Genomic DNA, 54,028 nt, shown 5'->3' on the forward strand with positions numbered 1-54,028 from the left:
GGCTCCTGGTGTCATTAATAACTACCCTTTAGGAGCTACAGGAGGAGAGGATGTGGTTACTCTCAACTTGAGTCAGATTCCTTCGCACTCTCACGGTATTAACCAAACATCCCATACCCATAGAGTTAACGATCCTGTTCATAACCATACTGTAAGTGAGACTCCCCATACTCACCCTTTGAATGATCCAGGACATAGACACGCTTATATCGACAGATTCTTAGGGTCTGAAATAGATAACAGCGATGACGTACCTGTATCTAGAGAACCCAATGGTACCCGTCTTACAGATATCTCTAAGACAGGTATTACCCTTGAAGCTGCTACAGCTAATGTAAGGGTAGCTGGTTCTAGATCAGGTGTAACTATAGATTCTGCTAATGCAAACATCAGTGTAATAGCTAATGGGGGTGGAGGAGCACATAACAATATGATGCCCTTCATCGCACTCCATTGGCTAGTTAAAACTTAAAAGGCTCTCTTTTCAGGCTCTCTACACGGGAGCCTTTTCTATTTCCTATGACCCAACCCTCTCCTCAATCAACTCCCCCTCAAAATACCCATCCTGCTGCTGTGCAGAGGTCGCAAGAAGCTCCCATTCCAATACAAAGCATCTCTACCAATGCCCAGAGAGACATCTATGTAGTCGCTCGTGATTCTGTTATTACTTCCCCCCTAGCAGTACTCATTACTCTAATAGTTACAGGAATTGGTCTAGCGTTACTATTCCAAAGATTAACCAGGAACATAACTCCTCTATTGACTAAGTATGTAGAAGCTCAAGTGAACTTCCTAGAAGATGCTGGCGATCAAATCAAATCTACTAATGAAACAGTAGATGAGATGACTGACAAAGCAGACAAGCACTATACAGATACTAGTTTGCACTCAGTTCTAGTTATAGAGAAGCTAAACCGAATCGAAGCTGAAATTAAAGACGTAAAGCAAACAATCGTTAATTGTAATAAGTAGTTATGCGTAAATCTATCTTCCTTAGCTCCACTTTCTGGAGCATTATTCTGCTGCTTATGCAAGCTACTATCCCTTCTATTCAAGAAGCACTAAAAGATGGAGAGGTAGATTTAGTAGAAGGATTAGAGATAGCTCAAGTGCTTGTAGTGGCCACTCTTGGGGTAGTTGGGAGAGTATCTGCTGGTGATGTTTATACACCTAAAGGTATCCCCGGACCTAATAAAAATGATCGTTAATTAACGCCCACTATTACATATATTGCTCCTGCTTTACTACAGGCATAGTTAATTAAAAAGTATTAAAACTATGTCCGTTAAACAAATTGATTCCAACGTAATTCCTTTTATCTTCAGAGCTAAAACCTTTGAGGAACTACTAGAGCATTACTGCCCTGAAAGGGAAAAAGTTAAAGAAGATAAGCCAGCACCTTCTAATGTAATTCACCACTGTGGATTCAAAACAGATAATGAGAACGATAAGCTTATAAAAGACTTAGTAGCCAAAGTAAATCCTAATTGCCAAGTCATCTTTCCTACAGATAAATACAGCCCTTGGGACGCTAAAGTAGTAGATCAAGAAGGTAATGTAAAACTCTATATTGAATCTAAAGTTAGATCTTCATCTAGCAAATTCTTCCACTCAATGTTAATCGATGCCGTTAAAGATAAGTGTAAGAAGTTAGATGCTCCTTTATTCGTTGTTCAGAAGTTTAGTGACGGGGCAATCTACCTCTATAAAATGTTTGAGAATGGGGAACTTAATCCCCTTGCTGAACTAGACAATAGACCTTGTAAGAAAAGTCAATGGGACCAAAGCTATAAGCAGAAGAAAGTCTACCTTCTATTCTTTATGGACTGCTGGAAGTACGAATACAGAGATGGAAAGTTAGTGCTGCTTCAAGTGCCTCACAAAGAAAGAGCAGCAAGGGCTAAAGAACAAGAACAAGCTGCAGCTTAAACAATTATAAGAAGTTCACAGAGGGTTATATCGGCCCTCTTTTTTATCATCTAAATATCTATGAAACCAACAACTTTCTACCTGGCGGGGGACTATCTAGAACATTACCAAGTATCTCCTGGTGTTTGGAAGTCCATTCATTTCTTCCTAAGCGAAGAGAGTGAATATTGTAATGCTTTAGACCTAATGCATCTACTCGATTATAAGGATGTCCATTCTGCGTGGAAGAGAACCTATAACAAGTTGAAAGATGAACTAGGAAAAATAGAATGTCAGTATGTATATACTGACGGCACTACTGAAGACTTTATCAATCTAAATCAGGTTATCGAGGTAATTGCAGACACTAGTAGATGGGGTAAAGGTGAGAAGATGAGGTTTGGTGAGTGGCTCTCTGACGCTGCTCCTTGGACTTTTGAAGATGACGATGAGGATACTTTGATCTGGACTGCTTAAAAACTAAAAGACTCAGCTAATTTTTTAACTAGCTGAGTCTTTTTTATTGATTATGCGATCGCTTATGCAGCTTTCTTTTTAATTGACTTAGTAAGGGGAACCACATTTGAACCTGATAGCATCTTAAAGGTTGGATACTGACCTTCGTACAGAGCTTTAGTATGGCTATCGATTAGGATATCTAACTTAGACAGCACACTGGCTGTAATAAACCAGCGATCGCTAGCTGGTCTAACTAAGTAAGCTTTCTTCAACCATTTCTCTGCTAAGTCTTGGACAGAGATGAATCTTACTTTAGCTCTGTAAGTAATTCCTTCTACTGTGAACTGTTGGTATCTGTCTTGGGCTCCACTTCTCTCTAAACATCTTCTGCCTGAATCATCGAGAGAAGTACCAACGAAGATGATTTCTAATACGCGAGAGGGATAGTGGGTAGCAGCAATCTCAGCGTAAGCCTTTGAGTTAAGAGTGGAGCTGATCTCAGACTCAGTGATGGGGCCTTTCTTTAGTTCGTATATGCGGAAGAGCTTGGGTAGCTTCTCAGTAATATCGTATCTACGGATCTTCGATTGACCATCTTTTCTAGTTCCAGCGAATGGATCAAGCTCAGCACGTTCAAATACTAGTTTGTTCTCAAAGAATCCAGAGAGGAAGTTGAGTTGATTTTGGATGGCTTCTTCGGTTATATAGGTAGGAGCCTGTTCATTCGTCTGCTCGATTTGTTTTGACAGTTCCTTGTGTAGAACATCTATTGCCCAGATCTGAAAAGGAATAGCAGCTGGCTTGTTAGATTTCATTAATACAACTATAAGTTGCTTGCTATCTAAGAAGGCTGCATTTCTCATTTTGTCGTCTTTAGCAAGTACTCGAATAGATCGAATAGTTCCCAGAAGCTTTTCATTGTTCTGTTTAAGTTCAGTCCAAGCTCTACTGAGACTACCTTCGGGATAACCTAAAGCTCTAATAACATCGTTAGCACTCACTAACATCTCACCATCTTGCTCGATGAATCTGATGGTGTGATTTTGGAATAGTTTTTGAATAATAGTCATTGTCTTGTTTATTGTTTTAAATAATAGTTGAAAGGGGCTTTGTTGCCTTCTTAATTATTATTAAAGCAGGAAAGTAATGTGTATAGTGTGCAGCTATTAAGCACTAAAAAGAACCCTTTAACTCAGTAGTAAAGAGTTCTATGATTGAATTTAAGTTAACTGAATCAGTAGATTGAATATTTTAGAAAAGTGTTGCTGTCACTACTTCTAGTGCCCAATCATAGGCTTCCTTAAGCTTCACGAACGCCTCAGCATTACCTGTTGGCATATCAGGATGATGAATCTTGGAGAGCCTCTTGTAAGCCTTCTTAATATCATCTACAGATGCGCCTAGTTCTAGTTCTAATACTGCTAGATGATCAGGTAGTAACTTGGTAGGGGCGAAAAAGTTAAAGAATGAGTTATAGGTTCTCTGGCTATATTCCTGTTGCTGCTGCTCTTCTCTCTTTCTCTTTTCTACTAACTCTTCTTCAATCTCAAGACGTTCACGAATGAGCTCATCTAGATATTTTCTAAGGATGGGGTGATAGTCGCACTTGAAGATCTCTCTATAGTCCTTAGCTAAGTAGATAGAGTGTGAATCGTAATAGAGAATGTTTGAATAAGCAGAGATGTAGCGAACGTTTCTAGGGTTACTATCGTAGTCCAGTAGGGTACTAACTAAGATATCTAGTAGATCCTGACGGGTGTGGTCAAATACGTCTACCTTGCTGAGCCATTCTATGGATTCTTCTGGTAGCTCAGGCGATCCATAGCAGCGTTCTAGATGTTCACGTTCTTCTGCGACAGTAGGAGTATAAGGTTCAGCTTCAGCACTGTCATACGCGAACAAAGCTAGAAGCCAAGTATCCTTCTTTCTACGATCGCCAGTAGGCTGGACTCCTTTCTCAGCAGCAAGAACTTTCAAGTCACGTAGCTTGAGCTGGGCGTATTCAGTTTTGTTTTTCATTATCTATATAGGTAAAAATATGGGTTAGTTGTCTGAGGACTAGTGCCTCATTGATTCAATTGAATCAAACTAGACGGGGCAATAAGTGAACAGTTAGATATAAAGTCAAGCATAAGCTTCTAAGTGAAGCTTTACTATATTAAGGCATAGTTCAATAAATAGCAAGCTATATTAGGTAGCTCCGTAAGTGGGCTGATTAAGTAGACTGATGAGCAACTGTACTAAATTAGTTGATTTAGCCTTCTGAAGGGCTCTGATGTCATAGCTGGTGTCAAGATGGTTTCAGAAGGAAATGGTCTATGACATCAGAGTAAATCAGCCTGAAATGATCTAATCAAACAGCGTAAATGGTTGACCTATAAGGGTAAGCGACTCTGAAATGGCTTGGTAAAGGTGCCTGAAATGCTTCCTTTGACATCATTTTGTCATTACATTTGAAGTCAAAGGAAATTGTAGGTAAATCCTGACATTAGCTAGTTGTAGTGCGATCGCATAAAGAATTGATAAGGTAATCTAATCTATTCAACCAACAAAAAAGAGCCCCTTCATTCAGGAGCCCTTTGAGTAATCTTACTTATAGTTTTATTTGTAGATGTCTGAGTAGATGTCTAGTACTTGGTATTTAATAACTTCAGCTTGTTGTTGATTAATATAAGTCGCGCCTTCTGCCACTTCTCTTTGTGCGATCGCTTGCTCTAGTAGGCTTACTATCTTGCTGGCTTGTCTAGGTGTGATGGTTTTCATCGTTAGTTATTCTCCTGCTTGGATTTGTTTGGGTTGAACGGTGGTTGCTTGTACATCGACTACTGTATCAATGCTCTGCTCGTATTCTCTTTGAGAGATGGACTGCTCTAGTTCTTTAAATAGTTGGTTGATGCTGCGATCGCTTTCTCTGTCTTCCTCGGTCTCTGCAAATGGATTGAAGAAGCTGTTTAGGGTATCGATAAACTTCATTTTTATTCCTTTGTTTTGTTTGTGGAAGGCTTATCTCTCACCTTCTATGATCATTAGATCATATTTTTCAAGGGAAAGGTGGGCAGCTATTTAAGCCATCTTATTAAGTGAAGTGGGACTAGACGTGTGATTTATAGGCACTGAAAGTATTGATTCCTCGTTATGACTTTGATAACGATTCTCATTAATACAGTAATTCAAACTACTTGATGCGCTGGATAAAAAGATTGGAGGAGGGGGTAGGGGGGGGGAGTACCTACCTTCTTTCCTTAGTAAAAATATGGATAGCAATTTTCAGCAAATCAGATGCGACTGCTGCTTCACTATTTGAAGAGTCACTTACTAGTCACTTACTAGTCACTTACTAGTCACTTACTAGTCAAAAATAGAAATTTGGATGGTTAGAAGGATAATTTGTGAACTAACCTGGGTGGGGAGGAAAACGTGAAAATCCTTGAAACCCATTCCCTGCAAAGGTTAGAGAGATTATTGATGTACTAGAATAAATTGAATATTTTGGGAAAGACTCTTTATGCCATTGCAGTGCTCTACCAGCTGAGCTATAGCCCCATACTGCGCTTTTTGCACAGGCTTTTGATTATACTACCTGAATTTGCACTTTGCCAAGAAGAGGCAGCTAGTTTTACGGTTGAGCAAATAGCGCCAAGTTGACAAGCGTTTTTGCTTATAACGGTTTAAGCGAGTTTTGTATTCTCTTGCCACACTTCCTTCAGCACGTCGAGAAACGCGAATACTGTGCGGGGTAGCAGGATATCGGATGAAATGATCACGCCAATCGTGCGCTTCAATGGGGCGGGCAGGCTTTTGATTTGTACTCCTTCGGGAATTGGCTCTGCGACCAGTCGAGCCATGACTGTTGCGCCTAATCCCTGTTGCACCATGCCAAGAATGGTTGAGTCTTCTCGCACTTCGTAATCAATCTTGAGCGTTTGACCAAACTGCGAGAAGTGGTCATGCACGGACTGATTATGTCGAGGGCTACGCAGGTTGAGAATCATCGGATAGCTGGCTAACTGTTCCCAAGTGAGGGTTGTTTCGGGTTGGATTGTTCCAGGTGGTAGCAAGGCGACAAATTCATCCTGAAACAGCTCCCAAACTTCAAAGCCAGGAGTGACGGGTAGAGACGTGAAGCCTACATCCACTTGCCCTTCGCGGACTGCTTGCTCCACTTCAATGTAAATGTCGAATTCGGAGATGACCACGTTGATGGTCGGAAATTTGTTGCGAAACTGGCGAATAATTTTGGGTAAAACATGAGTTGTGATGCTGCGGACTGAGGCAACTCGCACTTGTCCAGACTGTAATCCTCTAGCCGAACTTGCTTTTTTGTGAATTGACTCAATCAACTGGAGGATGTGGCGTGCTTCCTGGATCATTTGCTCACCTTCAGGAGTCAGGGTTGCGCCGTGCCGTCCTCTCAGGAACAGGATGATGCCCAAGTCAGTTTCCATGGTGGCGATCGCATGGCTCACAGTAGACTGCGACAGATTCAACTCCAAGGCAGCCGAGCTAAAGTTTCCCTGGTCGGCAACTGCAACAAAAGCCTGTAGCTGAGAAATTTTCAACTTAGAGTCACCCGCAACGAAGGGAGAGAATCCTATTATTTGAAGGATTCCAGTAAAATTCTATCGAAGCCATCGATAGAACCCATCTATACTCTACTTTGATTTTTGTATTAGCAAATCTTATGGTCAAATTGTGGGACGAAACAATTTTTGTGAAATGGATTTACTGTTTGCGTTAGCACTGTCATTTGGGTTTCTGCTTTTTAGTGCTGTAAAGGGCTATTTTGTTGCCTATCCGCTATTATCGTCCCTGGCAATATTTACGCTTGCGCTGTTGCGTCGAGGTTTTACGTTTGATACTTTGCTGAAAATGGGTTTTGCAGGCAGTAAAAAATCGTTTTCAGTAATTAGTATTCTGCTGTTGATTGGTGCCGTAACAGCCGTTTGGATGGCAGCGGGAACGGTTCCAGCGATTGTTTACTATGGGATTCAGTTAATTAGCCCCCAGTATTTTATTCTGGTTAGTTTTATTCTCAGCAGTATTGTTTCTTTGCTGCTAGGCACGTCATTTGGCACAGTCAGCACGATCGGAATTGCGCTGATGATCATGGCGAACAGCAGTGGGGTCAATCCTCACATGATTGCTGGGTCGATTATTGCTGGAGCCTACTTTGGAGATAGATGTTCTCCGATGTCCTCCAGTGCAAATCTCATCGCAGTGATTACCAAAACTCGGCTTTATACCAATATTCAAAGTATGTGGAAAACAGCGATGCTGCCGCTGGTTATTTCTGCGGGCTTATATGGAGTTTTATCGTTATTTAATCCAGTTCAGCTAGCAGACCAAACTTTTACAGCAGAAATCAGCCGATTATTTAATGTTGATTTAATCACGCTGCTTCCTGCCGCGGTGATTTTAATTTTCTCGATTTTACAAATTGAGGTGAGGCTGTCGATGCTGATGAGCATTTTGGTGGCGATCGCCCTTTCCTTCTTCTGGCAACACTATTCCTTTTTACAAATTCTAAAATTTACGGTTTTAGGATTTCATCTCACAGAAGACACGCCGCTAAACTCTATTTTGCTAGGTGGTGGCGTGATTTCAATGGTCAAAGTTTCTATTGTCGTGATTATTTCTACTGCTTTTGTTGGCATTTTTGCCGGAACTCGGACCTTAGACGCAATCCAAGTGTTTCTAGAACGGTTCAAATCCCGCAGTAATTGCTTCTTGAGTACGCTTTTGGTGGGGGTGGGTTCAGCGGCCTTTGGCTGCACTCAAACGATCGCCATTTTACTGACTCAAGAGCTTGTCGAGCAAAAGTATAAAGAAACTACAAAAGGCAACTATAAATTGGCGTTAGACCTGGAAAACACGGTGGTCGTAATTTCGCCTCTGATTCCCTGGAACATTGCTGGGCTGGTTCCTGCGACAATTCTGATGACTGATCTGGGGTTTATCCCGTATGCTTTTTATCTGTACCTGATTCCGCTGTTAAATCTGATTCAAATCAGGCTGAGCCAACCCCCTAAGCTAAAACTATGCAACTGACTCCCCAGGAAAAGGATAAATTGTTGATTTTTACAGCCTCTCTTTTAGCAGAACGGCGCAAGGAAAAAGGACTCAAGCTAAATTATCCCGAAGCGATCGCCTACATTTCAGCCGCAATTTTGGAGGGAGCCAGAGAGGGGCGCACTGTTGCAGAACTGATGACCTATGGCACGACGCTGTTAACCCGTGAAGACGTAATGGACGGCATCGCTGAGATGGTTCATGAGGTGCAGGTGGAAGCAACTTTCCCAGATGGCACCAAGCTCGTCACCGTGCATGACCCAATTCGATAGCAAAAGTGAGCTAAATCGATAGACAGAAGACGAGCGATCGCCGAAGATTAGCAGCAATCAACAATCTTAGTGGGGTGGGAGGAGTATGACTCCGGGAGAGTTATTGGTAGAGCCGGGTGAAATTGAACTCAATGCAGGTCGTGAAACGGTAACGCTGCAAGTGGCAAGTACGGGCGATCGCCCGATTCAAGTAGGTTCTCACTATCACTTTTTTGAAGTCAACGAGGCGTTGAGCTTTGAGCGAGAGCAGGCACGAGGAATGCGGCTGAATATCCCGGCGGGCACTGCTGTTCGCTTTGAGCCGGGGGATGAGCGAGAAGTGACGCTGGTTGCGCTAGCCGGTAGCCGTCAAGTGTATGGACTCAATGCCAAAATTAATGGCGCTTTGGATACAGAGACTGCCGAGCCAAAAGAGAGCAAAGGCAAGAAAAAAGGCGACGGCAAAAAGAAGAAAAAGTGAGCGTAGCCATGTACCGACTTTACGATTATTTGTTTTCGGGCAATGGTTACAAGGTGCGTTTGCTTTTAACTCAGTTGGGAATTTCCTTTGAATACATCGAGTTAGACATTCTCAAAGGAGAAACCCGAACGCCGGAGTTTTTGCAGAAAAACCCGAACGGACGCATCCCCGTTCTAGAACTTGAACCAGGCGTGTTTCTCTCAGAATCGAATGCAATCTTGCTTTACCTCAGCGAAGGCACCCCTTTTTTGCCAGCAGATCGGCTGGAACGGGCACGAGTCACAGAATGGCTATTTTTTGAGCAATACAGCCACGAACCCTACATTGCCACTTCGCGCTTTTGGCTGCATAGCGGCAAAGCTGAGGAATATCGGGAAGCTCTGGCTCAAAAGCAGGCACCAGGTTACGCAGCTCTGGGTGTGATGGAAAAACGGTTGAAAGACCATCCTTTTTTGGTGGGCGATCGCTACACCATTGCAGATATTGCTCTGTTTGCCTACACCCACGTTGCAGAAGAAGGCGGCTTTAGCTTAGAAAAATTTCCAGGCATCCAGTCCTGGATTGAGCGAGTTCAAGCTCAACCTCAGCACATCCCAATTACAAGTTCTGGCAAGCATTAATTCTATGGATACTATTTAGCCCTGCTGTCCTGCTAGATCATCAAATCTTCCGTAAAGACTAATACCTGTGACCGTCTGGCTGTAAACTTTTTTTACGACTGCGAGTTTGGGTAGCTGTCTTTTCGTTTGATATCTATGAAATTGCATTTTACATTTAGGGGCTGGGCAAAGCGGAGACTTGGACAAAGGCAAATTACTACGACGGTGAGGCGATCGCTCAAATACGTGGCTCTTGCTGCTTTAGGGGCGATCGCCACCGTACTCTTCTCTGGCGCACTGTTTGCGAACGTGCTGTCTTCCGAAGTGTCCTCTACTAGAGTCCTGCCCCCTGCGATCGCTCCGCAAACTTTTCAAGAAATTCGCGGCGTGTGGATCACCAGCAACGACAACGATGTCATGATCGACAGCGCCAAGCTAGAAGATGCAGTAACCCAACTGGCGCGGCTCAACTTCAACACGGTCTACCCCGTCGTGTGGAACTCTGGCTATGTGCTGTACCCCAGCGCAGTCGCACAGCGCCATGAAATTCAACCCTTTGTGCGTAGAGGATTAGAAGGTCAAGACCCACTCGCCGACTTGATTACCAAAGCCCATCAGCGAGATTTGCTGGTGATTCCCTGGTTTGAGTTTGGGTTTATGACTCCGCTTTACTCAGAATTAGCAACCAACCATCCGGCTTGGCTGACGCAAAAGCGAGATGGGAGCCAAACTTCTATCAGCGCAGCGGGTGAGGTGATGTGGCTGAATCCCTTTCATCCTCAAGTGCAGCAGTTTATTACTGAGTTGGTCCTGGAAACGGTCACACAATATGACGTAGAGGGCATTCAGTTTGACGATCACACCAGTCTGCCCGTGGAGTTCGGCTACGATCGCTACACAATGAACTTGTACCGGCAGGAGACTAACCGGGATGTCCCTGCTAATCCTCGTGATCCAGAATGGGTACGCTGGCGGGCTGACAAAATCACCGCATTCATGACACGACTCAATCAGGCAGTAAAGCAGCGCAAACCCAATGCAATTTTTTCAGTTTCGCCAAACCCCTACGATGTTGCTTACGGTAGCTATCTGCAAGATTGGTTAACCTGGGTGCGACAAGACATTGTAGATGAACTGATTGTGCAGATTTATCGCCCTGACCTGCAAAGTTTTACCCAACAGATTTCTCGCCCCGAAATCCGTGAAGCTCAGCAAAGAATTCCAACTGCCGCAGGCGTTTTAACGGGTTTGAGAAATGCGCCAGTCCCCATGCAACTGATTCAGTCTAAGGTGAGGGCTGCTCGAAGTCGCGGACTGGGGGTTGCTTTCTTCTTCTATGAAAGCCTTTGGGATTCTGCCGCAGAGCCACCCGCAGAGCGACAGTCTGCATTTCAAGCGCTATTTTATAATCCAGCCGAGCGTGCAGCGGCTCGGTAGGAAATTGGCGACTCTCAAACATAAAAAGGCACCCCGCTAAGCGGGGTGCCTTTTTATATCTAGAATTCTTGGAATTGCTACAGCACTAGCGCGATCGCACATTCTGAACAATGCCACGAGCGATCGCCCCTGCCATTGTGGTGCGGAAGCCTGCATTGTTTAATTTAGCTGCATCCTCTCGCCCAGTGACAAATCCAACTTCAACCAGGGCGGCTGGCATAGACGTGTTTCGCAGCACATAGAAATTTGCTTGCTTAACTCCACGATTATTCATATCCACATTTTGCATAATGCTGTTTTGAATTGACTGAGCCAATTCCCGACCGCTGTTGTAATAGAACGTTTCTACCCCGTTTACATCAGGGCGGCTCATATTTAGCGAATTGGCATGAATACTCACAAAATAGTTTGCATTAGCTCTTTGCGCGAGTTGCACGCGTGTCGAAAGTTCCAAACCTCGGTCATCGGAGCGAGTCAAAATCGCTTGAATGCCTTCTTGCTCCAGCAGACTTGCCACCTGTTGGGAAATTGAGAGGACAATATCTTCTTCTCTAAGCCCACCAATACCAATCGCGCCTGGATCTGCCCCACCGTGACCGGGATCGATCATCACGACAATCCGGTCTTTGGGCACCTCAGCGGATGGGTTGCTGGGAGATGGAACCTGTGATGGACGCACACTCGTTTCTGCAATCGGGACAATCGAAGCCTGGAGGTTCTGGCGGTTAAAAGACTGCTGTAAGGTTGCAGCGGTAGCTTGATCTCGAAATAGCCCAGCCTGCATTACCGTTTGTCCATTCAATGTGGTGCGGAAGGCATCGGGGGCAATCGCCCTCACTCGTTGCTGCACTACAGTTGTGCTCGCAGGCACAATGACTCGATACACCATTGCCCTGGGTGGAGAGGGTTGTGAAGGGGGCACAGCTGTTCCAGGCGTAACGATTATAGAAGCTCGTAAGTTCTGCTGATCAAAGGAACGCTTTAAAGCTTCTGCGGTGCCTTGATCTTGAAATAGCCCAGCCTGCATTACCGTTTGACCATTAAATGTGGTACGGAAGGCATCGGGGGCGATCGCTCTCACTCGTTGCTGCATCGCAGCTGTGCTGGCAGGCACAATTACCCGATACAGTGATCCAGCAGCAGATTGAGAAGGTTGGGGCTGAGATGGGAAAACAGGTTGAGCGGGCTGGGAGGGTTGGGAAGGAGCAACTGTTCCCCCAACTGAAACAATAGAAGCCTGCAAATTTTGCCGTTCAAGTGAGCGCTTCAGTTCCTCAGCCGGACTTTGATCTTGAAATAGCCCGACCTGCATCACCATTTGTCCATTCACCGTTGTACGAAATGAGTCAGGTATAGCCGTTCTTACCCGTTGCTGCACTTCAGCCGTACTTGCAGGCACAATCACCCGATACTGTCCCATTTGAGCCGCCGTTTGAGTCGGGGCAGGGGAGGAAACGGGTGATGCAGGGGAAGGCACACGCGGCAAGGACTGTGACGCAGGTGATACGCCAACGGTGGGTAGCTGAACTGCTGGTGCTTGGGTTGATGGAGGCGAGATAACTGGAGCCGACGGAACGGTAGGTAAGGGCGGCAGTTGAGCTTGAGGCGTTGCTACATTTGAGGTTGGGGACGCAGTTACAGCAGACGCAGTTACAACAGATTTACTGTTGCTAAAGTCAACCGTTGGACTATCAGGGGCGATCGCCATAGGAATAGGGGCGATCGCCGCATTCGTCTGCTGAGGAGCAATTGCGTTAGCCCGAGGAGATGATGTTTCGGGTTGACTTGAGCTTGCTGAAGCAGGCTCATGAGCAGCCAAAGATCCTACAGCAGCCGTAGCCGCCATCACACGATAGAGAGCAGAATTCATATCGAGCTTCCCGTTCTGAAGCGAGGTTGGGCAAGGAATCGAGGAAGTGATGTGCGTCAATCCTCCAGTTCCGCTTCTATCGTCGTGCAGAAAACTACGCTAGTGGGAAGTAAAAGTTATAGATGATCAAGTGAACTACGCTTTCAGTTTTATCCGGAGGAATAAAATTGCAGTCAGCGGCTAACTTGTAGCCTTATCTGAGTTATCTTGTGCGCGTCCTTTCTTCTCACTCAACGCCAGCACAGTAGTACAGTTAGAAACCTGACACGTAGAGCGGCACTTAGCAACCGCGATTTCGTCTTACTCGGATAAAATTTTTAGGAGTCAGCCATCGCCAACATCTATCCTAATTAATCCAATCCCAATTCCTAATTTCCATTACTACACCTCCTTCTCATGAGTCTCCGCATTTACGGCAACCGACCGCTCAAAACTTTGCCCGGACTAGCAACGCGACCCACACCAGCACGAGTGCGAGAAGCTTTGTTTAACATTTGGCAGGGTAAGATTGAGGGTTGCCGTTGGCTGGATCTATGTGCCGGAAGTGGCGCAATGGGAGCCGAAGCTTTGAGCCGAGGGGCAAGTGCGATCGTTGGCATTGAGCAGTCGGGAGCAGCCTGTACGGTGATTCAGCAAAACTGGCAGCGAGTTGCCCACGGCAACCAGACATTTCAGGTGATTCGGGCAGATGTAGTGAAGCGATTGCCTGCCCTAGCAGGACAACAGTTCGACCGAATTTATTTTGACCCACCCTATGCTGGTCAGCTTTATCAGCCTGTGTTAGAGGCGATCGCCCACCACCACCTCTTGGCAACTAACGGCGAACTTGCTGCGGAACATAGCCCTGATTATGCTTTGCCAGAGGCGATCGCCTCCCTTCAGATTTGTCGCCAAAAAACTTATGGCAATACAGCCCTGACGTTTTATCGGAATGTAGGATGATTGCCCAACAAAGTCCTTAAGACCCTAGCAAACACAGAAAGGGCGCAATATTCGGTAGATACTCGAAACGAACCGAGAACTATTGCCCGAATGCTACGCCTTTCCAAGAGACATAAACCTTCTGCATAAACCAGTTTGAAACGTGAATGGTAGCGAGGCTTAGCCTCGCTACCATTCACGCAGAAGGTCTATTTGTGACTTCTCAAACATCTTCTCAAGGATGTCAGCCAGTCTGATTATCACCCAGGAATAACTAAAACCAGATGTTTTCAGCCGTCAATGCTATAGGTTGAGCTGGTTTCCCCGCTTGTATTGCAGGTAAGCAGCAACTAACAGCCCAGCCAAAGTCACTGGGATTAGACCCAAGACAATGCCTGAAAGCAACGGTTCTACCATGACAAATCTCCCTCTAATGAATGCAAAGTTAGGTCAATTAATCTTTTTTACCTGACTCTCATAATACCGCTTGTCGCCATTTGCCGTTAGTAGCCCGAGAGAATTTGGCTAAAGCAGACTAGTTCACTTGCACAAGCTACGAAAAAAAAATTAAGCTGTGTAAGGAGATGAGAAATTCCTTGTACATTTGTCTCTAGTATTTTCGGTCAGAATTCTCTTGAGTCTTTGGTGAATAATCAGCTAGCTAACACAAACAATTTGATTCAGGGGATTGCTCTGGCAATTCTGGGGATTTTACTGGCAGTTCTGGTTGTGCTTTTAGGCATCTCCCAGTTCAGCTATTCTGACCCTTACGTACGTGATGTATTGGAGTTGACAGGTGATACTGGGCAAGGGCAAGCCATCTTTCAAATGAATTGCGCTAGCTGTCATGGCGCGGGTGGTGATGGACGGGTTGGGCCCAGCTTGCACCGCATCTCAGACCGAAAATCTCGCGTTGGCTTAATCCATCAAGTCACCAGCGGGCAAACTCCGCCGATGCCCCAGTTTCAACCCAGTCCTCAAGAAATGGCAGACCTGTTGCAGTATTTGGAGGGCCTTTGATAAAGCAAGCGTTGGTCACGGGCAATTCTTCGGCACGAGCTAATAAAGATTTAGTTAACCAGGTTGAAATTTAACTTAGGTTCGATTCTGGCAGGTTACGCTAACGCTAACTCAGACTACGAAATCAGACTACGAAAGCATCCTTCTGCGTGGGCTGGTCGGGCAATACATTGGCACATCCGTTTACAAGTAAGGGCGTAATTTGCAGAGAGTTTGAGCAAACTCTCTGTTGGCATAATTGAGGTGAAATTTAGATGAGACTGCTGTTACTCTCAACCCCAGTTGGGCCGTTGGGCTCAGGTTTGGGGGGCGGAGTGGAATTGACACTACACAACATTGCTCAGGAGTTGCATCAACGGGGACATAGCTTGCAGATAGTAGCGCCCCAGGGTTCTCAAGAAACTTTGCCACTGGTCGGGATTTCTGGAAATCTACAAGTCACGGCTCAAACTCTAGAACGCGATGCTCACATTAGCCTGCCTACCAATTCAGTGTTGGCAAACATTTGGGAATATGCCCGTCAGGTAGAAGCTGACTATGATTTGCTGGTCAACTTTGCCTACGACTGGTTGCCCTTCTACCTCACACCCTTCTTGCACCGCCCGATCGCTCACTTAGTTAGCATGGGTTCCCTTTCCCTGGCGATGGATCAGGTAATTGAACACGTTGCCATTCAGTTTCCTGGCACCATCGGTGTTCACAGTCAGGCACAGGCTGACACATTTGCCTTTGCCAAGCAGTGTCGCTGTTTAGGAAACGGCTTGGATTTATCTCGCTACCAGTTTCAAACTGTTCCCAATGATTTTTTGGCATGGGTCGGGCGAATTGCCCCAGAAAAAGGTATTGAAGATGCGATCGCCGCCTCCCAGCAAACAGGAATTCCTCTTAAAGTACTAGGCGCAATGCCCGATCCTGCTTATTGGCAACAAGTTTGTCAAGCTTACCCAAACGCTCCAGTCAGCTACGAAGGTTTTTTGTCAACTCAACGGCTTCAGCAAATATTAGGACAATGTCGCGGATTACTAATGACCCCCCGCTGGGTTGAGGCGTTTGGCAACGTGGCAATTGAAGCATTAGCCTGTGGTGTTCCGGTAATTGCCTACCGTCGTGGTGGCCCAGCCGAAATTGTTCAACATGGTAAAACGGGTTGGTTGGTAGAACCCGACTCAGTTGAAGGGTTGGTACAGGCGATCGCCCGCCTCGACCAGATTGATCGCCACACCTGCCGCCAACAAGCTGAAGCGCAATACTCAATGTCTGCGATGGGCAATCGCGTTGAAGCCTGGTTTAACGATATTCTAAGAAGCGCAAATTAGTCATTGGTCACTGGTCATTGGCTGCAAGTCAACGATCAGCGACCAATAACAAATGATTCCCCTCTCCCATGCATCTCTGTAAACCTCCCGCTCCCCTCCAATCCGGCGATTGCCTCCGTGTCATTGCGCCTAGCGGCACACTGCGAGAGAGAGAGGCGTTTCAGCAGGGAGTGGAATTATGGCGATCGCAAGGCTATCGGGTTGAACTCACTTCAGGTTATGACGGTCGCTGGGGCTATTTAGCAGGAACCGATTCGGAGCGGCGATCGCAGCTAGAGACGGCTCTCAAAGATCCTGACTGTCGGGGAATTCTCTGTGCCAGAGGGGGGTATGGTGGAGCAAGGCTATTAGAAAACTGGGTCTGGACAGAGATCGAACCCAAGTGGCTAGTTGGCTTCTCGGATATCACCAGCCTACTCTGGAGCCTGAGCTTACGTGGCATTTCAGGCGTACATGGGCCACTCTTGACTACGCTAGCAGCAGAACCTAACTGGTCAGCCCAACGTTTGTTTGATTGGGTTACAGGCAAAGCTTTAGACCCCCTCCAAGGTAATGGGTGGGGCGGTGGACAAGCGATCGCTCCCCTCCTACCTGCAAACCTCACTGTCGCCACTCATCTTCTCAACACTCCCGCTCAGCCTGACCTGAAGGACATCATTCTGGCATTAGAAGACGTATCCGAAGCACCCTACCGGATCGATCGAATGCTTACCCAGTGGCGCATGAGTGGCGCACTCTCCCAAATTCGAGGAATTGCTCTGGGACGATTTAGCCAGTGTCACCCTCCTGCCCAAGTACCCAGCTTTACAGTTGAGGAGGTACTGCGCGATCGCCTCTCTGATCTCAACATCCCCATCGTCTCAGATTTACCCTTCGGGCACGACGGCGTGAATGCGGCCCTTCCAGTCGGTCTTCCAGTTCAGCTAGATGGCGATCGCGGCACCCTGAGCTTTGTTTAAAGGAGGGGATTAGGGGCTAGGGGCTAGGGTTAGAGCTTCAGGTTCATTCCTCATCCTTCACCCCTAATACCAATTTCAAAAATTAGGGCTACAGATGAAAGGGCACCCCGCTCCGTGGGGTGCCCTTTCATCTGTAGCCTCTTTTTGGAGAAGCGTTATAACCTCTAATCTTCCTTTCCTTCTGCAATGCGCTTGAGTGAAATTGTTGCCGAAGCGGAAACATTCGGATGGGGGTCTTTTTCCAGGTAGTGCAGTGCAGAAATGCTCTTGGGAGTAGGCATATTTCCTAACGCTTCAGCAAGACGCTGGCGTACCAACCAGTCCTCAGACTGGGCAAAGCGCAGAATTTGATCAACAGAGCTAACGTCTTTGATTTCGCCCAAGGCAGCGATCGCCGCTTGATGCAACACGACCTCATCACTGTCGAGTGCCTCAACTAAGACATCGTGTGCCCGCTGGTCTTTCAGGTTGCCCAGCGAAACGGCTGCACTAAAACGCACTAGCCAGTCGGTATCCTCATAAAATGCTCGTACCAACGGCTCGAAGGCTCTGGGATCTTCTAAATAGCCTAGTGCACCTGCGGCATCTGCTCGAATGCCATAGTCGGGATCGGCTTCTAATAGCTTGATCAGAATGGGATAGCAGTCTTCAGTTGGCTTTAGACCCAAAGCAAATACCGCCATTGAGCGAATTTGCAGATTTTCGTCATTTAGCACTTTTTTAATCAGCGGTACGGCATCTGTCGCTGGAATATCTCGCAAAGAAGCCAGCGCCAACATACGATCGCGCGAACTTTGGCTATCTAGCTGATTCGCAATCTGCTCCAAACTCAACTGACTCATAACTGCCCCAGATTTACATAAATTTACATTTGATTTCATCCATTATAAACATTTGTTCCATATACGGGAGCCTTTCAAAAATTTCGCGCTGTAGACGAACAGTTCTTTTGAGTTTGGCAATCTCAGCAGTTTTGTCAATTTCTCAAAACTTTGGTGAGGCAATCAGTTCAAAAAGAGTAGAGTTTACACTAATCTTAGGAATACCTAATTTGAGAATTTCAGCAGTGTAAGCCGATGAAGATCCTTCACGGAACCTGGATTCCTCAGACAGAAAATGGATTCATTCAAACAGGTGCATTCTATCTTTGGGTAGAGACAACTGAGGGCAAAAAACAACGCTCAAAAAGTAAATCCATCCATCCACGCCAGCTTCCTAAGCCAGGGCTAGAGACGTTTCTAATGGATGAGTTGGGCATCAAAATTGCGCTTCAAAAGTCAGAAGAAGCCATCTCACCAAAATATTTTCTCCTACCTAGCGCGGCCGACCAACCTTTACCCTCTCTGGAACTTTCGCGCTATTTAGAAACAGAAACGCCAGAAAAATTTGACTTTCAGTATTGGCAAATTGACTGCTATAGGGCGATCGCTTCCGTCAAAGCCGATGTTCATCGCTACTCACTGGTTAGCAATGTCATCAACCTGCTCAACAATCTGCACTTCATCGCGCTGCACAACCTAGCAGAAGTTCAACTAGGAGCAGACTTGCTGTTCTGGTATCACTACACCCAATTTCTCAAACAAATTATTCTCACCGATCAGTACATTCCTGCACTCAAATACCGCTCTTCGCCTGCAGCTGAGGCAAAGCCCAGTTCAACCAAACGATCTACGAGAACCAAACAGGCTGCTCAAACCAAACAGACTGGGGCAACGAAATCTGTCAAAGCCACTCGATCTGCCAAATCCAAGCAAACTTCTGGTTCAAATGGCGCTAAACAATCTACTGAATCAGAATCTGCCTCAGAATCTTTTGAAATTTATCCAGCTTGGGAAATTGTTTCTGAACAGTACGAGACGGAGATTCAGCAATACGTTGAATATATGCCCTTAGTCTGTGTTGCAGGCTTTGAGGCAGTTCCTGATCAGCCCGGTTTTTACGCCAAAGAAATGCTGTTGCGGCACTTCTCCGAGTGCTTACTCACAGACATTGTCACGCATACCCCTTCAACCAGCGCCTTTGACCAGAAGATCTTTGACTCCTTAATATATAGCTGCCTGTATCTGCATAAAAGCGGAATGCCCTGGACTTCAACCGTCGCTCTAGAGCAATATCAGCAGTGGCAGGTGTGGAGCGATCGCCTCCGCCGCACTCAGACAGAAACGCCCTTTCACCTTTATTTCCAGCTGCATTCACCCGCAAAGCCCGAAGATAAATGGCAGCTTCAGTTTCAGGTTGCACCAAAACAAGATCCTTCCCTGAAAATTCCTCTGCTGGACTATTGGCGGTTGCGCTCAAGCCAGCAAAAAGAACTGCAAAAGCAGTTTGGCAAAGACTTTGAGCAAAACCTGCTGCTCAACCTGGGCTATGCGGCACGAGTTTATCCGAAACTATGGCAGGGATTGGAAACCAACGAACCCGATAGTGCATTTTTGTCACTAGATGAAGTAGTTGATTTTTTGCGCGAATCCGCCTGGGTGCTGGAAGCGGCAGGTTATAAAGTAATCGTCCCAGCATGGTGGACTTCTAAAGGACAGCAGCGGGCAAAGGTGCGGCTAAGAGCAGCGGGTAAAAAGCCTGCGGGTGATAAAAAATCTCAGAGTTACTTTTCATTTGAAACGCTGGTGGACTACGAATATGAACTGGCAATCGGCGACCAACCCATTAGCGAAGAAGAATGGCAACAGCTCGTTGAGGCAAAATCTCCACTCGTACAGTTTCGGGGACAGTGGGTAGAGCTAAACCAGCAAAAAATGCAGCAAATGCTGGAGTTTTGGAAAACTCAACAGCAGCAAAACCCGGAAATGAGTTTGCTCGACTTAATGAAACTGACGGCTGACTCGGAGGATGACGTAGAGCTTGACCTGGATCGAGATCAGCTTTTGTCAGAAATGTTAGAAAAGCTGAATGATAAGAGCCGCCTGGAAGCAATGCCCGATCCGGCAGGTCTAAGAGGCAGTTTGCGGGAATACCAAAAACGTGGGGTTTCCTGGCTATATTATCTGGAAAATTTGGGGCTAAATGGCTGCCTAGCAGATGATATGGGTCTGGGCAAAACGGTGCAGGTCATTGCTCGATTAGTTCAGGAACGTGAGTTTGCTGAGCAGGAAGGTGTCGCAGTTCCCCCAACGCTGCTGGTTGCGCCCACTTCAGTTCTGGGCAATTGGCACAAGGAAATTGAAAAGTTTGCGCCTCGCCTGCGGGCAATGGTGCACCACGGCAACCAGCGACTCCAGGCAGAAGATGAGTTTAAAGCAATTTGTCTAGAACATGATGTGGTTATTACCTCCTTTACCCTGGTGCGGAAAGATGCCAAATTGTTGAACGGTGTAGACTGGCACCGACTGGTGTTGGACGAAGCGCAAAATATTAAAAATCCTCAGGCTGCACAGACCAAAGCAATCCTAAAACTCTCAGCTCATCACCGTCTAGCACTAACAGGAACACCTGTTGAAAACCGTTTGCTCGATCTTTGGTCAATCTTTAACTTCTTGAATCCGGGCTATCTGGGTAAAGAAGCTCAGTTCCGCAAAGGGTTTGAAATTCCAATTCAAAAGAACAATGACGTGACTCGATCTTCTACCCTAAAGAAATTGGTGGAACCGTTCATCTTGCGGCGTGTGAAGACGGATCAGTCGATCATCAAAGACTTGCCCGACAAGGTAGAGCAAAAGCTGTTTTGTAACCTGACTAAAGAACAAGCTTCTCTCTATGAGGCAACGGTCAAAGATGTGGAGAAACAGCTTCAGGAGTCCGAAGGAATTCAGCGAAAGGGGCTAATTCTTTCAACTTTGATGAAACTAAAGCAGATTTGTAATCATCCCATGCAGTTTCTTCAGGATGGCAGTGAGTTTACGCCAGAGCGATCGCACAAACTCACTCGCTTGAGCGAAATGATAACCGAAGTCATGGAGGAAGGAGAGAGCCTACTGGTATTTACCCAATTCACCGAAATCGGCGAATCTCTAGAAAAATACTTGAAACAAACACTGCACTACAACACCTATTACATTCACGGTGGCACCAGTCGCAATAAGCGAGAAAAAATGATCGCTGAATTCCAAGATCCTGAAACAGAGCCGTCTGTGTTTATCCTTTCCCTCAAAGCGGGAGGAGTTGGCATCACACTCACCAAAGCCAATCATGTCTTCCACTTTGATCGCTGGTGGAATCCGGCAGTCGAAGACCAGGCAACCGATCGCGCCTTTCGAATCGGGCAAAAAAAGAATGTATTTGTTCACAAGTTTGTGGCGATCGGTACCCTAGAAGAGCGCATTGACCAGATGATTGAAGACAAGAAGAAACTGGCAGGGGCGATCGTCGGTGCTGATGAATCGTGGCTGACGGAGCTAGACAATGATGCGTTTAGAGATCTGATTTCACTCAATCAAAGTGCCATTTTGGAATAGCCATTCAGGAGAAAAATTATGGCTCAATTTAGTCGTACCTGGTGGGGGAAAAAGTTTATCGAGGCATTGGAAGCATTCACCGATTCGGGTCGGCTGAGTCGCGGACGTTCCTATGCTAGTGGCGGCAAGGTAAAAAGCTTTGAGATTAAAGATGGAGTGGTGACGGCGAAAGTGAAAGGCTCGGTAAATCCTTACTTTGGTGTTTATGAGGAACCGCTCTACACCACAGAGATTAGAATTACACCGATCGCCCAAGCAAAGTGGGGAAAGGCAATCGCCCACATTGCCTCCAAAGCCAGCTTTGTCTCTAAGCTGCTGCTCAATGAGATGCCGGACAATATTGAAGAGGCTTTTGCCACACCGGGGTTACACCTTTTGCCGCACAGCAAGTCAGACTTTAAGACAAGCTGTTCCTGTCCAGATTACAGTAACCCCTGTAAACACATTGCCGGAGTCTACTACCTGGTTGCCGCAGAACTCGATCGTGATCCGTTTTTGCTGTTTGAATTACGCGGTCTGAATCGAGAAACTCTCAAAACAGAATTAGCGAAGTCTCCGCTGGGTATAGCTCTGTCTGCGGAATTGACTGCTGAAAAAGCTGCACCGCGTCCCTCTTCCAGCTATTACACCCAGCCAGAAACAGTAGCGTTAGAAGGTGAGATCGATCTGAGAGAGTTTTGGATGGGCGAAAAGCGATTACCGCAAAACTTTGAAGCAACCCCTCAAACCAGCGTTCCGGCTGTATTGATCAAAAAACAGGGAGATTTTCCTCCGTTTTGGCAGAAAGATAGTTCTTTCATTGACCTGATGGAAGAGTTTTATCAGCGCGTTAAGACTAAAAATAAAGATGTGTTGTGAACCTAAACCCAATGTCCTCTCCTCGCGTAGAAATTACCTACTGCACTCAATGTCGCTGGCTCCTACGAGCAGCCTGGATGGCACAGGAACTTCTCACCACCTTTACGACAGAGCTAGGAGAAGTGGCTCTAGTTCCAGGTACGGGCGGCATTTTTGAAGTGCGACTGGAGCAAGAGCTAATCTTCTCACGCAAAGAGCAGGGACGTTTCCCTGAATCTAAGGAGTTGAAGCAGCTAGTGCGCGATCGCATTGCCCCCGAAAGAGACTTGGGACATAGCGATCGCCCCAAAAACTAGGCTAAAAACCCATAACTTGAGCTACAGCTTCTAGAGTTGGCTCAATGCCAGGCTTAAACTGATTCTGACTGTGATTGATTGCCGTATCAGGATCTTTCAACCCATTGCCAGTTAGCACACAGACAACGGTTGCCCCAGTCGGAACCTGATCTTTGACCTTTAACAACCCAGCCACAGAAGCAGCACTCGCGGGTTCACAAAAAATTCCTTCCTGGGAAGCTAGCAGTCGATAAGCATCTAAGATTTCTTCATCTGTAACGGGGTTAAACTGCCCTTGGCTAGCCTCTTTAACGGCAACGGCCTTCTGCCAACTTGCCGGATTGCCAATGCGAATCGCGGTAGCCAGGGTTTCAGGATGTTCTACAGGTTCCCCAGTCACCAGAGGCGATGCACCTGCTGCCTGAAAGCCCATCATCTGGGGCAGGCGATCGCACTTTCCGTCCTGATGATACTGGCAGAACCCCATCCAATACGCCGTAATGTTTCCGGCATTGCCCACGGGGATGCACAGCCAATCAGGAGCGTTACCCAGTGCATCAACAATCTCAAAGGCACCCGTTTTCTGCCCTTCCAGGCGGTAGGGATTGACTGAATTCACCAGAGTCACCGGGTGGCTCTCTGCCATTTCTCGAACGATCGCCAACGCTCGGTCAAAATTTCCTTTAATCGCCAGCACCTCTGCCCCGTAGAGTAAAGCTTGAGCGAGCTTGCCCAGGGCTACATAACCATCAGGAATCAGCACAAAGGCTCGCATTCCGCCCCGCCTTGCATAAGCTGCTGCCGCTGCTGAGGTATTACCCGTGCTGGCACAAATTACCGCTTTGGCTCCAGCCTCCTTTGCCTTGGAAATTGCCATCGTCATTCCCCGGTCTTTGAAGCTACCCGTCGGGTTGAGACCGTCATACTTTAAAAAAACCTGTACCTGTCTACCAATTGCAGCGGCGATCGCCGGGGCTGGAATCAGCGGCGTATTGCCTTCGAGAAGTGTCACAACCGGGGTTGCTTCAGTAACAGGCAGATAGGGGCGATAGGCTTCAATCAGCCCAGGCCAACTGTTGAGCTTCGTCGAAGAAGTTACAGATACAGAGTCGGAAGGCAGGCTTAGAGTCACAGGAGTCAAGTTAGCTTTGAGAATTAAAAATTACGGTATGGATCTTAAGTCTACCTTGGTAGGCAAGCTCTCTGATATATAATCTGTGACTTACATCGCAAAACCTCAGAGTGTAATATAAATCACTCAAAAAAGCAGTAATATCCCTTAGTTTCAGGAAGAATTCCTACAATTAGCTGATGTGTATCAGCCAATCATCCAGATTTCATTCTTCATCCCATGAAATAGCCTGTATGTATTGATACGCGCAGCGAAACACATGAGACAAACTATTACACGCAAACCTTCCAGGAAAGATTCTCTATTTGAGCAATTTCTGGCTCATGTACCCCCTCAAACAGCAGAGACTTTCACCGTTGCTCAAGTTGAGGCGCTAAAGCAAGCTTGTAGCCAGCTGAATTGGAAGAAGCATCCTGTAGACATTCGTTTGTCGGTTCCTGTCCCGTTCAATCGCTTTTATCTGGTGCTTTTAGCAGGTCCAGAACGGCGATCGCCGCAACGCTTGCAGACAGAGTTCCGCAAGTACCCTGTTTGGACGACTACTAACATGATGGCGATCGCAGCAGCTATCGGTTTGATCCTGCTGTCAAGTTTGGGTTTGCAAAAAGCTTTGCTGCCTACTCTCACAAAATTGACAGAGCTTGAACCCCACGCAACCGACGTGCCTTGGATTGACAGCAAAGCCGAGTGCCAGAATACGGTTAGAACCTGGGAAGACGGAAGATGTCGAGATTGGGTAAACGACCCTAATTTCTAGAAGAAAAGTAGTCTAGATCAGCCAGTTGTCAAACCGACACACCTAATTTTTGACAAATCGACATGTTTAATACAATCAAATTTAAACTTTGGGTTACAATACCCTAGTGGTGTGAATGAGTAATAATAACTAGTCAGGTTTTGATGTCAAATCGTTTATCTGAGCTAACCAAATCCTCAACTGCCGTCTGTGAACCTAACCCCACGAGCAGTAAAGAGAGCGCTAAATCCGCTTCAAACCAGGGCAGCCTTCGTTTACTAGAACCTAGTAAGTTGCCTTATCGAGACAATCATCGAGCTGAACTGCTGCACCTTCAGGCTGAAACTGAGGCTCTATTGAAGCAGCTTCAAGTGCTTCAACAGCAACGGCTCACTTCAAGTCACTCCCTTTCCCAAGTAGAGAGCGAGAAGATCGAAGCTCTCACTTAGAGAAGTAGGCTTACACAGAATTCAGTCAAGATTCAGTTTTTGAAATGAGGCTATCGAGGTTTCTGAACTGAACCTGACTGATTTTTGTATGCAGATTTTGCTCTAGGTCAAGTTTCATATTCCTAAGTCTCGTCCTGCTAATTGCATAGTTATTGCTTATTGAAAATGCTTAAATCTTTTGATTTCAGTAATTTTGTGACTATTAACTAGAGATTGGATGCGACTATCTTGCTATAGCTTGCTAGAAATAGTTGAGAACCTCTCCAGAGAATCTGCAATCTGGCTCATGTAGATTTTCAGGAAAGCACGTTTAATTTCAAAACAGTTAAGGTGTTTTAACTCATTCATGACAGCAACATCAATCAAGTTTGACGACACGGTACAAGCCGCAAATGGCTTTGATGACTCGGTTACCGCAAAAATTCGACTGAAAGACATTCTAAAAACCTTGCCCCAGGAATGCTTTCAAAAACATCCAGTTAAAGCCTGGAGTGCAGTTCTGATTAATGTTGCGATGGTTGCTTTGGGATATGGAGCGATCGCGATCGCTCCATGGTTTTTACTTCCCATTGCCTGGATTTTTACCGGTACAGCACTGACCGGTTTTTTTGTGCTGGGTCACGATTGCGGTCATCGCTCGTTTGCCAAGCGCCGCTGGGTTAATGATCTAGTTGGGCATGTGCTGATGATGCCGCTGATCTACCCCTTCCATAGCTGGCGAATTCTGCATAATTTCCATCACAAGCATACGAATGAATTAGCTGTAGATAATGCCTGGCAGCCGTTTCAGCCAGAGTTTTATGACACCGTTGCACGTCCAGTGCGGTTGGGCTATGAGCTACTGCGGAAGCGCTTTTGGTGGCTTTCCTCCATCGTGCATTGGGTCGGTTTGCACTTTGATTTGTCACAGTTTGCAGCCAAAGATCGCAGTAAAGTGAAGCTTTCTATTGCAGTGGTAGTTGGGTTTGTGGCGATCGCATTTCCCCTGCTGATTGCCACTACTGGCATTTGGGGATTTGTCAAATTTTGGCTGTTGCCTTGGATGGTTTACCACTTCTGGATGAGCACCTTTACCCTGGTGCATCACACTGATCCAGACATTGCTTTTGTTGAAACATCTGAATGGGATGCAGCTCAGGCTCAGCTAGCAGGAACCGTTCACTGCGACTATCCTCGTTGGATAGAGTTTCTTTGCCATGACATCAGCGTTCACGTTCCTCATCACATTTCCACTGCAATTCCCTCTTACAACTTGCGGATGGCGCACCAGAGCTTAAAGCAAAATTGGGGCGAACACATGCAAGAGCGGCAATTCTCTTGGAGTTTAATGAAGGAGATTACTGATCGCTGCCATTTGTACCATCCTGAAGCGTGTTACCAATCCTTTAAGGAATATCACAGACAGGAAAAGTAGATTGGAATCAGCGAATGTCTTCGCTTGATCCAGGGAAAGGGCTTAGGAATGCTTTGAAGCGCAACCTAAGCCCTTTCCCTTTTTTCCCTTCCCCAAGAAGTACTGGTTCACAACCCAAAATCAGGGCTATCCTTAGTGAGATGAGGCACGAGTAAAACCTGAAAATTGGGGTGAAATGTATGAGGAAGGCGCTAGGAGGAGTTTTAGGTTTGGCGGGAGCCACACTGGTTCTAACGGGTTGCGGTGGCAATCAAGTTGCTGAAAATTCTGCGCCTGTAGCTCAGCCCCAAGCTGAGACAACGGTTGCTGTGGATGGTACCAATAGCGTGGCTACGTCTCAGGCTAACTCAACTTCCCCTGACCAAGGTGCAGCAGCCTCTCCTCAAGCTTTACCTGTGCCCAATCTGATTCCCCCGACAACACCAGGCGATCGCCTACCGACTGTAACGGTGGGACGAAGCGAACCGTTTGGGGCGATCGCCGATGCGCCAATTGTGCGCCGTAGAGTATCAGTCGCGACTGCGCCATCTAATCCTGCACCATCTGTTGCTGTTGCTCCGGCACCTGCTCCAGCACCCGCTCCGGCACCCCAAATTACAACTGTGCCGCTGCAAAATCAGCCGCTTCCGGTTCTACCCGGCAACAATCTTCCCCCTGTGGTTGTGTCGGAAACAGGTACGGCTGCGAATCCTTCTACCGTTCCTGTTTCTCCCCCTGCTCCAACGAGTCTTGCCAATGCGATCGAGGTGAGCGGAGTGATTGAGGCAGGCGGAACAGTAAGCGCAATCGTTCAGGTTCCGGGTGAGCCAACGAGCCGCTATGTGAATGCAGGAGACTATCTTGCGGGTGGCAGTGTGTTGGTCAAGCGAATCGACACAACAGGCGAACCTATTGTTATTTTGGAACAGGGTGGGGTTGAGGTGATTCGGTCAGTTGGCAGTTCTGCAATAGCGGGTGCGCTGTAGCGGTTTCTGTATGGGTTTGGGAAAACGCTGCGGCAAAGGCAAAAATGTGGGCGTGAAGGTTCATAGGTTGGTATGACGAAGCAATTCCCAGAGCGCAAGGCTAAGAGCGATACGCTGCGATCGCCTGAAGCAACTGAAAACACTCAGCTTAGCTATCAAGGGACATATCTCTGTCCAGTCTGTCGGCATGGGCAGATTACTGAGCTAACGCTGATGGATGCTTTTGCCTGTAGTTTCTGTCGCCACATTTTTACTGCCAATCTGGAAAGTCAGACTGTTCAGGTGGTAGATAGCTCTCAACCGATGTCCTGGCGCTGGACGGGGCGGACCTGGCAGGTTGCCCATCGGGATGAGCTAAACCTGACGCTGGTGATCTGGCTGGTCGGAATTGCTGTAGCGTTGATGCCACCGTCGATTGTCTGGCTATCTGCCTACACTTTCCCCCCCTTACCCGGCAGTCGGTGGGCGTGGTTTCCCGCAGTTTGGGTAGGGTGTACACTTTTTATTCACCTGCTGCTGGTGGCTTGGCTGCTGGCGGAGCATTACCAGGTTCCGTTCTATGTATCGAGTAAAATTAGGCTGCGATCGCTATTCGATCGCAGTTAGTCTGCCTCCTTCAAGATATAAATTCTAAGTTAGCAGTGAAAGCTGGCTTTCAGGAGGCTGATAGCCCAGGTGTTTCCAGGCGGCGGTAGTAGCGATGCGTCCTCTGGGAGTGCGCTGAAGGTAACCGATTTGCAGCAGGTAGGGTTCGTAGACTTCCTCAATGGTTTGGGCATCTTCACCAGTGGAAGCGGCAAGGGTGTCTAGCCCAACTGGTCCACCACCAAAGTTTTCGATCATTACGGTTAGCATTCGGCGATCGGTCCAGTCGAGTCCGCAGGGGTCTACGTTAAATAGCTCTAGGGCTTCGGCAGCGATCGCCTCACTAATCGCGGCTCCTGTATTTTTTACCTCAACATAGTCACGCACTCGTTTGAGCAAGCGATTGGCAATACGGGGAGTGCCTCTGGCGCGACGGGCGATCTCCATTGCACCATCAGGGTCAATTGGAGTTTTGAGAATTTCGGCGGTGCGTTGCACGATTAGGGTGAGTTCGTCCAATTCATAAAAACGCAGCCGTTGGACTAAGCCGAAGCGATCGCGCAAAGGAGAAGTCAGTGCCCCTACGCGAGTCGTTGCGCCAACCAGCGTAAACCTTTGTAGCGGTAGGCTGCGCGTGCGGGCACTTTGCCCTTTGCCAATGGTGATATCGATGCGATAGTCCTCCATTGCTGGATAGAGGATTTCCTCGGTCATTCTGGGCAACCGATGAATTTCGTCAATAAACAGAATGTCACCGGGATGAAGATTGACCAGCAACCCGACAATGTCGCGTGGACGTTCCAGCGCTGGAGCAGTCGTGATTTTGCAGCCAACGCCCATTTCTGCCGCCAAGATCAGCGACATGGTTGTTTTTCCTAATCCAGGTGGACCATAGAGCAACAGATGATCTAGGGTTTCCTTGCGGGCTTGGGCGGCTCGGATGGCGATATCAAGCACTTCCTTCAGCGCTTTCTGCCCAATGTAGTCTGCCAGCTTTTGGGGACGCAGGCTTTCCTCCTGTTTCCCCAACTCATCTACATCAACCTCTGGCTTCAGTAAGGTGGTTGTCGTCTCTAAGGGTTCCGCCTTGTGGCGACGGTTGGGTTCAGGCTGTTTAGAAGAAATAATTGCCATAACGTACCAGCAAGATGGGCATTCCTCACCCGAATAGAATTTGCGTGTATTGAGGACAGGCAAATACTGCCCATCATACGGAACATTCTGCAATACAAATCAACGTACTACCACCGTACTATCAAATTACCAGGGCAACACCTCGCCATTTGCGTGCCAGAAGGTGCCCGTGTTCTCTAATGTCAACTCGTCAATCCGTCGCAGCAAGCCCTTGACAGACTCTTCTGGAGTAATGCCGCCCGTTGTAAAGTTCGTCATGCGAGTTTGCACTAAACCGGGATGCAGAATTGCGACGGCAATTCCTCGCGGTTTGAGATCGTGGGACAGGGACTTGCCTGCCATCGACAACGCCACCTTTGACATGCGATAGCCGTAGGAACTACCAGAGGTATTGTCCTCAATCGACCCCATGCGGCTTGTCATCAAGATAATCCTGGAGCCTGATTTGAGAAGTGGAAGTAGCACACTGGTTACTCGTAATGCACCCAGAGCATTCACCTCAAACTGTTCTCGAATGCTGTTAAAGTCCAGGTTTTCTAAGGTGACACGCTTGATAATACCAGCGTTGTTGATCAGCACGTCGATCGCCGTATCACCTAAGCGAGTGCGTAAACCTGCTACAGACTCATCTGAGGTAATATCAATTTCTTCCTCAACTTGTACTCCTAACTGCTGCAATTCCTCAGAAGCATTGCGACAGATGGCAATGACGCGATCGCCCCTCGTTTGCAGTTGACGGCAGTATTCGTAACCAATGCCTCGATTTGCACCTGTGATTAAATAAGTTGCCATGAGAACTCCAATCAAATTACCCGACCCGAAGCAGATCTCTTTTGATATCGACCGTTGCCCGGTTTCCCCAGCCAGCGATCGCCATCCACAACTAACTCACCTCTGAGAAACACCTTCTCAACTTTGCCCGTTACCTGTCTCCCTTCAAACAGTGAGTAATCGACGTTGGAATGGTGAGTGCTAGCGCTGAGAATATGAGGTTTTTGTGGATCAAACAGTACGAGATCGGCATCACTACCAACAGCGATCGCTCCCTTTTGTGGGAATAGCCCAAACATCTTGGCAGGTGCGGTAGATGTAAGCTGAACAAAGCGATTGAGTGAAATTTTGCCGCCACCTACACCACCGTCATAGAGTAGTGGAACGCGAAACTCTACTCCCGGTGCGCCATTCGGAATTTGGGAGAAATCACCTTGTCCTAACTGTTTGGAGCGATGGATACCAAACGGACGTTCACTGAAGCAAAACGGACAGTGATCGGTAGAGACAATTTGCAGGTCATCGAACTTTAGCCCACGCCACAGCGCATGTTGGCAGGTGTGATCGCGCAAAGGAGGAGTCATTACATATTTTGCGCCATCAAAGTCGGGGCGATCGTATTCCTCAATGGTGAGAAATAAGTAGTGAGGACAGGTTTCCGCAAAGGCAGAAATGCCGCGATCGCGGGCTTCTACGACTGCATCCAGTGCTTCTTTCGCTGACAGATGCACCAGATAAACTGGAATCTCTGCCAGTTCTGCCAGTCGAATTGCCCGATGAGAAGCTTCCCCTTCCATAATTGAGGGTCGAGTGAGAGCGTGATATTTGGGTGAAGTGTTGCCCTGCGCCAGTGCTTCCTCAATTAACACTTGAATCACACCCCCATTCTCAGCGTGTAAATTTACCATGCCGCCGTGAGTGCCCACCTTTCGCATCGTTCTAAAGATGCCTGCGTCATCCACCATCAGCACACCGGGATACGCCATAAACATCTTGAAGCTGGACACACCATCCTGATTGATCAGATCGGGCAGTTCGCTCAGCGATTCGGGAGTAACTTCGGTGAGGATGATGTGAAAACCATAGTCTACGCAAGCTTGCGGTTCGGCTAAGGCAAGGCGGCGATCGAGTGCCTGTTTGGGCGTTTCTCCCTGTTTTTGGAGAGCGAAGTCAATGATTGTGGTGGTGCCACCAAAAGCGGCCGATCGCGTCCCCGTCTCAAACGTGTCGCAAGTTTCCGCTGGTCCGAGAGGAAATTCCATGTGAGTGTGAACATCTACCCCACCAGGTAACACCATCAACCCTGATGCATTGTGAACCTCAGCGTCGGAGTTGGGGAGATGTCTGGCGATCGCCTCAATTTGCCCATCCTTCACTAAGATATCGGCAACATAATCATCTACCGCTGTAACAACTCGCCCGCCTTTAATCAGCACTTCACCCATTTTCTACTCCTGATTTTATTGCTGGCAAATACTCTAACCAGGTTGTTATACCGCGCAAGTTCAAGGAGTTTTGAACAGGTTAACAATTCCTAATCCACCAATGCTTGAGTAATCCAGGCGATCGCTGAAATAAACGATAAAGAAGGGAATCGGTTTTCATATCTTAATTAACCTAGTTTCTCTTGTTACCAAGATTCCCTCGTTCCCAAGCTTCATCTTGGTAACACCTCAAGGGGGTTCCTGCTTCTTCTGTTTTAACTATGGAAGACACGGTTTTACATTTGGGAAAACGGTTTAGAAAGGCTGGCATAACAGTTTTTGGCAATAGGGGCAATTTAGTTCAAACTAGAGTTGAGAAGCTCAATCATGGTACCGATATGATCTCTATTCCCATTACCTTAGAACAATTAATTACAGCTGTGAAACAGCTGCAACCAAACGAGCAGGCAGAGGTTGCTAAAGTCCTGGTTCAAGTAGGTTTACGTTCAGATCTAGTGGCTTTAATTCAAGAGCTTTATGCTCAAGCCCCTGATGATGATATTACAGACGGCGATGTTATGGCTGAAATTAAGGCTGTACGTCAGCAATCCCGCTCAATATTATGACGTTTCGAGTAGTCATCGACACAAACATTTGGATTCACATTCTGTTAAGAGGACGAATGACATTGCCTGTGTTGGAGGCATTTAATAGGGAAAGATTCCAGTTGGTGATAAGTCAGCCCCTCATGGAGGAACTTCATCTAATTTGGAATCGCCCTCGCTTGCGAGAACGAATTAATCCTAGTCAAGCGATTCGACTTGAACAGCAGTTGCAGCATCGAGCTATTTGGGTCGAACTAGTAACGGTGCCTCCAACTTGTCGAGATCCTAAAGATTTACCTGTGCTGGTTACAGCAATTGATGGCAAAGCAGAAATTATCGTATCTGGAGATGATGATTTACGGGCTGATGATGGGTTGAGAGGAATGATGGCAACCTATAGTATCCAGTTGCTGGGTGTTAATTCTTTCCTGGAAGCTTTGGGTAAGGAAAGTTAAACGTTATACGGAATACGCACTCGCGTAGGAAGCTGTGTTTGCCTTGGCTTGAAGATTGATCGTTGCCGTTGTCCAACCTGCGGGCACCCTAGACAGGTAATTTACCTGGGAGCATCCTTATGCCTGCCAATCGAGTTAGCGTCAACTTGTCTGCTACAGAACAACAAGAGGTAATGACCGCGATCGCCACCATTCGCCAGAAGCTATCCTTTTTGATTCCGATGAGTCCAGAAGAACGCCGCGCCACCGTCAGGTTAGGCGATCGCAATCGTGCTTTTACCCGCAAGGCGCTAGAGATTGCAGCGCAAAATCCTGAATTTCTGCCCCACTCTTTTGACCTCGAAGAAATGCGTCACGACCTGGAATTGTTTGAAGCTCTGCAACCTATGCTTTTGGCACTGACTCAGTTGCAAGAGTTGATTGATGATACAGCGGTCGCAGCAGGCGGCGAAGCATACTCGGCTGCCCTAGAAGTCTACCGCTATGCTAAAGCGAACGGGACAGTTGCCGGATTAGATAACCTTGTAGAGGCAATGGGGCAACGGTTTACTCAACAGTCTGGACGAGGGCGATCGTCTTCTACCACTTCTAGCTAAGACAGCTTCCCACTAGCATCGTCTACTAGGCTGGCTTCAATCGTAGTGAAGCCAGCCTAATTTTTTAGCTAGCTGACTTAGCCCAGAGTGAAGTCAGCCTAGTTAGTGATGAAGCTAGGCTAGTCAGCGATAAAGTCAGCCTAATCAGTAGCGAAGCTAGCTTAGTCAGCGGTGAAGCTGGCCCAGTCAGTGGTGAAGTTAGCCTAGTTAGTGATGAAGCTAGGCTAGCTAGTGACGAAGCTAGGCTAGTTAGCAGTGAAGCTAGCTTCACTAGAAACCAAGTCAGCTTAGCAATCGTTCCTCCCCCTTCTCCGTAACTGCTATTTCAAGCTTGGGATTTATTAATGTAGCTAAAAAGACAATTCGCTACCGTAGAAGCCGTTTAATGACTAGTTAAGTGAACGCTTCGGGTAGCAACATGATCACAGGAACGACGCAACAAGCGCAGACAGTTAGCACTCCGTATGTGGCTCCTGTCCATGCTGAGGGGGTGATGCTGCGATCGCTCACCAAAAAGTATGGCTCCTTTGTCGCGGTCGAAAACATTAACCTGGACATTCCTGCGGGTTCCTATTGCTGCCTGCTGGGGCCAAGTGGCTGTGGCAAAACTACCACGCTGCGGATGATTGCGGGTCATGAAGAGGCGACCAGTGGCGATGTGATCATCGGCGATCGCCGTGTGAATGACCTGCCGCCTGCCAAACGCAACACGGCAATGGTGTTTCAAAACTATGCCCTGTTCCCGCACAAGACGGTGTGGCAGAATGTGGAATTTGGGCTGAAAATGCGCGGCGTGAAGGTGAGCGATCGCGCCCAGCGTGTGAACGAAATGTTGGAAGTGGTGGGGCTGAGTAAGTTTGGCGATCGCAAGCCCACCATGCTCAGCGGCGGACAGCAGCAGCGCGTTGCCCTCGCCAGAGCCTTGGTGACTCGCCCCCAAGTCTTGCTGTTAGATGAACCGCTCAGCGCTCTAGATGAATCCCTGCGCGTCAAAACCAGAAGCGAACTCCGCAAGCTTCAGCGGCAGTTTGGCATGACCTTCATTCAGGTGACTCACGCCCAGGATGAAGCTTTTTCCCTGGCAGACCAGATTGTCGTGATGGATCACGGTCACATTGACCAGATTGGCACTCCTGCCGAGATCTTCAGCGCTCCGGCTTCTCGCTTTGTTGCTCGGTTTGTCGGAGACAACAATATTTTTGTGGGCAAAGTCACACACGTCACACCCGACACAAATGCTGCTCTAATTCAGCTTGAGGTAGATGGGCTAGGTACATTCCTCTGTCACGGACAAGCCGCAGATGTAGGTATGACGGCTGCCTGCTCGGTGCGAGCCGATCGCATGGTGCTAAAGCCTCACACCCCTGATTCACACGCTTCTAACCAGATCTCTGTGCGAGTTGCGGCTGTGGAATTTACCGGATACGTAACGCGGGTTTCTCTGTTATTAGAAGCGACAGGAGAAGAGGCGCTATACAAAGTCCGTACTCAAGACTGGATGGCTCAGCCGCTCCAGGAGGGAGAATTGGTGGTTCTCGGTTGGTCAACCGAGGACTGCATTTTCTTACCCCACTAGTACCGTCAGCTTGCATTTGTGATGTTCGATACATCCTGGAGTGCAGACCCGTTTGAGAATGCAATTTTCTCGGTTGAATTGAATCATTGGCGATCGCCCCTTAGATCAGGAAAACTATGGCAAAAATTACTCGTCGTCAGCTTTTGAGAACCGGACTGGCAGCCGGGGCAATGGTTACAGCGACTCAATGTGCGCGTGGCACCCCCAACAATCCGGCTCCTGGACCCACCGTTAACACCAATCAAACTAAAGATGTCACCCTGCGATTTATCGGTACGGGTGTGTCTCAAATTAACGAGATTCGCCAAAAAGCTGAAGAAGATCTGGGCTTTAAGCTAGAAATGCGGGCGCTGAGTACTGAGGAAAATAACCAGATCGCGATTACTCAGCCGGGACAGTACGACGTGTTTGACGGCGAATATTTTAGCCTGCCTTTAGTTGTTCCCTCAGGAAATCTTCAGCCGATCGATGTTACCCGTATCTCTGCCTTCGACAAAATTGTTCCTATCTTTACTACGGGAGAACTGTACAACGGGGCAAAGGTCAACTCTTCTCAGGGAACTGCGCCACACCGAGTTATGTTTCTCCCTGACCAGGAATCTACCGAATTTGCGCCTGAACCGACTAATTGGGCGACGCTAATCCCCTTCCAGTACAATGCCGACACACTAGGATATCGTCCTGACCTGGTTGGGCGCGAAATCACCAGTTGGGGGGAACTGTTCAACGAAGAATTTCGCGGCAAAACATCAATTCTAGACATTCCCTCCATTGGCATTATGGACGCAGCAATGGTGGTGGAAGCGCTAGGACTCATGACCTTTGGCGACAAAGGCAACATGACTCGTGAAGAATTAGATCAAATCACCCAAATTCTGATTGAGCAAAAACGGGCTGGGCAATTCCGTGCCTTTTGGAAAACCTTTGATGAGTCCGTTAACCTGATGTCATCGGGTGAAGTGGTGCTGCAATCCATGTGGTCGCCTGCCGTTACTGCGGTAAAAGCGCAGGGAATTGAATGTATTTACGCACCCTTAAAAGAAGGCTATCGTGCCTGGGGGGGCGGCATTGGGCTTTCCAAAAACCTCTCTGGGATTGAGTTGGATGCTGCCTATGAATACATCAACTGGATGTTAGACGGCTGGGTTGGTGCCTTCCTAGGGCGGCAAGGCTACTACAGCGCTGTGCCTGAAAACGCCAAAAAGTTTATGTCACAAACAGAATGGGACTTCTGGTATGAAGGTAAAGCCGCTGCCGAAGACATGATCGATCCCTTTGGTACCAAGCTAGAATCCGCTGGAGCCGTGCGCGATGGCGGTTCCTTTGACGATCGCATGGGCAACGTTGTCGTCTGGAACTCCACAATGGATGAGCAAACCTACCTCGTTCAAAAGTGGAATGAGTTTGTAGCGGCGTAAGAGGTTACTGGTTATTCGTGAATCCGGACGTAGGTTGGGTGAAGCAAAGCAAAACCCAACTTACAAAATCAGATCAGGTGTAAGGTGTGTTAGGCAAAGTCGAACGCACCGTGCTTATAAGACTTGATGCGTTACGCTACCGCTAGCACATCCTACGACTATCTATTTCACGAGGCAGTCTTTATTGACATCGCCAGCCACGCCTGGAAGCGAGTTCAGCTCAAAAATATATTTATTCAAAAAATCTTTATGTTCAAAAGCTGGAAATCCGTTGAGCCTTATCTTCTAGTTACACCACAAACCCTGGTGTTTCTCCTGTTTCTGGTATTTCCGATCGCCACTATCTTCATCGTTAGCTTCTGGGAATTTACGGGCTATTCCATGACTCCCGGATTCACGTTAGATAACTATCGCAATATCTTTACCTCACAGGTTTCCTTAGCCACCTATCTCAACACCTTCAAATTTGTTGGACTGGTTTGGTTTTTCACGCTGATTATTGGCTTCCCAGTTGCCTACTTTCTGGCGTTTTATATTGACAGTTTGCGCTGGCAAATCATCCTATTTTTAGTTTGCACCATCCCTTTTTGGACATCCAATATCATTCGTATGATCTCCTGGATTCCTTTTCTGGGGCGGGAAGGATTACTGAATAAACTGTTGATTGGCATCGGTTTAACTCAACAGCCGATCGATATTTTCCTGTTCTCAGATTTTGCTGTGGTGTTGGCGATGGTGCATCTCTATACCTTGTTTATGATCGTGCCCATCTTCAACAGTCTGATGCGAATTGACCGCAACCTGATCGCAGCGGCAGAAGATGCGGGTGCGTCAGGCTTTCAAGTATTCAAAGAGGTGATTTTGCCACTGTCATTACCTGGAATTGCGATCGGTTCTATCTTTGTAGTGACTCTGACAATGGGTGAGTTTGTCACCGTGCGGCTGATGAGTGGCGGACAGGCAGCTTCCGTGGGTTACCTGATTCGTAACCAGATTGGCAGTTTGCAATATCCCTTAGCCGCCGCCAATGCGGTAATTTTGCTAGTCGTGACATTAGCAATCATTTTTGGGATTCTTCGCACCATTGATATTCGTAAGGAGCTGTAGTTATGGGACTGAAAAAGCGATCGCCCACTTTCTACATTCTCGCCGCCTTCTTTGCCCTATTCGTCCTGTTCATGTACGGTCCGATGTTCGCTATTTTCACCCTGTCACTTCAGGGGCAAAATGGAGCACTCACTTTCCCCGTCCGCAGCTTTGGCTTTTACTGGATCAAATCTCTATTTCTTCAACAGCAGCGGATTGGCGACTTTGGCGCAGCCTTTCAGCGATCGCTCCTGCTGGGGCTGCTGGTCATGGCACTCACCGTCTTAATTGGAGTGATGGCAGGTTTAGCCTTCCGTCGTCGCTTCCCCGGATCGCGCGTCATCTTTTATCTCACCATCTCCAGCTTGATTGTTCCCAGTGTTCTGGTTTCCCTGGGTATTGGTATCGCTTTTAGCTTGCTAGGAATTGAAACCAACTGGTATTCCTCGGGTTTAGCTGGACATCTCACCTGGACGCTGCCCTTCGCTTTCCTAATCATGATCGGTGTGTTCAATCGCTTTAACCTGTCCTATGAAGAAGCCGCACGAGATCTTGGCGCAAGTGAGTGGCAGGCATTTAAAGAAGTAATTTTGCCGCTAATTGCGCCCAGCTTGATCGGAGTTGCTTTGTTCGGCTTCACACTGTCCTATGACGAATTTACCCGCACCTCGTTAATCTCTGGCGGCAGGAACACATTGCCCCTGGAAATCTTTGGCATGACTACCAATGTGACGACTCCGGCACTTTACGCGCTAGGAACCGTCACAACTGTATTTTCATTTTGTATCATTGGAATTGCCTTTGCTGCCTTCCAGTTCTTTTCACGTCGCCAGCAGCAGTGAACCCCTAAAAACTAATGATGATTGATCTCAGAAGCGATACGGTGACTCAACCCACGCCAGCAATGCGAGAGGCGATCGCCTATGCTCAAGTAGGCGATGACGTGCTGGGTGACGATCCAACCGTGAAAGCGCTGGAGAGTTATGTAGCGCAGCTTTTGGGTAAAGAAGCGGCTGTTTTCATGCCTTCTGGCACCATGACAAACCAGATTGCTTTGCGCGCCCACACAGAACCTGGAGATGAAGTCATTCTAGAATCGCAAGCTCACATTTACTACTACGAAGGAGGCGCACCTGCCGCTTTGTCGGGTGTCATGTGTCGCTTGATCCCAGGCAATCACGGGATTTTTACGGCTAGCGATTTAACAAAAGTTTTACGTCCTACTGATGAGCATTTCCCACGAACCAAGTTGGTTTGTCTAGAAAACACTCACAATCGTAGCGGTGGACGGATTTATCCACTCTCTGAGATACAGGCGATCGCTCAAGTATGCCAGGAGCAGGGACTTAGACTTCATTTGGACGGAGCAAGACTTTGGAACGCTTGTGTTGCCACAGGTATTTCTGAAGCAGAGTATGCTCAACCCTTTGATACGGTAAGCGTCTGTTTTTCTAAAGGGTTAGGCGCGCCAATTGGTTCTGCTTTGGCGGGCTCTAGAGAATTTATTGAGCGATCGCGCCGCTTCCGCAAAATGTTTGGTGGAGCAATGCGCCAAGCCGGAATACTGGCAGCAGGAGCGTTGTATGCATTGAAACATCATCGAGAACGATTGCAGGACGATCACATTCACGCCAAAATTTTGGCAGAAGGATTGGCTCAACTTGAGGGGATTGAAATTGCTCCTGAAGAGGTTCAAACCAACATTGTGGTGTTTCATACACCAACCATTTCAGCTCAAGTATTGGTAGACCGGCTCAAAGAGAAGGGAGTAGCCGTTTTAGCGATCGGTCCAAACTCTATCAGAGCGGTTACAAATTTGATGGTTAACCAGGGGCAGATTCAACAAGTACCAGGTTCAATTGAATCTGCCATAAACATGTAGACCTAATTGCTTGTAGATAAGCGATCGCCCCACTACGCCAGCTATCAGTCAGATTCGCTATAAATGGGTGAAGTTAGGATTGAACGCTGCTACCGATCGCCGTTATGAGTCATTGCTTAAATCCTCATTGCCCAAAGCCTGAAAACTCAGTAGATGCCAGGTTTTGTCAGAATTGCGGAACGGAGTTACTGCTGGGCGATCGCTATCGGGCAATTCGGCTAATTGGTCAAGGTGGGTTTGGCAAAACCTTTCTGGCGGAAGATGAGTACAGCACAACAGAAACTCAGTCTGCCACGTGTGTGGTTAAGCAGTTTCACCCTGCGGGTGAGGCAAACGCACCCAAAGCGGCAGAACTGTTTGAGCGCGAAGCAGCACGACTAGAGCAGCTAGAGCATTCGCAGATTCCTAAACTGTATGCCTACCTGGAGCAAGACCAGCGGCAGTACATTATTCAGGAATTTGTAGAAGGGCAAACGTTGGCTGATGAACTGGCAGAACACGGTCCCTTCTCAGAACCACAAATTACAAACTTGCTGCAAGATTTGCTGCCCGTACTGCAATTTGTTCACTGGGGTGGCGTAATTCACCGAGACATTAAGCCGGAAAATATCATTCGTCGTCGAGATAATAGGCTAGTACTGGTTGATTTTGGCGCTGCCAAGTACGCTACTGCAACTGCCTTAGAGAGAACAGGAACGGTGATCGGCAGCGCTGAGTATACTGCACCGGAGCAGACGCGAGGCAAGGCAATTTTTGCCAGCGATGTTTACAGTCTGGGTGTCACCTGTTTGCATTTGCTCACGCAAATGTCGCCTTTTGATCTATTTGATGTGAGTGAAGATGCTTGGATTTGGCGACAATATTTGATAGATCAGGCAGTGAGCGATCGCCTCGCTGCTATCCTCGACAAAATGGTGCAAAATTCTCTTAAAGAGAGGTGGCGCTCGCCCAGAGAAGTATTGCTTGCGCTCAATAGTGATTCTGCTGCGCCTGCTCCCGGACAACTGCTCAGCCTTGCTGAACCCGCATCTAAGACGCTTCCTACGACAATTCAAGGAAACTGGCGCTGCGTTCGCACACTCAAAGGGCATGAAGGAAAAGTGTATGCGATCGCCTTTAGCCCTGACGGACAAATTTTAATCAGTGGCGGTGGCGATAACTTGATCAAACTGTGGCACACCTCCACGGGGAAGGAATTTCGCACTCACTATCCGGGCTGGTTCTCGGGACACTCTAATCTAATTTCCTCGGTTGCTTGTAGCCCCGATGGAAAAACCTTTGCCACGGGCAGTTGGGATAAAAGTGTAAAACTGTGGGACTTACAGACGGGCAAGTCACTTCAGAGTTTTAATGAGTATCCGTTTGTGTCGAATGCGATCGCCTTTAGCCCTGACGGGAACGTGATCGCCAGCGGCAGTTCTGATAGGACGATAAAGCTGTGGACAGTGGGCGACCACCACAGTCCACACATTCTACAGGGACATAATGGACTGGTGAATTTTATTGCTTTCAGCCCCAATGGTAAAATTCTTGCCAGCAGCAGTTTTGACAAAACCGTTAAGCTCTGGGACATTGCCAACAGGCAAGAACTTCGTACTCTGCGCGGCTACGCTAATACCATTAACTCGATCAGCTTTAGCCCCAACAGTCGCTTTCTCGCAACGGGCGGTTGGGACTGTGAGATTAAACTGTGGAACTTTTGGAGTGGACAGCACTTTCGCGCCCTCGTTGATCAGCCCAATTGCCCGCATCCAGCCTGCATTAGCCCTGATGGACAAACTCTCGCTAGCGCCAGTGAAAACCACACAATCAAAATCTGGAACGTTTACAGCGGAACTCAACCCCAACAGCTTAGCGGTCACTCAAGTTGGATTAATGGAATTGCGTTTAGCCCCGATGGAAAATTACTCGCCACTTGCAGCAGCGACAAAACGATTAGACTATGGCGATGTGATTAGAGATAACAAAGTCTTGTGTAGTACCATTTCCATCTGAAAACCAACCGTTATGTATAGACCTACCGCTTTTCAAGAAGACAATGTTGATAAACTAGTTGCTTTTATGAAAGCCAACAGTTTTGCCACGTTGGTATCGATTGTAGAGGGTGTACCTTATGCTTCACATGTTCCTCTTGTGGTTAAGGTGCAGGAAGATGTAATTCAACTCATTGGTCATCTAGCAAAGCTGAATCCCCAATGGCAAGCCTTTGAAACAGTTGAATCGCTAGCTATCTTTACTGGAGCGCACGCTTATATCTCTCCTGCTCTGTACGAAAAACATGAGAATGTCCCAACCTGGAACTATATTGCAGTTCATGCTTATGGTATTCCCAAAGTTATTACACTCAACCATTCACCCGAATCAATGGACCAGATGATCGATGAGATGATAGACACCTATGAGGCGGACTACAAATCTCACTGGCATGGCTTATCAGATGGCTATCGGCAGGGCATGATGAATGGCATTGTTGGCTTTGAGATGACGGTGACTCGTCTAGAAGGAAAGTACAAGCTGAGTCAAAACCGTAGCCAAACCGATCAAGAAACGGTGTCAGCTGCACTATTGCAAAATCCAGATCCAGCTATTCGGGCTGTGGGTGAGGAGATGAGGCAGAATCTTTCGATGGATAATTAATCAAGCTCCATTGGTCAGCGATCGCCTCACACCATTACCAGGGCAACGGTTTGCCATCGCGAAAGAACCCACCTGTAGGTCCATTGTCAGGCAGCATTACCCCCCAAACTATACTTGCAGCGCCATCTTCAACAGGTCGTCCGCCTGCGCCACCCATATCAGTCGCGACCCAACCCGGACAGATTGAGTTGACCAAAATTCCAGAGCCTTTCAGCTCAGCTGCTAGGGTGCGAGTGAAGGCATTGAGTGCGGTTTTAGAAACGCTGTAAGCTGGCGCAGTGCCACCCATGCTGGTGAGAGACCCCGCTTCACTAGAAACGTTGACGATCCGACCCTGCTGACTCCGACGCAGCAATGGCACAAATGCTTTACACATTTGCCAGGGTCCAAAGGTGTTGGTGGCGATCGCCTCCTGCACTGTATCAAGGTTTGCGTTACTCGCTTGCTGCCAAGTGTCGTATAGGATGCCTGCGTTGTTAACTAACACATCCAATCGCCCAAACTCCTGCTCTACCTGAGTTGCAAGCTGGGCAATACTGTCAGGATCGGTAACATCTAGATGGCGAGGAATTACCTGGAGTCCTTCATCTGCTAGTTTTGCTGCTGCCGCTGTTCCTTTCTCTAAATCACGCGACCCTAAGATCACGGTCATGCCTTTGTGAGCAAGCTGGCGTACAACTTCCAGTCCAATGCCACGATTTGCGCCAGTCACGATTGCAATTCGCTGTGCTTGCGTCATCTAATTAATCTCCAATTCTGCTCCATAGGACTCCTGCATGAATCACTTTTTTCTGCGTGAGTGGTAGCGCAACTCCGCCACGCTACCATTCACGCAAGAGCTCTAAATTTCTAGCAACGATATTAAGCTGTACGTAGCCTAGAATTAACGCAGTGCCTCCACTTCGCCATGCTGAGGATGCAACGAGTTGCCGTGCTGTAACGCCCCATAGAGGCGATTAAGCGCATTCATGTAAGCCTGAGCCGAGGCGACAATGATGTCTGTATTAGCAGCATGTCCCGAAAAGAGCCGTCCCTCATACCGGAGCCGAATCGTCACTTCCCCGATCGCATCAATCCCAGCGGTGACCGACTGCACCGAAAACTCAATTAGCTCATTCGGAATCTCAACCACGCGGTTAATTGCCTTGTACACTGCATCGACTGGTCCCGTGCCGATCGCCGCGTCGGTTAACTCTTGTCCATCGGGAGTGCGAAGGGACACCGTCGCAGTCGGGCAGGCATGGTCGCCACAGGAAACCTGCACCCGCTCCAGTCGAAACATCTCTGGCGACTGCTGGATCTCGTCATTCACGATCGCCTCTAGATCCCAATCGGTGACTTCTTTCTTCTTGTCGCCTAACTCCTTAAACCGCAGGAAGGCTTTATTTAGCTCCTGATCTGCCAGTTCAAAGCCCAACTCCTTTAGACGAGTGCGGAAGGCGTTGCGTCCCGAATGCTTACCCAAAACAATCTGGTTATCCGTCAGCCCGATTGACTGAGCGTCCATGATTTCGTAGGTGAGCTTGTGCTTTAACACGCCATCCTGGTGAATCCCCGACTCGTGAGCAAAAGCATTTGCACCGACGATCGCCTTATTCGGCTGCACCAACATTCCTGTCAGGTTAGAAACTAACCGGGAAGTCTTGTAGATTTGGCGAGTATCGATATTCGTCAGTGGGGCTTCAGAATCCGCCGGACGACCCAAGAATGGGTTAAAGTACTGCCGCCGCACATGCATTGCCATCACCAATTCTTCTAGCGCTGCGTTGCCTGCCCGTTCGCCGATGCCGTTGATCGTGCATTCAAGCTGCCGCGCCCCGTTCTTCACCGCTTCCAGGAAACTGGCAACCGCTACGCCCAGATCGTCATGCCCGTGAACGGAAATAATTGCCTGGTCAATGTTGGGAACGTTTTCCTTGATGCCTTTAATTAGCGCTCCGAACTCCGACGGCATCGTGTAGCCAACCGTATCGGGAATGTTGACTGTAGTTGCACCAGCGGCGATCGCCCGTTCCAGCACTTCATACAAAAACTCCGGGTCAGAGCGACCCGCATCTTCGGGTGAAAACTCTACATCATCCACAAACGACTTGGCATAAGCAACCATTTCTGGCGCAATTTCCAGCACCTCTTTGCGCGATTTCTTCAGCTTAAACTCCAGGTGAATGTCAGACGTAGCAATAAACGTATGAATCCGACGATGTACCGCAGGCTGAAGCGCTTTTGCTGCCGTTTCAATGTCGCTGCGCGTTGCTCTAGCCAAGCCGCAAATCACCGGACCGTCTTCCGTTCCAACGTTTTCAGCAATTCGGTTTACCGCTTCGAAGTCGCCCGGACTGGCAAACGGAAACCCTGCTTCAATAATGTCTACCCCCAGTCGCGCCAGTTGACGAGCGATTGTTAGCTTCTCTTCCACGTTCAGAGTTGCACCCGGAGACTGCTCCCCATCACGTAGAGTGGTATCAAAAATCAGAACGCGGTCTGGCTGAGGTTGGAATTTCATAGAGGTTGACGAGTGGATGAGTAGTGCTGAAAGGCGATCGTACTAGAACAGTATTTAGATATTCTAGTACCTGCTCCTATCCACGTTAACGGCTTCCGAAATTTGGAAGATGTTACGCACCTACCGAATTATTCTATTAAACCGATTGCTAGCTTAAAGGTCGAAATTCCAGATGCTTTGACGTCTATGTCCTCTTCACTTTTTCTCCCTCATCTAAAGCTTTTAAGGTAAAGCTGAAAATCATAGCGCTGTTCCAAATTGTTGTTAATGGGAACTCTAAACGGGTAGCGTGGCGTGCTTTCAGATTAGAACTACGCTACACGTTCACCCATTACATTGATTCAAAGGGAGCCTATTCATGCCTTATCAGAACATTAGCGCTACGCTTACGGACGAAAAGCTCAAGGAAATTAAAACGGCGATCGCAACCATTCAAACCAACATGCCGTTCTTAGTTAACCTCACAACAGACGAGCGGCGTAAACGCTTTAAGATGGGTGACAAAAGTCTAGCGTTTGTCAACAACAGCTTGAGCGTGACGCAGAACAACTCAGAAATCGTGCCTGCCAACTTTGACATTGCAGAGTTTGCCAAAGATTATCAGCTGATGGTGGCGCTGACTGAAATCTTGAGTCTGTTAGAACAATTGACAGAAAAGGTAGACGATACGCTAGTAGCAGTAGGAAGCGAGTCGATGGCGAGCAGTTTACTAGTTTATGACTATGTGAAAACAGCCGCAAAACATACCCCCGGATTGAAAAGCGTAGCTGACCAACTGGGCGAGAGATTTAAGGCAATGGGCAATCGCCGTCCTAAATCAGACAAAACCTCCGCTTCAGGCACTGTGTAGAGAGGTTGAGTTGTGTTTGAACTGGGTCGAGTAGGTGCAATCACTACTCAGCTAGTCTTTTAGCCTGCTCGACTAGTTTCAAACACTGCTCAACTAGTCTTTTAACTTGCTCGATTAATCTTAGAAACTACTCAGCTAGTCTTTTAGCTTGCTCGACTAGTCTTTAAATCTACTGAACGAAGTTCTAAACCTTAACCAGTTTGCTTAGAGTCTACTGAACTTGATTTAAACATAGCTCAGCCAGTCATCGAATCTACTCAGCTTGTTGCTGAGCTTAGTCAAACAGAGGAGCGATCGTTAAGTAGCTTGAACACGTTGACTCACGCATTCATTCAAGCCAGGGCTATAGATAGTAATCACATTCAAGATGTGACCTCAATCACTCTATTTGAGAGCTTGACAGCGAACTCGCGTTCCAACATAAAAAGCATGTGAGGGGTATGTAATTATCCGGATAAATAAGCCTTATTCAGAGTAGAGAATTGTCCCCAGTCGGGCACACTGAAGTTGGATACTGCTGGAAGATGTTCACAACATGACTATGACAGCTATTAGTCTTCGCTCTGCTCTGCAAAGCCTTCCCGAAAATGCACAAGAGCCTATAGTTGATCAGCTTTTTGCAACTCAATTATTGCGGGCGCTAGGATTTCAATCCGGTGAAATTCATCCCGAGTATAATACTGGCGATGGAAAGAGCGTTGATAAAGCAGCCAGGAAAACTATAGGAGATGATATTTTCCTATATACAAAATCTAACCCTCATCTCCTACTGGAGTTAAAGGGCAGAGATATTAACCTTTCTGAAGATGCAGCCCAGTATCAAAAAACAGTCAATCAACTGAAGGGTTATTTGCTCGGACCTAACTGTAAAACAGCACAGTGGGGTATTATTACTAACTCCTGCCATATTCAATTATTTCGGAAACATGGCAGAGTCATTTATCCTGCAACACAATGTCTCTCGATTGATCCCGAAAATGTTGATCAGGTTATTGCCTCAATTCGCAAAAAAATCGAAAGACCAACTAAAGCTCTGACTATTGCAGTCTATAACAATAAAGGAGGAGTAGGAAAGACCACTACTACGGTAAATTTGGCAGCCATCCTAACTTTTTTAGGAAAGAAGGTTTTGGCGATAGATTTTGATCCGAATCAACAGGATTTAACAAGTTCGTTAGGATTATCGTTAAGTAATAGCAGTGTCTTTCAAGCTTTGACCGAGAAAGAATTAGACATTAAAAGTGCTGTATGTCATTACACCTTTCCCCTGAAAAAATTAAAATCAGAGCTAAGATTTGATGTACTTCCTGCTGATCAAGAATTAGCAGATGCGCCTGAAAACCTCTTACGTAATCGTTTGAAGCGGCATACGCTTTACCGGAAACTAGAACTTGCTAGACAGGAATATGATTACATCCTGATAGACTCACCACCGAATTGGCGAGTTTTTAGCCAGCTTGCAGTTTACGCATCTGATGTTGTTCTTATTCCAACCAAGCATAACAATCTCTTCTCTTTAGAGAATGCAGCAACCGCAATCAAGAAGTTTATTCCTGAGGTACAAGCTAAAAAAGGTGATGGTAGTCCTGTTCCATTACCAATCTTTTTTAATGGAGAAAAAATCACACCTCCTCAATTGGCTGCGGCTCAACAGGAAATTAACAATCTCATCAAGGCAGCTAAAAAAGATGGATTTAATTTAATGCCTTACTTCTACCCTAGATATACTAATGCGAGGCGAGATCTCCATATTCCTCAAATACCAAGTTACGCTAATATAGCAAGTTCCGCGTTCTCTCGTACTCCTGCGGTCTATCGAGATAGAGCAGCTCATGATTATTACAAAAATTTAGTTAAGGAGTATTTTTTACAATGAGCAGCCTCAGTGATATTGGTAATCTGATGCACCTATATCTGGATGAGATTGATCCAGATGTAGGCACTGACGCACCTGAATTTCTCATTAAAGCTACAGCCCATCTCCTTAACCAAAATGGTAAACGCAACTGGATTCCAGTTATTGTTAAAGAGATTGATGAGGATAAATATAAGGTTGTTGGCAACTCGTTCATTTACGCCGTGGCAGAAGAAGCTGGCTTAGATCGAGTTTGGTGTATTATTGCTGACGATAGTGATGAAACTACTGAAATTACCAAGGTGCTTGCTGGTGAAGAGATACCAAAAATTAATCTCTCTAAAGCTTCTAGAGATGAGATTATGGCAGCACTGCAATACTTAATCGAGCAACCAGGAAGCCTGCTCAAAACGGTCAAACTTCCTTTAGCAACTAACCGAATTGATGAAGCTCCGCGTCAGTATTGGAAGACCTTCGATCCAATTACTAGTTTAAAGTGTGGCATTACTAAAGGCAAAAAACTTGACGCTTTAAAGCAAGTGTTCTATCTCACACCTCAGCCAATGCCAGACACAATCACTGACATTGCCATTCTCAAAACTATGACAACTGCCGATCTCAAGAAGATCGCTAAGAAACGAGGAATTGCTGGTCTTAGCAAAATGAAAAAAGATGATTTGATAGAGGCGCTTAGTGGAGGTTAGCTGCTCCTGGCAACCATACTTTTAATCAAAGAGTTTTAGAGAACAAACCTAAATTTATTCATGTTTTCGAGGTAGAGCAACCAGTGGATTACAGAGAATCAGAGTTAGCACAGTACTGGAATGACAAAGCCTGTATTGTTAACGCTAAACCGCTATCTAAGATAGGATACGTCAAAGTAGCCGAGCTGCGGCATGAAGCAACCAATTATGATGAACTGCTTAATTCAGCAGAGTTTAAAGCTTTAGACGAATCTGATCGAGAAGTTGCATACTGGATTATCAAAAGCGCGTGTACCACGCTTGTTCAACAACAAAGGGCTAGAGTCCGTGAACAGAAAATTCAACGGCTCGAACAGGGCTACAAACAGAGCAAAGACGAAATTACTGAGCTACAGAGAGGAAGGCATAAAGACCGTAGCCTGATCCAGCGTTTAATGGATGCGCTCAAGTTAGGCAATAGCCGAATTCAGCAGCTTGAGCAGGAAAACGCACTAGCGCTAAAGCAGGTCGAATCGCAGAAACTCAGCCTCGAACTTTTGGAGGAACGCAATATCTCTTTTCAAGAGGAGCTAGAGCGCAAAATTGCTGAATCCGAAGCCTCAAAAGCTCTCTCTTATCAGATGCGTGGACGAGTCGGTGGACTCACTGCCAGCAACAATCGCAAACAGCGTCGTATTGTAGAGCTAGAAACTCGCGTCAAAGAACTGGAAGCTTACGTTCAAGAGTTGGAAAGCCGTAATCAGCCGTGAAAATTGCTGAACTGAAACAACAAGTCTATGTGTTAGCTCAAGTTGACACCACTCAAGCGCTTAAACGTAAGTTCAAGGAGTTCAATTCCTTAGACTTACGTAAAACAGCATCATGGATGCAAGTACTCCATTTTCTACAAGCGAGAACTCAGACTGCCAAAGTCGATGAGTTGCAATCTGAAGTTGCTGCTGCAGAAAGACGCTGGAAACAAGAAGATGAAAAAGCTGCTGCTCTGAATGAGCGACTAAATGAGGGCTTAATTGAACTGCAAGATATGCAACAAGATGAGCAATCGTTGCAGCACGACAGTCAAGCCTTACTTGATGAAGCTGAAGCATACTTGAAGACGCTAACTCACCGCGCTGAGAGAAAACGTAAAGCCTCCCTCAATTGAGTTTTGGCTCTTTACTTAGAATTTTAGAGCGGCATCTCCAGAGCGATCGCCCCCAGTATCCCCTTACGGAAATCGTTTAACATTTGCCGGGCAGTACGCTCTATATCACCCTGATGACGAGAATCGGCTAGCGCTGCAAGATAGCTTTCTCCGGTCAGGTGAGCGGGGTCAAGGCTATAGCGATCCAAAAGCGGATTTCCTGGTACGGCTTCAGGAGTTTTAGCTTGCAGGTGCTTCAGCAGATCGATGAGCGCTGCGGCAACCCGCTGATTGTCATGGGCAGCTTCGCCAATGTCATCACAAATGGCAAGCTTCAGTGCTGCTTCCTGATCCTTGAGCAACGAGGGCAAGACACCGGGCGCGTCGAGCAGGTCAAGCTGCTCGGAGATGCGAATCCAGCGGAGTTGACGGGTGACACCGGGGCGACGGGCACTTTCGACAACTCGTTTGTTGAGCAGACGGTTAATCAGGGCAGATTTGCCCACGTTGGGGAAGCCGATGACAACGGCACGAACGGGTCGGGGTAACGCGTTACTCACCGAAAAATGACGAGCGCCAGCGAGTTATTTTTCCGGTGCAGTAATTTATTAGCAGCCTACAGCTAAACCTTGCGGAGGTCTGAACAACACCGCTGCAGTTTTGAATTAAAAACTTAACCAGCCAGACGGTGTAGGCACCCCTTCAGTCTTTCTCAATCTCGTACAGAAAACTCTCTAGAACCTTTCGGCTTTGAGCCAGTTCCGCCGCTTTCTGGTCGGCAAGGCGGATTTGCTCGTGCAAGACATGGCGCAGCTCATCACACGGCTCGAAAGCGAGTCCCTCCCCTCTCACACACGGTAAGAATTGCAGGATTGTCGCAAGAGTCATACCTGCCGAGCCAAGAAGCTTGATACGTTCGACAGTTTGCACCTCATCTGGGGCGTAGTCACGATACCCACTTGTGGTGCGCTTCGGCTTCAGTAGTCCTTCAGTTTCATAGTAGCGGAGCATTCTAATACTCACGCCAGTACGTTTGGACAGTTCACCTACTCTCATCTCATTTTGCCCCTTGACTCTAACAGTGCTGTCAGAGTTTAGGATAGTAGCTCTTCTACATAAATTCAATCAGGAGCTAATGCCATGACGACCCAACCAAGCACTTACCAATCACGCATTGATGGACACCCGGCCACCCTTTCTGAACTGAGCCCTCTGGCTTTTGCGGGTTTTGCACACTTCACTGCAATGCAGGTGAGAGGCTGCAAGATCAAAGGGCTGGATCTTCATCTCGACCGTCTGCGCAAGGCATCCCTAGAGCTTTTTGGCAGAGCGCCGTCCGATGAAAAGCTACGGTTCCATATCAAAACGGCAGTTGAAGAAGGAGAGGAAGATCAGTCCTTGACCGTCACCGTTTTCTCACCCAATGGAGAATTCACTGCAAATAGCATGGATGTAGAACCTGCCGTGCTTATCCGTACAGGAGCCCCATCCGATGGACCCAAAGGACCGCTGAGGCTGAGCACTGTGAATTATGAGAGGCCTCTGGCTACCATTAAACATGTTGGTGAAGTCGGCAAGACCTACTATCTTCATCAAGCCATACGGCAAGGATTCGATGATGCCGCCTTCGTGGATAGTCATGGGTGCCTGAGCGAAGCTACAATATGGAATCTTGTCTTTTGGGATGATGGAACGGTTATCTGGCCAAAAGCTACCATGTTAAAAGGCACCATGATGGGTATCATTCAGCGACAATTAGAACGCCTTGATATTCCACAGCGCCTCGAAGCCATCACTTTCGAACGTCTTGGAGAGCTGTCTGGCGCCGCAGTGATGAATTCATGGACACCCGGTATTCCAATCACTGCCTTTGCTTCAAATGTTATCGCGGAAGCAAAACCCTTCATCAGCTTGCTCCATAAAGCCTACAAGGCTGAACCCGCCAATTTCCTTTAAGCATAGCTAGCAAGCGAACCATGCAGTGACAGATGAGAAGTTCTAGCATAGTTGGATGGAAGGTCGGGGTGCTCGCCCCATCTTTCCTTGCTTAAGTGCCGCTCGCTCATAGTCGGAAGAAATATAAGCTCTCACGCTGCCCAGATTACCCAACCTCCGCACGAACAAACTGTGCTAGCATTCCCAATTACCGGCTGTGGACAAACTTTGCATCTCTTAGCTTGCCTTTCCGGATTTGGAGATTTAGAACTAGCAATATTGAGAACTTTAGAGAGGAATCTCCAGAGCGATTGCCCCCAGTATCCCCTTACGAAAATCGTTCAACATTTGCCGGGCAGTACGCTCTATATCACCTTGATGACGAGAATCGGCTAGCACTGCAAGATAACTTTCTCCGGTCAGGTGAGCGGGGTCAAGGCTATAGCGATCCAGAAGCGGATTTCCTGGTACGGCTTCAGGGTTTTTAACTTGCAGATGTTTCAGCAAATCGATTAGTGCTGCGGCAACTCGCTGATTATCATAGGCTGCTTCGCCGATGTCGTCACAAATGGCAAGCTTCAGTGCTGCTTCCTGATCCTTGAGCAACGAGGGCAAGACACCGGGCGCGTCGAGCAGGTCAAGCTGCTCGGAGATGCGAATCCAGCGGAGTTGACGGGTGACACCGGGGCGACGGGCACTTTCAACAACTCGTTTGTTCAGCAGACGGTTGATCAGGGCAGATTTGCCGACGTTGGGGAAGCCGATGACAACGGCACGAACGGGTCGGGGTAACATGCCGCGATCGCGCCGCCGCTGGTTCATCTTTTCGCCTGCTGCCTGTGCTGCCTGAGACACGGACGCAATTCCTTTGCCGTGCTGAGCATTGGTGAAATAAGGCTGTTCTCCCTGCTGCTGAAACCAGCTTGTCCACTTTTGCTGAGCCACAAGGGGAATCATGTCCACCCGATTCAGGACCAGCACCTTCTCTTTATTACCGATCCATTGGACAGCCTGCGGATGACAAGTCGTTAGCGGAATTCGCGCATCTCGCACTTCCAGAACCACATCGACTCGCTTGAGCTGTTCCAGGAGCGCCCTTTCAGCCTTGGCAATGTGCCCTGGATACCACTGGATTGCTGGTGAAGTCATAACCTCTATCGTGCCTAACGGTGAACTGGTAGGGCGAACGATTGTTCGCCCCTACGATGGTAGAAGCTTTTCCGTTTATGGAACAACCAGCACGGGGCAAGGCGATAGATTGATCACCCGATTGCTGACGCTATCGGTCACGCCTTCCTCTGTCAGACCGATGCCCCGACAGCCCATGATGATCAGATCAGCCTCGATTTCGTCGGCAACGTCACAGATGGTAAAAGCAGGTTTGCCCTGACGCTCGATTGTTTCAGAATTAATTCCCTCGGATTGAAATAGAGTTTTGGCATCTTCTAGCAGCTTGGCGATCGCCGCCGCTGAGGTCATGTCTGGGTTAGTGGACTCTCCTTCTTCGGGAATTTCTACTACAGATAGAATAATTAGCCGACTGCTATAGGTTTTTACAACATTGGCGACCACTTCAGCCGCCTGCCGCGATTCGCGGGTTTGATCAATTGGAAATAAAACTGTCTTAAACATGTCATACCTCTCTGGGGTGCAGACTCCGGTAAAATGTGGACGGCGTAGAGAGCAGTTAGCAATTCGCTTTTAGCCGTTAGCTTCAGCAATAAAGCTAGAGCAATCTAGTGATCCGCCGATTCCTGCACCTCTAGTGTGAAGGAGTTGTGAACTAAATACCAGATCCTTTAGAAAAAGCTAACGACTGAGAGCGCACCATCAAAAAAACTCGCAGTTTACTATTAACTGCTAGCTGTTAACCGCTAATCTAATTAATAGGTATAAAGACTCATTAGGGGGTTCTTGCGGTGTCAAAGAAATCTGTAGCAAATTTGTCGGCATCTGATTTATCAGGCAAGCGCGTGTTAGTCAGAGCCGATTTTAATGTCCCGTTGGATGATCAGGGCAACATCACGGATGACACGCGCATCCGGGCGGCTCTGCCAACGATTCAAGACCTGATTTCAAAGCAAGCCAAGGTGATTTTAACCAGCCACTTTGGTCGTCCCAAGGGCAAGGTCGTAGACAGCATGAGGCTCACCCCGGTCAGCGATCGCCTCTCCCAGTTGCTCGGTCAAACCGTGACCAAGTGCGATGACTGCATCGGCGAAGAGGTCGCCAGCACCGTTGCAGCCATGCAGCCCGGACAGGTCGTGCTGCTCGAAAACGTTCGCTTCCATGCTGAAGAGGAAAAGAACGATCCTGAATTTGCAAAACAGTTGGCATCCGTGGCTGACCTGTATGTCAACGATGCCTTTGGCACTGCTCACCGCGCCCATGCTTCGACTGAAGGTGTGACCCACTACCTGAAACCTTCCGTTGCCGGATTCCTGATCGAGAAGGAACTGGAGTATTTGCAGAATGCGATCGAGAATCCTAAGAAGCCTTTGGCAGCAATTATCGGCGGTTCCAAAGTTTCCAGCAAAATCGGCGTGATCGAAACGCTGCTCGACAAGGTAGACAAACTGCTAATCGGCGGCGGCATGATCTTCACCTTCTACAAAGCGCGGGGTTTGAACGTTGGTAAGTCGCTGGTTGAAGAAGACAAACTAGAGCTAGCCAAAACGCTGGAAGCAAAGGCAAAAGAGCGGGGCGTAGACCTGTTGTTGCCCACTGATGTTGTCGTTGCTGATAACTTTGCCCCTGATGCCAATGCCCAAACCGTCAGTATTGAAAACATCCCCGATGGCTGGATGGGTCTGGACATCGGTCCTGACTCGATCAAAGTGTTCCAGGATGCGCTGACTCAGTGCAAGAGCGTGATCTGGAATGGCCCAATGGGTGTGTTTGAGTTTGACCAGTTTGCTAAGGGAACGGAGGCGATCGCCCATACGCTAGCAGGTTTGACTCCTCAGGGTGTCACCACAATCATCGGTGGCGGCGACTCCGTTGCAGCCGTTGAAAAGGTTGGTGTCGCTGAACAGATGAGCCACATTTCCACTGGCGGTGGTGCCAGCCTGGAATTGCTGGAAGGGAAGGAACTTCCTGGCATCGCAGCCCTTGACGACGCTTAATTCGCGCTGATTAGATGAACTTTTGGGAGGGCAAGGGGCTTAAGCCCCTTGCCCTTAGTTGAATAGACTTCCTGCACGAATATAAAGTGAGTGTGACAGTTGAGGATCGCAGCGAAGCAAGATAGCTTCTGAATAGAAGCTAATGTCAGAAGCAGATATGCGATATAACGAGTTGGAGCATCTATCGAAGCGCCACTTTAAGCGCTTGTGTGGGGTCAACCGTGAAACGTTTAGCG

At 47.6% G+C, this 54,028-nt stretch carries 56 protein-coding genes and 1 pseudogene (1 of these 57 running past the window's edge); 39 read left to right on the top strand and 18 right to left on the bottom strand.

Annotated elements, in window-relative coordinates; all coding sequences use genetic code 11:
- The 5 genes from H6F88_RS31775 to H6F88_RS31795 all read left to right on the top strand — a co-directional run.
- A protein-coding gene (locus H6F88_RS31775; protein WP_190646828.1) for a tail fiber protein crosses the window boundary here: on the top strand, positions 1-472 show its end. It extends 674 nt beyond the left edge of the window; only the last 472 of its 1,146 coding nucleotides appear in the window; its start codon lies beyond the left edge, outside the window; the stop codon is at positions 470-472.
- 47 nt (positions 473-519) lie between these two features.
- Positions 520-972: a hypothetical protein gene (locus H6F88_RS31780; protein ID WP_190646829.1), complete on the top strand. Its 453-nt coding sequence runs from the start codon at positions 520-522 to the stop codon at positions 970-972.
- Between the two features lie 2 nt (positions 973-974).
- Positions 975-1,208 (top strand): hypothetical protein, encoded by a 234-nt coding sequence (locus H6F88_RS31785; RefSeq protein ID WP_190646830.1) that lies wholly within the window; start codon positions 975-977, stop codon positions 1,206-1,208.
- A 70-nt stretch (positions 1,209-1,278) separates the two neighbouring features.
- Positions 1,279-1,929: a hypothetical protein gene (locus tag H6F88_RS31790; RefSeq protein WP_190646831.1), complete on the top strand. Its 651-nt coding sequence runs from the start codon at positions 1,279-1,281 to the stop codon at positions 1,927-1,929.
- 60 nt (positions 1,930-1,989) lie between these two features.
- A complete protein-coding gene (locus tag H6F88_RS31795; RefSeq protein ID WP_190646832.1) occupies positions 1,990-2,385 on the top strand; it encodes a hypothetical protein in 396 nt (131 codons plus the stop codon).
- A gap of 62 nt (positions 2,386-2,447) precedes the next feature.
- Here the strand turns inward: H6F88_RS31795 and H6F88_RS31800 are convergent, their stop codons facing one another.
- The 5 genes from H6F88_RS31800 to H6F88_RS31820 form a co-directional block, all read right to left on the bottom strand.
- A complete protein-coding gene (locus H6F88_RS31800; protein WP_190646833.1) occupies positions 2,448-3,437 on the bottom strand; it encodes a BRO family protein in 990 nt (329 codons plus the stop codon).
- A 181-nt stretch (positions 3,438-3,618) separates the two neighbouring features.
- A complete protein-coding gene (locus H6F88_RS31805; protein WP_190646834.1) occupies positions 3,619-4,386 on the bottom strand; it encodes a DnaJ domain-containing protein in 768 nt (255 codons plus the stop codon).
- Positions 4,387-4,968: 582 nt separating this feature from the next.
- Positions 4,969-5,130, bottom strand: coding sequence for a hypothetical protein (locus H6F88_RS31810; RefSeq protein ID WP_190646835.1), 162 nt, complete (start codon positions 5,128-5,130; stop codon positions 4,969-4,971).
- Positions 5,131-5,136: 6 nt separating this feature from the next.
- Positions 5,137-5,340 carry a hypothetical protein gene (locus H6F88_RS31815; protein WP_190646836.1) on the bottom strand — a complete coding sequence of 68 codons (204 nt, stop codon included), beginning with the start codon at positions 5,338-5,340 and terminating at the stop codon, positions 5,137-5,139.
- A 695-nt stretch (positions 5,341-6,035) separates the two neighbouring features.
- Positions 6,036-6,926 (bottom strand): LysR family transcriptional regulator, encoded by an 891-nt coding sequence (locus H6F88_RS31820; protein WP_190646837.1) that lies wholly within the window; start codon positions 6,924-6,926, stop codon positions 6,036-6,038.
- A 157-nt stretch (positions 6,927-7,083) separates the two neighbouring features.
- Between H6F88_RS31820 and H6F88_RS31825 the strand changes: the two genes are divergently transcribed.
- The 5 genes from H6F88_RS31825 (at position 7,084) to H6F88_RS31845 (ending at position 11,204) form a co-directional block, all read left to right on the top strand.
- Entirely contained in the window at positions 7,084-8,415 is a 1,332-nt protein-coding gene (locus H6F88_RS31825) for a Na+/H+ antiporter NhaC family protein (RefSeq protein ID WP_190646838.1), read from the top strand.
- Positions 8,406-8,708, top strand: coding sequence for an urease subunit gamma (gene ureA, locus H6F88_RS31830; RefSeq protein ID WP_190646839.1), 303 nt, complete (start codon positions 8,406-8,408; stop codon positions 8,706-8,708). The genes H6F88_RS31825 and ureA overlap by 10 nt, the downstream gene beginning before the upstream one ends.
- Before the next feature lie 85 nt (positions 8,709-8,793).
- Positions 8,794-9,168, top strand: coding sequence for an urease subunit beta (locus H6F88_RS31835; RefSeq protein ID WP_190646840.1), 375 nt, complete (start codon positions 8,794-8,796; stop codon positions 9,166-9,168).
- An 8-nt stretch (positions 9,169-9,176) separates the two neighbouring features.
- Positions 9,177-9,788, top strand: coding sequence for a glutathione S-transferase family protein (locus H6F88_RS31840; protein ID WP_190646841.1), 612 nt, complete (start codon positions 9,177-9,179; stop codon positions 9,786-9,788).
- Positions 9,789-9,923: 135 nt separating this feature from the next.
- A complete protein-coding gene (locus H6F88_RS31845) occupies positions 9,924-11,204 on the top strand; it encodes a glycoside hydrolase family 10 protein (RefSeq protein ID WP_190646842.1) in 1,281 nt (426 codons plus the stop codon).
- Positions 11,205-11,289: 85 nt separating this feature from the next.
- Here the strand turns inward: H6F88_RS31845 and H6F88_RS33735 are convergent, their stop codons facing one another.
- Positions 11,290-13,074: an N-acetylmuramoyl-L-alanine amidase gene (locus H6F88_RS33735; protein WP_190646843.1), complete on the bottom strand. Its 1,785-nt coding sequence runs from the start codon at positions 13,072-13,074 to the stop codon at positions 11,290-11,292.
- Between the two features lie 396 nt (positions 13,075-13,470).
- Here H6F88_RS33735 and rsmD point away from each other — a divergent pair, with 396 nt between their 5' ends.
- On the top strand, positions 13,471-14,016 hold the full coding sequence (gene rsmD / locus H6F88_RS31855; RefSeq protein ID WP_190646844.1) for a 16S rRNA (guanine(966)-N(2))-methyltransferase RsmD: 546 nt from the start codon (positions 13,471-13,473) through the stop codon (positions 14,014-14,016).
- A gap of 282 nt (positions 14,017-14,298) precedes the next feature.
- Here rsmD and petG read toward each other — a convergent pair whose 3' ends face one another.
- A complete protein-coding gene (gene petG, locus H6F88_RS31860; RefSeq protein WP_190646845.1) occupies positions 14,299-14,412 on the bottom strand; it encodes a cytochrome b6-f complex subunit V in 114 nt (37 codons plus the stop codon).
- A gap of 228 nt (positions 14,413-14,640) precedes the next feature.
- Here petG and H6F88_RS31865 point away from each other — a divergent pair, with 228 nt between their 5' ends.
- From H6F88_RS31865 to H6F88_RS31875, 3 genes are all read left to right on the top strand, one after another.
- Entirely contained in the window at positions 14,641-15,015 is a 375-nt protein-coding gene (locus tag H6F88_RS31865) for a c-type cytochrome (RefSeq protein ID WP_190646846.1), read from the top strand.
- Positions 15,016-15,269: 254 nt separating this feature from the next.
- Complete coding sequence (locus tag H6F88_RS31870) at positions 15,270-16,331, top strand: glycosyltransferase family 4 protein (RefSeq protein WP_190646847.1); 1,062 nt, start codon at positions 15,270-15,272, stop codon at positions 16,329-16,331.
- A 68-nt stretch (positions 16,332-16,399) separates the two neighbouring features.
- Complete coding sequence (locus H6F88_RS31875; RefSeq protein ID WP_190646848.1) at positions 16,400-17,290, top strand: LD-carboxypeptidase; 891 nt, start codon at positions 16,400-16,402, stop codon at positions 17,288-17,290.
- 164 nt (positions 17,291-17,454) lie between these two features.
- Here H6F88_RS31875 and H6F88_RS31880 read toward each other — a convergent pair whose 3' ends face one another.
- Entirely contained in the window at positions 17,455-18,132 is a 678-nt protein-coding gene (locus H6F88_RS31880; protein WP_190646849.1) for a HEAT repeat domain-containing protein, read from the bottom strand.
- Positions 18,133-18,366: 234 nt separating this feature from the next.
- On the opposite strand from H6F88_RS31880, the gene H6F88_RS31885 reads away from it, so the two are divergent.
- The 3 genes from H6F88_RS31885 to H6F88_RS31895 are packed head-to-tail and all read left to right on the top strand — an operon-like array spanning position 18,367 to position 22,853.
- Positions 18,367-21,699: a DEAD/DEAH box helicase gene (locus H6F88_RS31885; protein ID WP_190646850.1), complete on the top strand. Its 3,333-nt coding sequence runs from the start codon at positions 18,367-18,369 to the stop codon at positions 21,697-21,699.
- Between the two features lie 18 nt (positions 21,700-21,717).
- Positions 21,718-22,557: an SWIM zinc finger family protein gene (locus tag H6F88_RS31890; protein WP_190646851.1), complete on the top strand. Its 840-nt coding sequence runs from the start codon at positions 21,718-21,720 to the stop codon at positions 22,555-22,557.
- Between the two features lie 11 nt (positions 22,558-22,568).
- Entirely contained in the window at positions 22,569-22,853 is a 285-nt protein-coding gene (locus tag H6F88_RS31895) for a SelT/SelW/SelH family protein (protein ID WP_190646852.1), read from the top strand.
- A 1-nt stretch (position 22,854) separates the two neighbouring features.
- Here H6F88_RS31895 and thrC read toward each other — a convergent pair whose 3' ends face one another.
- Positions 22,855-23,964 (bottom strand): threonine synthase, encoded by a 1,110-nt coding sequence (thrC, locus tag H6F88_RS31900; RefSeq protein WP_190646853.1) that lies wholly within the window; start codon positions 23,962-23,964, stop codon positions 22,855-22,857.
- A gap of 259 nt (positions 23,965-24,223) precedes the next feature.
- Between thrC and H6F88_RS31905 the strand changes: the two genes are divergently transcribed.
- The 5 genes from H6F88_RS31905 (at position 24,224) to H6F88_RS31925 (ending at position 28,134) form a co-directional block, all read left to right on the top strand.
- Positions 24,224-24,721: a hypothetical protein gene (locus H6F88_RS31905; protein WP_190646854.1), complete on the top strand. Its 498-nt coding sequence runs from the start codon at positions 24,224-24,226 to the stop codon at positions 24,719-24,721.
- A gap of 143 nt (positions 24,722-24,864) precedes the next feature.
- Entirely contained in the window at positions 24,865-25,149 is a 285-nt protein-coding gene (locus H6F88_RS31910) for a hypothetical protein (protein WP_190646855.1), read from the top strand.
- Positions 25,150-25,495: 346 nt separating this feature from the next.
- Entirely contained in the window at positions 25,496-26,563 is a 1,068-nt protein-coding gene (locus H6F88_RS31915) for a fatty acid desaturase (RefSeq protein ID WP_190646856.1), read from the top strand.
- A 179-nt stretch (positions 26,564-26,742) separates the two neighbouring features.
- On the top strand, positions 26,743-27,528 hold the full coding sequence (locus H6F88_RS31920; protein WP_190646857.1) for a hypothetical protein: 786 nt from the start codon (positions 26,743-26,745) through the stop codon (positions 27,526-27,528).
- 72 nt (positions 27,529-27,600) lie between these two features.
- Complete coding sequence (locus H6F88_RS31925; protein ID WP_242050792.1) at positions 27,601-28,134, top strand: hypothetical protein; 534 nt, start codon at positions 27,601-27,603, stop codon at positions 28,132-28,134.
- Between the two features lie 24 nt (positions 28,135-28,158).
- Here the strand turns inward: H6F88_RS31925 and ruvB are convergent, their stop codons facing one another.
- From ruvB to hydA, 3 genes are all read right to left on the bottom strand, one after another.
- Positions 28,159-29,247 carry a Holliday junction branch migration DNA helicase RuvB gene (gene ruvB / locus H6F88_RS31930; protein ID WP_190646858.1) on the bottom strand — a complete coding sequence of 363 codons (1,089 nt, stop codon included), beginning with the start codon at positions 29,245-29,247 and terminating at the stop codon, positions 28,159-28,161.
- Positions 29,248-29,373: 126 nt separating this feature from the next.
- On the bottom strand, positions 29,374-30,039 hold the full coding sequence (locus tag H6F88_RS31935) for an SDR family oxidoreductase (protein ID WP_190646859.1): 666 nt from the start codon (positions 30,037-30,039) through the stop codon (positions 29,374-29,376).
- An 11-nt stretch (positions 30,040-30,050) separates the two neighbouring features.
- Positions 30,051-31,463 carry a dihydropyrimidinase gene (gene hydA / locus H6F88_RS31940; protein ID WP_190646860.1) on the bottom strand — a complete coding sequence of 471 codons (1,413 nt, stop codon included), beginning with the start codon at positions 31,461-31,463 and terminating at the stop codon, positions 30,051-30,053.
- 260 nt (positions 31,464-31,723) lie between these two features.
- On the opposite strand from hydA, the gene H6F88_RS31945 reads away from it, so the two are divergent.
- The 10 genes from H6F88_RS31945 (at position 31,724) to H6F88_RS31990 (ending at position 41,697) form a co-directional block, all read left to right on the top strand.
- Positions 31,724-32,068 (top strand): hypothetical protein, encoded by a 345-nt coding sequence (locus H6F88_RS31945; RefSeq protein WP_199313924.1) that lies wholly within the window; start codon positions 31,724-31,726, stop codon positions 32,066-32,068.
- Complete coding sequence (locus tag H6F88_RS31950) at positions 32,065-32,502, top strand: putative toxin-antitoxin system toxin component, PIN family (RefSeq protein WP_190646861.1); 438 nt, start codon at positions 32,065-32,067, stop codon at positions 32,500-32,502. The genes H6F88_RS31945 and H6F88_RS31950 overlap by 4 nt, the downstream gene beginning before the upstream one ends.
- A gap of 119 nt (positions 32,503-32,621) precedes the next feature.
- Positions 32,622-33,098, top strand: a complete 477-nt coding sequence (locus H6F88_RS31955) for a hypothetical protein (RefSeq protein ID WP_190646862.1) — start codon at positions 32,622-32,624, stop codon at positions 33,096-33,098.
- A gap of 418 nt (positions 33,099-33,516) precedes the next feature.
- On the top strand, positions 33,517-34,674 hold the full coding sequence (locus H6F88_RS31960) for an ABC transporter ATP-binding protein (RefSeq protein WP_190646863.1): 1,158 nt from the start codon (positions 33,517-33,519) through the stop codon (positions 34,672-34,674).
- 116 nt (positions 34,675-34,790) lie between these two features.
- The gene (locus H6F88_RS31965) at positions 34,791-36,092 is read left to right on the top strand and encodes a substrate-binding domain-containing protein (RefSeq protein ID WP_190646864.1); all 1,302 of its coding nucleotides are present in this window, start codon (positions 34,791-34,793) and stop codon (positions 36,090-36,092) included.
- 249 nt (positions 36,093-36,341) lie between these two features.
- Positions 36,342-37,199 carry an ABC transporter permease gene (locus H6F88_RS31970; RefSeq protein ID WP_190646886.1) on the top strand — a complete coding sequence of 286 codons (858 nt, stop codon included), beginning with the start codon at positions 36,342-36,344 and terminating at the stop codon, positions 37,197-37,199.
- A 2-nt stretch (positions 37,200-37,201) separates the two neighbouring features.
- Positions 37,202-38,020 (top strand): ABC transporter permease, encoded by an 819-nt coding sequence (locus H6F88_RS31975; RefSeq protein WP_190646865.1) that lies wholly within the window; start codon positions 37,202-37,204, stop codon positions 38,018-38,020.
- A gap of 14 nt (positions 38,021-38,034) precedes the next feature.
- A complete protein-coding gene (gene ltaE, locus H6F88_RS31980) occupies positions 38,035-39,060 on the top strand; it encodes a low-specificity L-threonine aldolase (RefSeq protein ID WP_190646866.1) in 1,026 nt (341 codons plus the stop codon).
- Between the two features lie 104 nt (positions 39,061-39,164).
- Positions 39,165-41,018 carry a serine/threonine-protein kinase gene (locus tag H6F88_RS31985; protein WP_190646867.1) on the top strand — a complete coding sequence of 618 codons (1,854 nt, stop codon included), beginning with the start codon at positions 39,165-39,167 and terminating at the stop codon, positions 41,016-41,018.
- 49 nt (positions 41,019-41,067) lie between these two features.
- Positions 41,068-41,697 (top strand): FMN-binding negative transcriptional regulator, encoded by a 630-nt coding sequence (locus H6F88_RS31990; protein WP_190646868.1) that lies wholly within the window; start codon positions 41,068-41,070, stop codon positions 41,695-41,697.
- A 34-nt stretch (positions 41,698-41,731) separates the two neighbouring features.
- On the opposite strand, the gene H6F88_RS31995 is transcribed toward H6F88_RS31990, so the two are convergent.
- Positions 41,732-42,436 (bottom strand): SDR family oxidoreductase, encoded by a 705-nt coding sequence (locus H6F88_RS31995; protein ID WP_190646869.1) that lies wholly within the window; start codon positions 42,434-42,436, stop codon positions 41,732-41,734.
- Between the two features lie 144 nt (positions 42,437-42,580).
- A complete protein-coding gene (locus H6F88_RS32000; protein WP_190646870.1) occupies positions 42,581-44,200 on the bottom strand; it encodes a 2-isopropylmalate synthase in 1,620 nt (539 codons plus the stop codon).
- A 358-nt stretch (positions 44,201-44,558) separates the two neighbouring features.
- Between H6F88_RS32000 and H6F88_RS32005 the strand changes: the two genes are divergently transcribed.
- The 5 genes from H6F88_RS32005 to H6F88_RS32025 all read left to right on the top strand — a co-directional run bounded on the left by H6F88_RS32005 (position 44,559) and on the right by H6F88_RS32025 (position 48,753).
- Positions 44,559-45,050, top strand: coding sequence for a hypothetical protein (locus tag H6F88_RS32005; RefSeq protein WP_190646871.1), 492 nt, complete (start codon positions 44,559-44,561; stop codon positions 45,048-45,050).
- 535 nt (positions 45,051-45,585) lie between these two features.
- Positions 45,586-46,926 carry a ParA family protein gene (locus tag H6F88_RS32010; protein WP_190646872.1) on the top strand — a complete coding sequence of 447 codons (1,341 nt, stop codon included), beginning with the start codon at positions 45,586-45,588 and terminating at the stop codon, positions 46,924-46,926.
- Positions 46,923-47,609, top strand: a complete 687-nt coding sequence (locus H6F88_RS32015) for a Rho termination factor N-terminal domain-containing protein (RefSeq protein WP_190646873.1) — start codon at positions 46,923-46,925, stop codon at positions 47,607-47,609. Before H6F88_RS32010 ends, H6F88_RS32015 begins: the two co-directional genes overlap by 4 nt.
- Positions 47,610-47,692: 83 nt before the next feature.
- Entirely contained in the window at positions 47,693-48,358 is a 666-nt protein-coding gene (locus H6F88_RS32020; RefSeq protein WP_190646874.1) for a hypothetical protein, read from the top strand.
- Positions 48,355-48,753 carry a hypothetical protein gene (locus tag H6F88_RS32025; protein WP_190646875.1) on the top strand — a complete coding sequence of 133 codons (399 nt, stop codon included), beginning with the start codon at positions 48,355-48,357 and terminating at the stop codon, positions 48,751-48,753. Before H6F88_RS32020 ends, H6F88_RS32025 begins: the two co-directional genes overlap by 4 nt.
- 23 nt (positions 48,754-48,776) lie before the next feature.
- Here the strand turns inward: H6F88_RS32025 and H6F88_RS32030 are convergent.
- Positions 48,777-49,280 (bottom strand): annotated as a pseudogene (locus tag H6F88_RS32030) (GTPase); the annotation flags it as partial.
- Positions 49,281-49,434: 154 nt separating this feature from the next.
- Entirely contained in the window at positions 49,435-49,788 is a 354-nt protein-coding gene (locus tag H6F88_RS32035) for a MerR family transcriptional regulator (protein WP_190646877.1), read from the bottom strand.
- 84 nt (positions 49,789-49,872) lie between these two features.
- On the opposite strand from H6F88_RS32035, the gene H6F88_RS32040 reads away from it, so the two are divergent.
- Positions 49,873-50,688, top strand: a complete 816-nt coding sequence (locus H6F88_RS32040; RefSeq protein WP_190646878.1) for an aminotransferase class IV family protein — start codon at positions 49,873-49,875, stop codon at positions 50,686-50,688.
- A gap of 267 nt (positions 50,689-50,955) precedes the next feature.
- On the opposite strand, the gene ylqF is transcribed toward H6F88_RS32040, so the two are convergent.
- Positions 50,956-51,816 carry a ribosome biogenesis GTPase YlqF gene (gene ylqF, locus H6F88_RS32045; RefSeq protein WP_190646879.1) on the bottom strand — a complete coding sequence of 287 codons (861 nt, stop codon included), beginning with the start codon at positions 51,814-51,816 and terminating at the stop codon, positions 50,956-50,958.
- A gap of 75 nt (positions 51,817-51,891) precedes the next feature.
- Positions 51,892-52,299 carry a universal stress protein gene (locus H6F88_RS32050; protein WP_190646880.1) on the bottom strand — a complete coding sequence of 136 codons (408 nt, stop codon included), beginning with the start codon at positions 52,297-52,299 and terminating at the stop codon, positions 51,892-51,894.
- Between the two features lie 287 nt (positions 52,300-52,586).
- Between H6F88_RS32050 and H6F88_RS32055 the strand changes: the two genes are divergently transcribed.
- Positions 52,587-53,792, top strand: coding sequence for a phosphoglycerate kinase (locus tag H6F88_RS32055; protein ID WP_190646881.1), 1,206 nt, complete (start codon positions 52,587-52,589; stop codon positions 53,790-53,792).
- Positions 53,793-54,028: the final 236 nt, after the last annotated feature.

It is taken from the genome of Oculatella sp. FACHB-28 (assembly GCF_014696015.1).
Classification (GTDB): domain Bacteria; phylum Cyanobacteriota; class Cyanobacteriia; order Elainellales; family Elainellaceae; genus JAAUTN01.

What these genes read in the sequence shown, in the direction of transcription:
- H6F88_RS31985 (WP_190646867.1), top strand. Translation starts at nt 39,165, where the DNA reads ATGAGTCATTGCTTAAATCCTCATTGCCCAAAGCCTGAAAACTCAGTA.
- H6F88_RS31790 (WP_190646831.1), top strand. Translation starts at nt 1,279, where the DNA reads ATGTCCGTTAAACAAATTGATTCCAACGTAATTCCTTTTATCTTCAGA.
- H6F88_RS31945 (WP_199313924.1), top strand. Translation starts at nt 31,724, where the DNA reads ATGGAAGACACGGTTTTACATTTGGGAAAACGGTTTAGAAAGGCTGGC.
- H6F88_RS31895 (WP_190646852.1), top strand. Translation starts at nt 22,569, where the DNA reads ATGTCCTCTCCTCGCGTAGAAATTACCTACTGCACTCAATGTCGCTGG.
- petG (WP_190646845.1), bottom strand. Translation starts at nt 14,412, where the DNA reads ATGGTAGAACCGTTGCTTTCAGGCATTGTCTTGGGTCTAATCCCAGTG.
- H6F88_RS31970 (WP_190646886.1), top strand. Translation starts at nt 36,342, where the DNA reads ATGTTCAAAAGCTGGAAATCCGTTGAGCCTTATCTTCTAGTTACACCA.
- H6F88_RS31920 (WP_190646857.1), top strand. Translation starts at nt 26,743, where the DNA reads ATGAGGAAGGCGCTAGGAGGAGTTTTAGGTTTGGCGGGAGCCACACTG.
- H6F88_RS31795 (WP_190646832.1), top strand. Translation starts at nt 1,990, where the DNA reads ATGAAACCAACAACTTTCTACCTGGCGGGGGACTATCTAGAACATTAC.
- H6F88_RS32000 (WP_190646870.1), bottom strand. Translation starts at nt 44,200, where the DNA reads ATGAAATTCCAACCTCAGCCAGACCGCGTTCTGATTTTTGATACCACT.
- ruvB (WP_190646858.1), bottom strand. Translation starts at nt 29,247, where the DNA reads ATGGCAATTATTTCTTCTAAACAGCCTGAACCCAACCGTCGCCACAAG.
- H6F88_RS31805 (WP_190646834.1), bottom strand. Translation starts at nt 4,386, where the DNA reads ATGAAAAACAAAACTGAATACGCCCAGCTCAAGCTACGTGACTTGAAA.
- H6F88_RS31810 (WP_190646835.1), bottom strand. Translation starts at nt 5,130, where the DNA reads ATGAAAACCATCACACCTAGACAAGCCAGCAAGATAGTAAGCCTACTA.
- H6F88_RS31845 (WP_190646842.1), top strand. Translation starts at nt 9,924, where the DNA reads ATGAAATTGCATTTTACATTTAGGGGCTGGGCAAAGCGGAGACTTGGA.
- H6F88_RS31815 (WP_190646836.1), bottom strand. Translation starts at nt 5,340, where the DNA reads ATGAAGTTTATCGATACCCTAAACAGCTTCTTCAATCCATTTGCAGAG.
- H6F88_RS31910 (WP_190646855.1), top strand. Translation starts at nt 24,865, where the DNA reads ATGTCAAATCGTTTATCTGAGCTAACCAAATCCTCAACTGCCGTCTGT.
- H6F88_RS31840 (WP_190646841.1), top strand. Translation starts at nt 9,177, where the DNA reads ATGTACCGACTTTACGATTATTTGTTTTCGGGCAATGGTTACAAGGTG.
- H6F88_RS31975 (WP_190646865.1), top strand. Translation starts at nt 37,202, where the DNA reads ATGGGACTGAAAAAGCGATCGCCCACTTTCTACATTCTCGCCGCCTTC.
- ureA (WP_190646839.1), top strand. Translation starts at nt 8,406, where the DNA reads ATGCAACTGACTCCCCAGGAAAAGGATAAATTGTTGATTTTTACAGCC.
- H6F88_RS31995 (WP_190646869.1), bottom strand. Translation starts at nt 42,436, where the DNA reads ATGACGCAAGCACAGCGAATTGCAATCGTGACTGGCGCAAATCGTGGC.
- H6F88_RS32040 (WP_190646878.1), top strand. Translation starts at nt 49,873, where the DNA reads ATGACGACCCAACCAAGCACTTACCAATCACGCATTGATGGACACCCG.
- H6F88_RS31935 (WP_190646859.1), bottom strand. Translation starts at nt 30,039, where the DNA reads ATGGCAACTTATTTAATCACAGGTGCAAATCGAGGCATTGGTTACGAA.
- H6F88_RS32015 (WP_190646873.1), top strand. Translation starts at nt 46,923, where the DNA reads ATGAGCAGCCTCAGTGATATTGGTAATCTGATGCACCTATATCTGGAT.
- H6F88_RS33735 (WP_190646843.1), bottom strand. Translation starts at nt 13,074, where the DNA reads ATGAATTCTGCTCTCTATCGTGTGATGGCGGCTACGGCTGCTGTAGGA.
- H6F88_RS31990 (WP_190646868.1), top strand. Translation starts at nt 41,068, where the DNA reads ATGTATAGACCTACCGCTTTTCAAGAAGACAATGTTGATAAACTAGTT.
- H6F88_RS31955 (WP_190646862.1), top strand. Translation starts at nt 32,622, where the DNA reads ATGCCTGCCAATCGAGTTAGCGTCAACTTGTCTGCTACAGAACAACAA.
- H6F88_RS31890 (WP_190646851.1), top strand. Translation starts at nt 21,718, where the DNA reads ATGGCTCAATTTAGTCGTACCTGGTGGGGGAAAAAGTTTATCGAGGCA.
- H6F88_RS31905 (WP_190646854.1), top strand. Translation starts at nt 24,224, where the DNA reads ATGAGACAAACTATTACACGCAAACCTTCCAGGAAAGATTCTCTATTT.
- H6F88_RS31785 (WP_190646830.1), top strand. Translation starts at nt 975, where the DNA reads ATGCGTAAATCTATCTTCCTTAGCTCCACTTTCTGGAGCATTATTCTG.
- H6F88_RS32050 (WP_190646880.1), bottom strand. Translation starts at nt 52,299, where the DNA reads ATGTTTAAGACAGTTTTATTTCCAATTGATCAAACCCGCGAATCGCGG.
- ylqF (WP_190646879.1), bottom strand. Translation starts at nt 51,816, where the DNA reads ATGACTTCACCAGCAATCCAGTGGTATCCAGGGCACATTGCCAAGGCT.
- H6F88_RS31780 (WP_190646829.1), top strand. Translation starts at nt 520, where the DNA reads ATGACCCAACCCTCTCCTCAATCAACTCCCCCTCAAAATACCCATCCT.
- H6F88_RS31950 (WP_190646861.1), top strand. Translation starts at nt 32,065, where the DNA reads ATGACGTTTCGAGTAGTCATCGACACAAACATTTGGATTCACATTCTG.
- H6F88_RS32005 (WP_190646871.1), top strand. Translation starts at nt 44,559, where the DNA reads ATGCCTTATCAGAACATTAGCGCTACGCTTACGGACGAAAAGCTCAAG.
- H6F88_RS31870 (WP_190646847.1), top strand. Translation starts at nt 15,270, where the DNA reads ATGAGACTGCTGTTACTCTCAACCCCAGTTGGGCCGTTGGGCTCAGGT.
- H6F88_RS31800 (WP_190646833.1), bottom strand. Translation starts at nt 3,437, where the DNA reads ATGACTATTATTCAAAAACTATTCCAAAATCACACCATCAGATTCATC.
- H6F88_RS31965 (WP_190646864.1), top strand. Translation starts at nt 34,791, where the DNA reads ATGGCAAAAATTACTCGTCGTCAGCTTTTGAGAACCGGACTGGCAGCC.
- H6F88_RS31960 (WP_190646863.1), top strand. Translation starts at nt 33,517, where the DNA reads ATGATCACAGGAACGACGCAACAAGCGCAGACAGTTAGCACTCCGTAT.
- rsmD (WP_190646844.1), top strand. Translation starts at nt 13,471, where the DNA reads ATGAGTCTCCGCATTTACGGCAACCGACCGCTCAAAACTTTGCCCGGA.
- H6F88_RS31880 (WP_190646849.1), bottom strand. Translation starts at nt 18,132, where the DNA reads ATGAGTCAGTTGAGTTTGGAGCAGATTGCGAATCAGCTAGATAGCCAA.
- H6F88_RS31825 (WP_190646838.1), top strand. Translation starts at nt 7,084, where the DNA reads ATGGATTTACTGTTTGCGTTAGCACTGTCATTTGGGTTTCTGCTTTTT.
- H6F88_RS31925 (WP_242050792.1), top strand. Translation starts at nt 27,601, where the DNA reads ATGACGAAGCAATTCCCAGAGCGCAAGGCTAAGAGCGATACGCTGCGA.
- ltaE (WP_190646866.1), top strand. Translation starts at nt 38,035, where the DNA reads ATGATGATTGATCTCAGAAGCGATACGGTGACTCAACCCACGCCAGCA.
- H6F88_RS32035 (WP_190646877.1), bottom strand. Translation starts at nt 49,788, where the DNA reads ATGAGAGTAGGTGAACTGTCCAAACGTACTGGCGTGAGTATTAGAATG.
- H6F88_RS31885 (WP_190646850.1), top strand. Translation starts at nt 18,367, where the DNA reads ATGAAGATCCTTCACGGAACCTGGATTCCTCAGACAGAAAATGGATTC.
- H6F88_RS31835 (WP_190646840.1), top strand. Translation starts at nt 8,794, where the DNA reads ATGACTCCGGGAGAGTTATTGGTAGAGCCGGGTGAAATTGAACTCAAT.
- H6F88_RS31875 (WP_190646848.1), top strand. Translation starts at nt 16,400, where the DNA reads ATGCATCTCTGTAAACCTCCCGCTCCCCTCCAATCCGGCGATTGCCTC.
- hydA (WP_190646860.1), bottom strand. Translation starts at nt 31,463, where the DNA reads ATGGGTGAAGTGCTGATTAAAGGCGGGCGAGTTGTTACAGCGGTAGAT.
- H6F88_RS32010 (WP_190646872.1), top strand. Translation starts at nt 45,586, where the DNA reads ATGACTATGACAGCTATTAGTCTTCGCTCTGCTCTGCAAAGCCTTCCC.
- H6F88_RS31915 (WP_190646856.1), top strand. Translation starts at nt 25,496, where the DNA reads ATGACAGCAACATCAATCAAGTTTGACGACACGGTACAAGCCGCAAAT.